The organism is Gordonia sp. McavH-238-E (genome assembly GCF_022348225.1).
Lineage (GTDB): Bacteria > Actinomycetota > Actinomycetes > Mycobacteriales > Mycobacteriaceae > Gordonia > Gordonia terrae.
On record NZ_JAKRFE010000010.1, the window covers coordinates 114,929 to 172,599 of the forward strand.

The 57,671-nt window shown below is 68.5% G+C and carries 57 protein-coding genes (2 of these 57 running past the window's edge); 47 read left to right on the forward strand and 10 right to left on the reverse strand.

What is annotated here, in order from left to right; all coding sequences use genetic code 11:
• Positions 1 to 14, forward strand: partial view of an ATP-dependent Clp protease proteolytic subunit gene (locus tag MHN80_RS16960; RefSeq protein WP_101818935.1) — the final stretch only. 682 nt of this gene lie to the left of the window's left edge; only the last 14 of its 696 coding nucleotides appear in the window; the start codon falls outside the window, past its left edge; it ends in the stop codon at positions 12 to 14.
• Positions 15 to 224: 210 nt separating this feature from the next.
• On the forward strand, positions 225 to 1,505 hold the full coding sequence (clpX, locus tag MHN80_RS16965) for an ATP-dependent Clp protease ATP-binding subunit ClpX (RefSeq protein WP_004019616.1): 1,281 nt from the start codon (positions 225 to 227) through the stop codon (positions 1,503 to 1,505).
• 77 nt (positions 1,506 to 1,582) lie between these two features.
• Here clpX and MHN80_RS16970 read toward each other — a convergent pair whose 3' ends face one another.
• A complete protein-coding gene (locus MHN80_RS16970) occupies positions 1,583 to 3,883 on the reverse strand; it encodes an FdhF/YdeP family oxidoreductase (RefSeq protein WP_239402780.1) in 2,301 nt (766 codons plus the stop codon).
• Between the two features lie 106 nt (positions 3,884 to 3,989).
• Here MHN80_RS16970 and MHN80_RS16975 point away from each other — a divergent pair, with 106 nt between their 5' ends.
• The 11 genes from MHN80_RS16975 to proB all read left to right on the forward strand — a co-directional run bounded on the left by MHN80_RS16975 (position 3,990) and on the right by proB (position 18,003).
• Entirely contained in the window at positions 3,990 to 4,607 is a 618-nt protein-coding gene (locus MHN80_RS16975; protein WP_101818654.1) for a molybdenum cofactor guanylyltransferase, read from the forward strand.
• Between the two features lie 95 nt (positions 4,608 to 4,702).
• Positions 4,703 to 7,366 (forward strand): valine--tRNA ligase, encoded by a 2,664-nt coding sequence (locus MHN80_RS16980; RefSeq protein ID WP_239402781.1) that lies wholly within the window; start codon positions 4,703 to 4,705, stop codon positions 7,364 to 7,366.
• Positions 7,363 to 8,895, forward strand: coding sequence for a folylpolyglutamate synthase/dihydrofolate synthase family protein (locus MHN80_RS16985; RefSeq protein ID WP_239402731.1), 1,533 nt, complete (start codon positions 7,363 to 7,365; stop codon positions 8,893 to 8,895). Before MHN80_RS16980 ends, MHN80_RS16985 begins: the two co-directional genes overlap by 4 nt.
• Positions 8,892 to 9,284 carry a DUF4233 domain-containing protein gene (locus tag MHN80_RS16990; RefSeq protein ID WP_004019621.1) on the forward strand — a complete coding sequence of 131 codons (393 nt, stop codon included), beginning with the start codon at positions 8,892 to 8,894 and terminating at the stop codon, positions 9,282 to 9,284. Before MHN80_RS16985 ends, MHN80_RS16990 begins: the two co-directional genes overlap by 4 nt.
• 220 nt (positions 9,285 to 9,504) lie before the next feature.
• Positions 9,505 to 9,966 carry a hypothetical protein gene (locus MHN80_RS16995; protein WP_239402732.1) on the forward strand — a complete coding sequence of 154 codons (462 nt, stop codon included), beginning with the start codon at positions 9,505 to 9,507 and terminating at the stop codon, positions 9,964 to 9,966.
• A gap of 38 nt (positions 9,967 to 10,004) precedes the next feature.
• Complete coding sequence (gene ndk / locus MHN80_RS17000; RefSeq protein ID WP_239402733.1) at positions 10,005 to 10,421, forward strand: nucleoside-diphosphate kinase; 417 nt, start codon at positions 10,005 to 10,007, stop codon at positions 10,419 to 10,421.
• A 426-nt stretch (positions 10,422 to 10,847) separates the two neighbouring features.
• Positions 10,848 to 14,393, forward strand: coding sequence for a translation initiation factor IF-2 N-terminal domain-containing protein (locus MHN80_RS17005; protein WP_239402734.1), 3,546 nt, complete (start codon positions 10,848 to 10,850; stop codon positions 14,391 to 14,393).
• 283 nt (positions 14,394 to 14,676) lie between these two features.
• Positions 14,677 to 14,988 carry a 50S ribosomal protein L21 gene (rplU, locus tag MHN80_RS17010; protein ID WP_004019625.1) on the forward strand — a complete coding sequence of 104 codons (312 nt, stop codon included), beginning with the start codon at positions 14,677 to 14,679 and terminating at the stop codon, positions 14,986 to 14,988.
• A 38-nt stretch (positions 14,989 to 15,026) separates the two neighbouring features.
• Positions 15,027 to 15,290, forward strand: a complete 264-nt coding sequence (gene rpmA, locus MHN80_RS17015; RefSeq protein WP_004019626.1) for a 50S ribosomal protein L27 — start codon at positions 15,027 to 15,029, stop codon at positions 15,288 to 15,290.
• 95 nt (positions 15,291 to 15,385) lie between these two features.
• Positions 15,386 to 16,855, forward strand: a complete 1,470-nt coding sequence (gene obgE / locus MHN80_RS17020) for a GTPase ObgE (protein WP_239402735.1) — start codon at positions 15,386 to 15,388, stop codon at positions 16,853 to 16,855.
• Positions 16,852 to 18,003 (forward strand): glutamate 5-kinase, encoded by a 1,152-nt coding sequence (gene proB, locus MHN80_RS17025; protein ID WP_239402736.1) that lies wholly within the window; start codon positions 16,852 to 16,854, stop codon positions 18,001 to 18,003. The genes obgE and proB overlap by 4 nt, the downstream gene beginning before the upstream one ends.
• Positions 18,004 to 18,019: 16 nt before the next feature.
• Here proB and MHN80_RS17030 read toward each other — a convergent pair whose 3' ends face one another.
• The 4 genes from MHN80_RS17030 to ectA all read right to left on the reverse strand — a co-directional run bounded on the left by MHN80_RS17030 (position 18,020) and on the right by ectA (position 21,422).
• Positions 18,020 to 18,898, reverse strand: coding sequence for a Sir2 family NAD-dependent protein deacetylase (locus tag MHN80_RS17030; RefSeq protein ID WP_239402737.1), 879 nt, complete (start codon positions 18,896 to 18,898; stop codon positions 18,020 to 18,022).
• A 58-nt stretch (positions 18,899 to 18,956) separates the two neighbouring features.
• Entirely contained in the window at positions 18,957 to 19,388 is a 432-nt protein-coding gene (locus MHN80_RS17035; protein ID WP_101818662.1) for an ectoine synthase, read from the reverse strand.
• Entirely contained in the window at positions 19,385 to 20,656 is a 1,272-nt protein-coding gene (gene ectB / locus MHN80_RS17040) for a diaminobutyrate--2-oxoglutarate transaminase (protein WP_239402738.1), read from the reverse strand. The genes MHN80_RS17035 and ectB overlap by 4 nt, the downstream gene beginning before the upstream one ends.
• Before the next feature lie 238 nt (positions 20,657 to 20,894).
• On the reverse strand, positions 20,895 to 21,422 hold the full coding sequence (ectA, locus tag MHN80_RS17045) for a diaminobutyrate acetyltransferase (protein WP_239402739.1): 528 nt from the start codon (positions 21,420 to 21,422) through the stop codon (positions 20,895 to 20,897).
• A gap of 23 nt (positions 21,423 to 21,445) precedes the next feature.
• Here ectA and MHN80_RS25930 point away from each other — a divergent pair, with 23 nt between their 5' ends.
• The 28 genes from MHN80_RS25930 (at position 21,446) to MHN80_RS17180 (ending at position 46,568) form a co-directional block, all read left to right on the forward strand.
• On the forward strand, positions 21,446 to 21,505 hold the full coding sequence (locus MHN80_RS25930) for an SWIM zinc finger family protein (RefSeq protein WP_354559857.1): 60 nt from the start codon (positions 21,446 to 21,448) through the stop codon (positions 21,503 to 21,505).
• A gap of 81 nt (positions 21,506 to 21,586) precedes the next feature.
• Complete coding sequence (gene rsmD, locus MHN80_RS17050) at positions 21,587 to 22,138, forward strand: 16S rRNA (guanine(966)-N(2))-methyltransferase RsmD (RefSeq protein ID WP_239402740.1); 552 nt, start codon at positions 21,587 to 21,589, stop codon at positions 22,136 to 22,138.
• 16 nt (positions 22,139 to 22,154) lie between these two features.
• On the forward strand, positions 22,155 to 22,643 hold the full coding sequence (gene coaD / locus MHN80_RS17055; RefSeq protein ID WP_239402741.1) for a pantetheine-phosphate adenylyltransferase: 489 nt from the start codon (positions 22,155 to 22,157) through the stop codon (positions 22,641 to 22,643).
• 117 nt (positions 22,644 to 22,760) lie between these two features.
• Positions 22,761 to 23,612: a DivIVA domain-containing protein gene (locus tag MHN80_RS17060; RefSeq protein ID WP_033203506.1), complete on the forward strand. Its 852-nt coding sequence runs from the start codon at positions 22,761 to 22,763 to the stop codon at positions 23,610 to 23,612.
• A 105-nt stretch (positions 23,613 to 23,717) separates the two neighbouring features.
• Entirely contained in the window at positions 23,718 to 24,365 is a 648-nt protein-coding gene (locus MHN80_RS17065; RefSeq protein ID WP_239402782.1) for a DUF177 domain-containing protein, read from the forward strand.
• Positions 24,358 to 25,083 carry a ribonuclease III gene (rnc, locus tag MHN80_RS17070; RefSeq protein WP_004019647.1) on the forward strand — a complete coding sequence of 242 codons (726 nt, stop codon included), beginning with the start codon at positions 24,358 to 24,360 and terminating at the stop codon, positions 25,081 to 25,083. The genes MHN80_RS17065 and rnc overlap by 8 nt, the downstream gene beginning before the upstream one ends.
• A gap of 51 nt (positions 25,084 to 25,134) precedes the next feature.
• Positions 25,135 to 26,052, forward strand: a complete 918-nt coding sequence (gene mutM / locus MHN80_RS17075; protein ID WP_239402742.1) for a bifunctional DNA-formamidopyrimidine glycosylase/DNA-(apurinic or apyrimidinic site) lyase — start codon at positions 25,135 to 25,137, stop codon at positions 26,050 to 26,052.
• Between the two features lie 110 nt (positions 26,053 to 26,162).
• Positions 26,163 to 26,621: an OsmC family protein gene (locus tag MHN80_RS17080; RefSeq protein WP_239402743.1), complete on the forward strand. Its 459-nt coding sequence runs from the start codon at positions 26,163 to 26,165 to the stop codon at positions 26,619 to 26,621.
• 4 nt (positions 26,622 to 26,625) lie between these two features.
• Positions 26,626 to 26,931 (forward strand): acylphosphatase, encoded by a 306-nt coding sequence (locus MHN80_RS17085; RefSeq protein WP_004019654.1) that lies wholly within the window; start codon positions 26,626 to 26,628, stop codon positions 26,929 to 26,931.
• A gap of 44 nt (positions 26,932 to 26,975) precedes the next feature.
• Positions 26,976 to 30,584: a chromosome segregation protein SMC gene (gene smc / locus MHN80_RS17090; RefSeq protein ID WP_239402744.1), complete on the forward strand. Its 3,609-nt coding sequence runs from the start codon at positions 26,976 to 26,978 to the stop codon at positions 30,582 to 30,584.
• Complete coding sequence (ftsY, locus tag MHN80_RS17095; RefSeq protein ID WP_239402745.1) at positions 30,581 to 32,173, forward strand: signal recognition particle-docking protein FtsY; 1,593 nt, start codon at positions 30,581 to 30,583, stop codon at positions 32,171 to 32,173. The genes smc and ftsY overlap by 4 nt, the downstream gene beginning before the upstream one ends.
• A 228-nt stretch (positions 32,174 to 32,401) precedes the next feature.
• On the forward strand, positions 32,402 to 33,751 hold the full coding sequence (locus tag MHN80_RS17100; protein WP_004572307.1) for an ammonium transporter: 1,350 nt from the start codon (positions 32,402 to 32,404) through the stop codon (positions 33,749 to 33,751).
• Between the two features lie 50 nt (positions 33,752 to 33,801).
• On the forward strand, positions 33,802 to 34,140 hold the full coding sequence (locus MHN80_RS17105) for a P-II family nitrogen regulator (protein WP_004572306.1): 339 nt from the start codon (positions 33,802 to 33,804) through the stop codon (positions 34,138 to 34,140).
• A gap of 29 nt (positions 34,141 to 34,169) precedes the next feature.
• Complete coding sequence (locus MHN80_RS17110; protein WP_374206381.1) at positions 34,170 to 36,791, forward strand: [protein-PII] uridylyltransferase; 2,622 nt, start codon at positions 34,170 to 34,172, stop codon at positions 36,789 to 36,791.
• Between the two features lie 37 nt (positions 36,792 to 36,828).
• Complete coding sequence (gene ffh / locus MHN80_RS17115) at positions 36,829 to 38,406, forward strand: signal recognition particle protein (protein ID WP_239402747.1); 1,578 nt, start codon at positions 36,829 to 36,831, stop codon at positions 38,404 to 38,406.
• A 25-nt stretch (positions 38,407 to 38,431) separates the two neighbouring features.
• On the forward strand, positions 38,432 to 39,508 hold the full coding sequence (locus MHN80_RS17120; protein ID WP_239402748.1) for an amidohydrolase family protein: 1,077 nt from the start codon (positions 38,432 to 38,434) through the stop codon (positions 39,506 to 39,508).
• 470 nt (positions 39,509 to 39,978) lie between these two features.
• Positions 39,979 to 40,416, forward strand: coding sequence for a 30S ribosomal protein S16 (rpsP, locus tag MHN80_RS17125; RefSeq protein ID WP_004572302.1), 438 nt, complete (start codon positions 39,979 to 39,981; stop codon positions 40,414 to 40,416).
• Positions 40,413 to 40,655: an RNA-binding protein gene (locus MHN80_RS17130; RefSeq protein ID WP_004572301.1), complete on the forward strand. Its 243-nt coding sequence runs from the start codon at positions 40,413 to 40,415 to the stop codon at positions 40,653 to 40,655. Before rpsP ends, MHN80_RS17130 begins: the two co-directional genes overlap by 4 nt.
• Before the next feature lie 26 nt (positions 40,656 to 40,681).
• On the forward strand, positions 40,682 to 41,215 hold the full coding sequence (gene rimM, locus MHN80_RS17135) for a ribosome maturation factor RimM (protein ID WP_004572300.1): 534 nt from the start codon (positions 40,682 to 40,684) through the stop codon (positions 41,213 to 41,215).
• Positions 41,215 to 41,934, forward strand: coding sequence for a tRNA (guanosine(37)-N1)-methyltransferase TrmD (gene trmD, locus MHN80_RS17140; protein ID WP_239402749.1), 720 nt, complete (start codon positions 41,215 to 41,217; stop codon positions 41,932 to 41,934). The genes rimM and trmD overlap by 1 nt, the downstream gene beginning before the upstream one ends.
• A 40-nt stretch (positions 41,935 to 41,974) precedes the next feature.
• The gene (locus tag MHN80_RS17145) at positions 41,975 to 42,319 is read left to right on the forward strand and encodes a YbaB/EbfC family nucleoid-associated protein (RefSeq protein WP_064571062.1); all 345 of its coding nucleotides are present in this window, start codon (positions 41,975 to 41,977) and stop codon (positions 42,317 to 42,319) included.
• Complete coding sequence (locus tag MHN80_RS17150; RefSeq protein WP_239402750.1) at positions 42,306 to 42,662, forward strand: hypothetical protein; 357 nt, start codon at positions 42,306 to 42,308, stop codon at positions 42,660 to 42,662. The genes MHN80_RS17145 and MHN80_RS17150 overlap by 14 nt, the downstream gene beginning before the upstream one ends.
• A complete protein-coding gene (locus MHN80_RS17155) occupies positions 42,659 to 43,630 on the forward strand; it encodes a hypothetical protein (protein WP_239402751.1) in 972 nt (323 codons plus the stop codon). Before MHN80_RS17150 ends, MHN80_RS17155 begins: the two co-directional genes overlap by 4 nt.
• 208 nt (positions 43,631 to 43,838) lie before the next feature.
• Positions 43,839 to 44,180, forward strand: a complete 342-nt coding sequence (rplS, locus tag MHN80_RS17160) for a 50S ribosomal protein L19 (protein WP_004572295.1) — start codon at positions 43,839 to 43,841, stop codon at positions 44,178 to 44,180.
• An 18-nt stretch (positions 44,181 to 44,198) separates the two neighbouring features.
• Positions 44,199 to 45,053 (forward strand): signal peptidase I, encoded by an 855-nt coding sequence (lepB, locus tag MHN80_RS17165; protein ID WP_004572294.1) that lies wholly within the window; start codon positions 44,199 to 44,201, stop codon positions 45,051 to 45,053.
• Positions 45,054 to 45,063: 10 nt separating this feature from the next.
• Positions 45,064 to 45,753, forward strand: coding sequence for a ribonuclease HII (locus tag MHN80_RS17170; protein WP_004572293.1), 690 nt, complete (start codon positions 45,064 to 45,066; stop codon positions 45,751 to 45,753).
• The gene (locus tag MHN80_RS17175) at positions 45,750 to 46,061 is read left to right on the forward strand and encodes a DUF2469 domain-containing protein (RefSeq protein WP_004572292.1); all 312 of its coding nucleotides are present in this window, start codon (positions 45,750 to 45,752) and stop codon (positions 46,059 to 46,061) included. The genes MHN80_RS17170 and MHN80_RS17175 overlap by 4 nt, the downstream gene beginning before the upstream one ends.
• A 102-nt stretch (positions 46,062 to 46,163) precedes the next feature.
• Positions 46,164 to 46,568, forward strand: a complete 405-nt coding sequence (locus MHN80_RS17180; RefSeq protein WP_239402752.1) for a YraN family protein — start codon at positions 46,164 to 46,166, stop codon at positions 46,566 to 46,568.
• A gap of 6 nt (positions 46,569 to 46,574) precedes the next feature.
• Here the strand turns inward: MHN80_RS17180 and MHN80_RS17185 are convergent, their stop codons facing one another.
• Positions 46,575 to 47,915, reverse strand: coding sequence for a DUF4185 domain-containing protein (locus tag MHN80_RS17185; RefSeq protein WP_239402753.1), 1,341 nt, complete (start codon positions 47,913 to 47,915; stop codon positions 46,575 to 46,577).
• A gap of 99 nt (positions 47,916 to 48,014) precedes the next feature.
• Complete coding sequence (gene bluB / locus MHN80_RS17190) at positions 48,015 to 48,653, reverse strand: 5,6-dimethylbenzimidazole synthase (RefSeq protein ID WP_239402754.1); 639 nt, start codon at positions 48,651 to 48,653, stop codon at positions 48,015 to 48,017.
• A 187-nt stretch (positions 48,654 to 48,840) separates the two neighbouring features.
• Here bluB and MHN80_RS17195 point away from each other — a divergent pair, with 187 nt between their 5' ends.
• Together MHN80_RS17195 and dprA are read left to right on the forward strand one after the other, a co-directional pair.
• Positions 48,841 to 50,349, forward strand: coding sequence for a YifB family Mg chelatase-like AAA ATPase (locus tag MHN80_RS17195; RefSeq protein WP_239402755.1), 1,509 nt, complete (start codon positions 48,841 to 48,843; stop codon positions 50,347 to 50,349).
• Positions 50,346 to 51,491 (forward strand): DNA-processing protein DprA, encoded by a 1,146-nt coding sequence (gene dprA, locus MHN80_RS17200; RefSeq protein WP_239402756.1) that lies wholly within the window; start codon positions 50,346 to 50,348, stop codon positions 51,489 to 51,491. The genes MHN80_RS17195 and dprA overlap by 4 nt, the downstream gene beginning before the upstream one ends.
• Positions 51,492 to 51,493: 2 nt before the next feature.
• Here the strand turns inward: dprA and MHN80_RS17205 are convergent, their stop codons facing one another.
• Positions 51,494 to 52,072 carry a TetR/AcrR family transcriptional regulator gene (locus MHN80_RS17205; protein WP_239402757.1) on the reverse strand — a complete coding sequence of 193 codons (579 nt, stop codon included), beginning with the start codon at positions 52,070 to 52,072 and terminating at the stop codon, positions 51,494 to 51,496.
• Positions 52,073 to 52,246: 174 nt separating this feature from the next.
• On the opposite strand from MHN80_RS17205, the gene MHN80_RS17210 reads away from it, so the two are divergent.
• Positions 52,247 to 53,113 carry a siderophore-interacting protein gene (locus MHN80_RS17210; protein WP_239402758.1) on the forward strand — a complete coding sequence of 289 codons (867 nt, stop codon included), beginning with the start codon at positions 52,247 to 52,249 and terminating at the stop codon, positions 53,111 to 53,113.
• 86 nt (positions 53,114 to 53,199) lie between these two features.
• Positions 53,200 to 54,084, forward strand: coding sequence for a tyrosine recombinase XerC (locus MHN80_RS17215; RefSeq protein WP_101818939.1), 885 nt, complete (start codon positions 53,200 to 53,202; stop codon positions 54,082 to 54,084).
• 25 nt (positions 54,085 to 54,109) lie between these two features.
• On the opposite strand, the gene MHN80_RS17220 is transcribed toward MHN80_RS17215, so the two are convergent.
• Positions 54,110 to 54,595, reverse strand: a complete 486-nt coding sequence (locus tag MHN80_RS17220) for a M23 family metallopeptidase (protein ID WP_004572283.1) — start codon at positions 54,593 to 54,595, stop codon at positions 54,110 to 54,112.
• Between the two features lie 357 nt (positions 54,596 to 54,952).
• Between MHN80_RS17220 and rpsB the strand changes: the two genes are divergently transcribed.
• Both rpsB and tsf read left to right on the forward strand, forming a co-directional pair.
• Positions 54,953 to 55,774 carry a 30S ribosomal protein S2 gene (rpsB, locus tag MHN80_RS17225; RefSeq protein ID WP_064571072.1) on the forward strand — a complete coding sequence of 274 codons (822 nt, stop codon included), beginning with the start codon at positions 54,953 to 54,955 and terminating at the stop codon, positions 55,772 to 55,774.
• Positions 55,775 to 55,830: 56 nt separating this feature from the next.
• Entirely contained in the window at positions 55,831 to 56,655 is an 825-nt protein-coding gene (tsf, locus tag MHN80_RS17230) for a translation elongation factor Ts (protein WP_004572281.1), read from the forward strand.
• A 54-nt stretch (positions 56,656 to 56,709) separates the two neighbouring features.
• On the opposite strand, the gene MHN80_RS17235 is transcribed toward tsf, so the two are convergent.
• Positions 56,710 to 57,671: the 3' portion of an MFS transporter gene (locus MHN80_RS17235; RefSeq protein ID WP_239402784.1), read on the reverse strand. Its footprint extends 625 nt past the window's final position; 962 of the gene's 1,587 nt are visible here — the last part of the coding sequence; its start codon lies off the right edge, out of view; its stop codon occupies positions 56,710 to 56,712.

Consider the following 57,671-nt stretch of genomic DNA (forward strand, 5'->3'; position numbering starts at 1 on the left):
CGATGAAGAAGTAGTCGTCGCAAAAGAAGTAGTTGTGGCAGTACAGAAGTCCCGGTGATTTTCTGCCGCGACATTTGGCCTTATCGGTCGAAGTTCGGGCGGCACGCGGGTACCGTCGGGTTACTGGGCATTCGAGTGTCGATCAAATGACCCATGCCCGGCTGCGTGCGACGCGACGGACAAGACACGACAGTCCGGCAACGAGGAAGTAGGTACAGCGCGAGATGGCACGAATCGGAGACGGCGGCGACCTGCTCAAGTGCTCTTTCTGCGGCAAGAGCCAGAAGCAGGTGAAGAAGCTCATCGCCGGCCCTGGCGTGTACATCTGCGATGAGTGCATCGATCTGTGCAACGAGATCATCGAAGAGGAACTGGCCGAGAACGGCGACGTCAAGCTCGACGAGCTGCCCAAGCCGACGGAGATCCGTGACTTCCTCGAGAAGTACGTCATCGGTCAGGACACGGCCAAGCGGACACTCGCGGTGGCGGTGTACAACCACTACAAGCGGATCCAGGCGGGAGAGAAGAAGGACTCCCGGACGGGCGAGACCGTCGAGCTGATGAAGTCGAACATCCTCATGCTCGGCCCGACCGGATGTGGCAAGACATACCTCGCGCAGACGCTGGCGAAGATGCTCAACGTGCCGTTCGCGATCGCCGACGCGACCGCCCTCACCGAGGCCGGTTACGTGGGCGAGGATGTGGAGAACATCCTGCTGAAGCTGATCCAGGCCGCCGACTACGACGTCAAGCGGGCCGAGACCGGCATCATCTACATCGACGAGGTCGACAAGATCGCGCGCAAGAGCGAGAACCCGTCGATCACCCGCGATGTGTCGGGTGAAGGTGTGCAGCAGGCGCTCCTGAAGATCCTCGAGGGTACGCAGGCGTCGGTGCCGCCGCAGGGCGGGCGCAAGCACCCGCATCAGGAGTTCATCCAGATCGACACGACGAACGTGCTCTTCATCGTCGCCGGCGCATTCGCGGGCCTCGAGAAGATCGTGTCCGAGCGGATCGGCAAGCGCGGCCTCGGCTTCGGCAACGAGGTGGCGAGCAAGGACGAGGTCGACACATCGGATCAATTCGCCGATGTGATGCCGGAGGACCTGATCAAGTTCGGTCTGATCCCCGAGTTCATCGGACGCCTGCCGGTCGTGGCCTCGGTGACCAACTTGGACAAGGATTCGCTGGTCAGCATCCTCTCCGAGCCGAAGAACGCGCTGGTGAAGCAGTACACCCGGCTGTTCGACATGGACAACGTGGAGCTGGAGTTCACCAAGGATGCACTCGAGGCGGTCGCCGACCAGGCGATCCACCGCGGGACCGGTGCCCGTGGCCTGCGCGCCATCATGGAAGAGGTCCTGCTGCCGGTGATGTACGACATCCCGAGCCGGGACGACGTCGAGAAGGTCGTCGTCACCGGTGAGACCGTCCGGGACAACGTGCTTCCGACGATCGTGCCGCGAAAGGCCTCCAGCGACGAACGTCGCGACAAGAGCGCCTGACCCGCAGCTCACCACTCACCGACGACAAGCGAGCCCCGCCCGGTCCTCCGGGCGGGGCTCGCTGCTGTCGTCTCCGGCTAGGCGGATTCGACCGGTTCGATGCGGATGACCACCGCCTTGGAGACCGGTGTGTTCGACTCCTTGGCCACCGATCCGAGCGGGACCAGCGGGTTGGTCTCGGGGTAGTACGCGGCCGCGTTGCCGCGCGGTGTGTCATACGGGACGACCTCGAAGCCGCGGACCCGTCGTTCCTCGACTCCGGCCTCGCCGTCGAACTCCGAGACGATGTCGACGAGTTGCCCGGCGCGCAGGCCGAGGGACGCGATGTCGTCGGGATTGACCATCACGATGTGGCGGTTGCCGGAGATGCCCCGATAACGGTCGTCGTGGCCGTAGACGGTGGTGTTGTACTGGTCATGGCTGCGGAGGGTCTGCAGGACGAGGCGGTCGGCCGGGACGTCCACCCATTCGAGGGGATGGACTGCGAAGTTGGCCTTGCCGTTCGGGGTGTCGAACGACCGGGTGTCGCGGGGCGGGTGTGGCAGCACGAAGCCGTCACTCCGGCGGACGCGGATGTTGAAGTCATCGAAGCCGGGTACAACCCGCTCGATCCGGTCGCGGATGCGGTCGTAGTCGCGCTTGAGTTCCTGCCACGGAACCGGGTGATCGGCACCGAGAACGCGGTTCGCCAGGTCGCAGATGATCGCGACCTCACTGCGCAGGTGCGCCGACACCGGCGGCAGCGACCCACGGGACAGGTGCACTGCCGACATCGAGTCCTCGACCGAGACACGTTGTGCCACACCGTCGATGACGTCCCGGTCGGTGCGCCCGAGGGTGGGCAGGATGAGTGCGCGACGACCGGTGACGAGGTGGGATTCGTTGAGTTTGGTGGACACGTGCACGGTGAGTGCGCAGCGCCGCAGGGCGTCGGCGGTGACCTCGGTGTCGGGTGAGGCGGATACGAAATTGCCGCCCATCCCGACGAAGACGCGGACCTTCCCGGCGGCCATCGCGGTGATGGCGGCGACGGTGTCGTACCCGTGCTCGCGTGGGGACGTGATGCCGAACTCGGCGTCCTGAGCAGCGAGGAAGGACTCCGGCATCTTCTCGAAGATCCCCATGGTGCGATCGCCCTGCACATTCGAATGGCCGCGAACGGGGCAGAGGCCGGCGCCGACGCGGCCGATCATGCCGCGCAGGAGCAGCACGTTCGTGCCCTCGGCGATCGTCGCGACGCCGTGGCGGTGCTGGGTCAAGCCCATCGCCCAGCACAGCACGATGCGGCGCGAAGTGGCGACCGTCCGTGCGAGCTCGTCGATCTGGGTGCGGGTCACGCCGGTGACCTCGACGACCCGGTCGAGGTCGACGTCGTCGAGCAGGTCGAGGTACTCCTCGACCCCGGCGCACGACTCGTCGAGGAACTGGTGATCGAAAACCGTTCCGGGGGCGGCTCGTTCGGCGTCACGGAGCAGACGTGCGACGCCGCGGAACAGAGCCATGTCGGACCCGAGCCGGACCTGGAGGAAGTCGTCGGCCAGCTTGGTACCCGCGCCGACGACCCCGCCGACCTTCTGCGGATCCTTGAAACGCATCAGGCCTGCCTCGGGCAGCGGGTTGATCGCCACGATCCGGGCCCCGTTGTGCTTCGCCTTCTCCAGGGTGGCGAGCATTCTCGGGTGATTGGTGCCGGGATTCTGGCCTGCGATGAGGATGAGGTCGGCCGCCTCGAGATCGGGGACGGTGACCGAACCCTTGCCGATGCCGATCGACGCGCCGAGAGCGGCGCCGGAGGACTCGTGGCACATGTTCGAGCAGTCGGGGAGGTTGTTCGTACCCAGGCTTCGGGCGAAGAGCTGATACAGGAAAGCGGCTTCGTTGCTGGTGCGACCCGACGTGTAGAACACGGCCTCGTCCGGCGAGTCCATCGCGGCGAACTCGTCGGCGATGACCGCGTTGGCCTCGTCCCAGCTCAGCGGGCGGTAGTGGGTGTCACCCGGACCGAGATACATCGGGTGCGCCAGGCGTCCCTGCTGTGAGAGCCAGTAGCCGCTGCGTGTCCGGAGGTCGTCGACGCTGTGGGCGGCGAAGAACTCGGGGGTGACGGCTCGACGCGTGGCCTCCTCGGCGACCGCCTTGGCGCCGTTCTCGCAGAACTCGGCGTGTTTGCGGTGGCCCGGCGTCTCCGGCCAGGCGCAGCCGGGACAATCGAACCCATCACGCTGATTGAGCTTGATCAAGGTCTGTGCCGTCCGGAGTGCGCCCATCTGCTCGACTCCGCGCTTGAGGGCGACCGCGACCGCCGGGACTCCGGCGGCGTAGGACTTCCGGTGCGTGCGCCGGACCTCGTGCGGCTCGTCGACGGGGTGCGTCGCCATCGATTCGGTGTCGTGAGTCTTGCTCATGATGTCCATCTTGCCCCGCCCGTGCGCCAGATCGCGCACACTGGACACTGTGACTCAACACACGGAATCGGACACATCGGTGATCGCCGCCCTGGTGCTCGCGGGCGGACGCTCGCGGCGTATGGGCAGTGACAAGGCCGCACTGGACTGGGACGGCGAACCGATGCTCGCCCGGGTGGTGCGCGTGGTGTCCCAACGGTGCGATCCGGTGCTGGTCGTCGCGGGTGAGACATCCGCCGCATTCCGCGGCGTCGACGACATCCGGGATCGCGCGGCGCCGGGTATCGATGCGTCGAAGGTGCGCTGGGTGACCGACGAGCAGGAGGGGACGGGCCCGCTCGGGGGTCTCGTCGCGGGTCTGTCCGCCGCTGCCGCCGCGGGCGCCGAGTATGCGTTCGTGTGTGCCACGGACATGCCGCTCATCGCCCCGGAGCTCATCGACGAGTTGCGGCTGGGCGTGACCGGGTCGACTCAGGCGGTCATTGCGCACGACGCGCAGCGGGATCATCCGATGGCGGGCATCTACCGCACGGACGCGGCCGGACTGATCGCCGACATCGTCGCCGGCGGCGAACGACGGATGCTGGGGGCGATCGAGGCACTCACCACCCACCGTGTCGGAATCTCCGATCCGGACTGGCTCGTCAACGTCAACGCACCCGAGGACCTGCACAGGTTGCGCGTGTCGGCGGGCTAGCGGCGGGCGCGGTCACGCGGACGGGTCCCGGGCGAGGTCCGGCCCGGCGAAAACATAGAATAGCGCCCGTGACATCACCCGACCAGACATCCGCGTTGCCCGAGACAGCGTCGCCCCGGACTGCCGTACCCGAGACCGGGTTGCCCAAGTCCTGGGATCCCGCTGAGCACGAGGCGTCGCTTTACCAGGGCTGGGTGGACGCCGGGTACTTCACCGCGGACGCGGCGAGTGACAAGCCGCCGTTCTCCATCGTGATCCCGCCGCCGAATGTCAACGGCTCCCTGCACATGGGCCACGCCTACGAGCACGTCCTGATGGATGCGCTCTCGCGTCGTCGACGCATGCAGGGCTACGAGGTGCTGTGGCTGCCCGGCATGGACCATGCGGCCATCGCGATGCAGACGATGGTCGAGCGCAAGCTCGCCGCCGAGGGCAAGACGCGTGACGATCTCGGCCGGGAGGCGTTCATCGACCGCGTGTGGGCCGAGAAGGCCGAGATCAGCGGCAACATCGGTGAGCAGATGCGGCGGCTCGGCGACAGCGTCGACTGGTCGCGCGAACGCTTCACGATGGACGAGGGTCTGTCGCGGGCGGTGCACACCGTCTTCAAGAAGATGTTCGACGACGGGCTGATCTATCAGGCCGAACGTCTGGTCAACTGGTCGCCGGTCCTCAAGACCGCCGTCAGCGACATCGAGGTGAGTTACGCCGACGTGGAGGGCGAGCTCGTCAGCTTCCGTTACGGATCGCTCGACGACACCGAACCCCACATCGTCGTCGCGACGACCCGGTTGGAGACGATGCTCGGCGACACCGCGATCGCGGTTCATCCCGACGACGAGCGTTATGCCCACCTGGTCGGTACCGAGCTGCCGCATCCGTTCGTCGACCGGACGATCCCGATCGTCGCCGACGACTATGTGGACCCCGAATTCGGCAGTGGCGCAGTGAAGATCACTCCTGCGCACGACCCCAACGACTTCGCGCTCGGGCAGCGGCACAACCTCCCGATGCCGACGATCATGGATGAGTCGGCCCGGATCGCCGACACCGGAACCGAATTCGACGGCATGGACCGGTTCGAGGCGCGCGTCAAGGTGCGTGAGGCGCTGGCCGAACAGGGGCGCATCGTCAAGGAGGTGCGTCCGTACCTGCACAGCGTCGGCCACTCCGAGCGCACCGGTGAGCCGATCGAACCACGGCTGTCGATGCAGTGGTGGGTCGCGGTCTCCACGCTGGCCGCAGCGGCCGGCGACGCGGTGCGCGACGGGTCGACGGTGATCCACCCGACGTCGATGGAGCCGCGCTGGTTCAGCTGGGTCGACGACATGCACGACTGGTGCATCTCGCGTCAGCTGTGGTGGGGTCACCGGATTCCGATCTGGTACGGACCCGACGGCGACGTGGTGTGCGTCGGACCCGACGAGCAGGCCCCCGAGGGCTATGTCCAGGAGACCGACGTCCTGGACACCTGGTTCTCCTCCGGGCTGTGGCCGTTCTCGACCATGGGCTGGCCCGACCAGACCGCGGATCTCGAGAAGTTCTATCCGACCTCGGTTCTCGTCACCGGGTACGACATCCTGTTCTTCTGGGTGGCCCGCATGATGATGTTCGGCACCTATGTCGGCAAGGATCTGGGGCCGGGCAACGATATCCCGTTCCACAACCTGTTCCTGCACGGGCTGGTGCGCGACGAACACGGTCGCAAGATGTCGAAGTCCAAGGGCAACGGCATCGACCCGCTCGACTGGGTGGAGCGCTTCGGCGCCGACGCCCTGCGCTTCACGCTCGCCCGCGGTGCCAATCCCGGCTCGGACATCTCGGTCGGTGAGGACCACGCCCAGTCCTCGCGCAACTTCGCGACGAAGCTCTACAACGCCACCAAGTTCGCGCTGATGAACGGCGCGAAGCTCGGTGAACTGCCTGATGCCGAGGCGCTGACCGACGCCGACCGGTGGATTCTCGGCCGCCTGGACGAGGTGCTCGCCGAGATCGACGCCGGATTCGAGTCCTACGAGTTCTCCAAGGCCTGCGAGGCGCTCTACCACTTCGCGTGGGACGAGGTGTGTGACTGGTACCTCGAACTGGCGAAGGTGCAGATCGCCGAGAACGACGAGAAGCGTTCGGAGGCAACCGCTCTCGTGCTCGGCGCGGTCCTCGACCCGCTGCTGCGGGCGTTGTCGCCGGTGATGCCGTTCGTCACCGAGGTGCTCTGGAAGGCACTCACCGGGGGCGAATCGCTGGTGATCGCGCCGTGGCCGACCACCTCCGGACGTGACTGGTCGTCGGATTCGGCAGCCCGCGTGGACGATCTGCAGCGGTTGATCACCGAGGTCCGGCGTTTTCGCAGCGATCAGGGTCTGCGTCCCGGCCAGCGCGTCGCCGTGCAATTCGACGGGCTCGGCGAAGCCGGGCTCGAACCGCTGCTGCCGTACGTGACCTCGTTGGCGCGCCTCGACCCGGCCGGCCCCGGTTTCGGTGCCACCGCGACCATCGAGGTCCGCCTCAGCGTCGCGACGGTGGTCGTCGCGATCGACACCTCGGGCACCGTCGACGTCGAAGCCGAACGCAAGCGGCTCACCAAGGACCTGGCGGTCGCCGAGAAGGAACTGTCGACGACGTCGGCGAAACTGGGCAACGAGCAGTTCTTGTCCAAGGCTCCCGACTACGTGGTCGCCAAGATCCGGGATCGTCAACGGATTGCGACCGAAGAGGTCGAACGGCTGAGCGCGAAGCTGGCGAGTCTGGCCGGCGCGTGAGCGACGACACCGGCTTTCCCGAAGAGGATCCCGCCGTCCTGGGAATGGATGCGGCGGGCGACCCCCTGGGTCTGTCCGCGATCCTGGGAGAGGACGAACCGGATCCGGATGCCGAGCCGGCTCGGTTGCGCGTCACCGACAGCGCCGACGATCTCGCCGAACTCGCCGAGGTCGAGGCCGAACTCGACACCCGGTGGCCCGAGACGAAGATCGAGCCGTCGCTGACCCGCATCGCCACGCTCATGGACCTGCTCGGTTCTCCGCAGCACGGGTACCCGGCGATCCACATCGCCGGGACGAACGGCAAGACATCGGTCACCCGCATGGTCGATGCCCTGCTGTCGGCGTTGCACCGGCGCACCGGACGGATCACGAGTCCGCACCTGCAACGCGTCACCGAGCGGATCTCGGTGGACGGCAAGCCCATTGCGGCCCGCACGTACATCGACACCTATCGGGAACTCGAGCCGTACATCACCATGGTCGACGATTCGTCGACCGCCGCGGGTGGGCCGCGGATGAGCAAGTTCGAGGTCTTGACCGCGATGGCGTACGCGGTGTTCGCCGAGGCGCCGGTCGACGTGGCCGTCGTCGAGACCGGTATGGGCGGACGCTGGGACGCGACCAACGTCATCGACGGCACGGTCTCGGTCATCACGCCGATCGCGATGGATCACGCGGACTATCTCGGCGACACCCTGACCGCGATCGCGGGGGAGAAGGCGGGAATCATCAAGGCCGCCGAACCCGATGTCGCCGGAACCGTCGACCCCGTCACGGTGATCGCCGAACAGAGCCCCGAGGTCATGGACGTGCTGCTGCGCGCGGCCGTCGACGCGGGCACCATCGTCGCCCGCCAGGGTTCGGAGTTCGCGGTCCTCGACGCGGGCATCGCGGTGGGCGGACAGATGCTGACCATCCAGGGGCTCGGTGGTGTCTACGACGAGATCTTCGTGCCGTTGCACGGCGCGCACCAGGCGGCGAACGCCGCGCTGGCCCTCGCGGCGGTGGAGGCGTTCTTCGGTGCGGGTGCCGATCGGCAACTCGACATCGACGCCGTCCGCGCGGGTTTCGCGACGGTCGACAACCCCGGGCGGCTCGAGCGGTTGCGCAGCGCGCCGACGGTGTTCGCCGACGCGGCACACAACCCGCACGGAGCGGCCGCACTGGCGCAGGCCCTGGCCGAGGAATTCGACTTCCGCCGTCTCGTCGGCGTGGTCGGCGTGCTCGGCGACAAAGACGCCCGCGGGGTCCTCGAGGCCCTGGAGCCGGTGCTCGACGCGGTCGTCGTCACCGACAACGGATCACCGCGCGCCCTCGACCCCGAGACGCTCGCGGAGTACGCGCGCGAGGTGTTCGGTGACGACCGCGTCGTCGTCAAACCCTTCCTGCCCGACGCCGTCGAAGAGGCCATCGCCCTGGCCGAGGAAGCCGACGGGGAGCGTGTGTCGGGCGCGGGCGTGGTCATCACCGGGTCCGTCGTGACCGCAGGCGCCGCGCGAACCCTTTTCGGGAAGGAACCTTCATGACCACCCGATACACCCCACCCACGAACGATCCGTGGAAGGGGCTGCGCGGCGTGATGGCCGGCACGATGATCCTCGAGGTCATCGTCATGATCCTGGCCTTCCCGATCGTGTGGCGCCTGGGCGATGGGCTGACCTGGTTATCCGGTGGTTATCTCACGGTGGTCGTCATCGCGATGATCGTCGCCGCGGGGATGCAGGGCAGGCCGTATGCCATCAACCTCGACCTCGGCTTGCAGATCGTCGTGATCGCCGGCGGGGTCTTCCACTGGTCGATCGCGGTGGTGGGCGTCGTCTTCGGGTCGGTCTGGCTCTACATCCGCTACATCAAGGGCGATGTCGAGAAACGCGTCGAGCGCGGAATGCTGCCCGGCCAGGAGCCGATCGACTAGCGGGAGCGGTTCGGCACCGTCCATCATGGGCGCCTGACCAGCCGTGTTCGCGGTGCTCAGTACGGGCTTTGGTGGCCGCAAGAGCTGTGGCCGGACCGTTACCGCCGAACCGGGGCGGCCCGGCGGGTCGGCTGCAACAATGGCCCAAGCCGCGGGGGCGATAGGTCGTTCCTCGCAGCCTGTCGAACCACTTCCCGCTATACCCGATGTGAGGACATACGTGCAGTTCCAGCTCTCCCGGACCGTCATCTCCGACCGCACCCGCCGCTCCGCGTTGCCCGCGGTTCTGCTCGCCGCCGCGGCACTCGCGCTGACCGTCCCGGCGACGGCCGCCGCCGCGCCCGAGGACGAACAGGCCCCGCTCGCGATCGTGAACCTCACGGGTGCGCCGGAAGCCGGTGCGCCGGTTCCGGTCGGGCCGGGGGAGTACAGCTACGTCGCCACGCACGCGATCACCGAGCGTGCCGCGTCGATGAAGGCGCCCGAGGCGATCGCCGGCCTGCCGGTACCCGCTCAGTACCGGCCCGCGAATCTCGGTCTGGCGCAACAGTTCGACCTCGCGTTGGCCGGGGCTCTCGCCTCACCGGGCGGTTGCATCCAGGTGGTCGTCGATCCGCGGTCCCGAACCGGCAGCCTGTTCAATTACGGTTTCTTCCCGGTCGCGGGTGAGTACTGCTCCTGACCGGTGCGGAAGCGTCACCGGTCGATAGGGTGTCAGTCGTGACTGAACGCACTCTCGTACTCATCAAGCCGGACGGCGTCGAACGCGGCCTCGTCGGCGACATCATCAGCCGTATCGAGCGCAAGGGACTGACCTTGGTGGCACTCGAGCTCAAGACCGCGGACGACGCGGTCGCCCGCGGGCACTACGCCGAGCACGAGGGAAAACCGTTCTATCCCTCGCTGCTCGAGTTCATCACCTCGGGTCCGCTGGTCGCGGCGGTCCTCGAGGGGGACCGCGCGGTGGCCGCGTTCCGGCAGATCGCCGGCGGCACCGATCCGGTGGAGAAGGCCGTGCCCGGAACCATCCGTGCCGACTTCGCCCTCAACACTCAGTACAACCTGGTCCACGGGTCCGATTCGCCCGAATCGGCGGGGCGTGAGATCGCGCTCTGGTTCCCCGGTCTCACGGGCTGAAACAGGTTCGTCAGCTCGACGCGCGCCGTCAAACGCTCATCCTTTGCGGTCATCCGACCGCGGTGTGGGATACTTGTGCAGTTATCGCCGACACACTTTGTCGACGGCAACCGGATGACGCGCCCTGGTTCCGGCGCGTCGCGGTGCGTCACCGACGCATCGCGACGCCACGGAACCGCAGCTGACCCCACCGAGTTCGCACTGCTGCCAGCAGCCGAACACTCAGGTTCTCCTGTGCCCGGTGGCGTGGAAGGCGTCCGGGGATGCGGTCATCGACACAGCAAGAGCGTCGTCGGGTGACCCGCAGATCGGGTCGTCGCAACGACGCGCAGACCACACAACACCGGTCCGATCAGGTCCGGGACACAGAGCAGACCCTCGCGTGGCCGCGTCAGCCCGACGCGCCCGGGGGTTCGAGGAGACTGAGTGACCGACAACGGGTCGCCGGCTGACGCGAACGCAGCGTCGGAATCGGCGGAGGAATTTCCCAGCAAACTTCGTGTGCACGCCCTGGCGCGCTTCTTGGGCCTGACGAGCCGACAGGTGCTGGCTCACCTGGCGAGCCTCGGTGTGCAGACCCGCAGCCCGCAGTCCAGCGTCGAACGCGACCTGGCGAAAGCCGTGGCCGACCGGGTCCGCGCCGGGGTCGACGAGACCGCGGCGACGCCGGCGCAGACCCCGCCGGCCGCAGACGGCCCGGGCGAGGCTCCGGCGGCGGAGTCCACGCCGGTCCAGGCCGAAACAGCCGAGGCCCGATCTGCCCAGGCCGAATCAGCCCAGGTGGAAACAACCGGGACCGGTTCAGCCGCTCCGGCGCCGGCCGCGGTCGAGGAGACCGAACCGATCCCGTCGCCGACGGAGACGTCGGCGGACGAGGCCGGCTCGACGCCGGCAGCGGAGGCCCCGACACTGTTTTCGGCGGCGTCGGCGCAGTACAACGCGCCGGTGGCGCCGTCAGCAGGCGAGGCCGAGCCATCTGCCGGCGTGCAACCGCTGTTCTTGCAGCCGCAGGCCCCGGCCGAGAAGCCCCGTTCCGCCCGGTCCGGGCGCGCGAAGGCCAAGGCCGACGCGAATGCCCCTGAGGCGACCACCGACGACGAGTCGGCCGGCTCCACGACCTCCGAGGCCCCGACCTCCCAGGCCGTGACAACCGAGGCCGCGTCACCCGAATCCGGGGCTGGCGAAGCGGCGGACAGGCCGGTGGCCGACGAGTCGAAGGCCGACGATGCCTCCGATTCGAATGCCTCCGATTCGAATGCCACCGGCTCGAACGCCGAGGATTCGAACGCCGAGGATTCGAACGACGACGATTCTGCGGACGATTCGGGTTCGGGTCGGAGCCGCCGTCGTCGTCGTGGGCGTCGTGGTCGCGGACGCGGTCGAGGCGACCAGGGCGGAGACGGCGAGTCCGACTCCGACGAGTCGGACGCCGACGACTCCGCCGGTACCGACGCGTCGAGCGATGACGCGACCCGTGATTCCGACAGCACCGCCGGTGAGACGGACTCCGAGGACAGCTCGTCCGAGGACGAGTCGGCCGACGAGTCACGCTCGGATGAGGGCCGCCCGTCGGGGAAGCGCACACGGCGCCGCAGTCGCAGGTCGGGTTCGGAGAAGTCGGCCGACGCCGAGTCCGCGGGTGCATCGAGCGGCCGCACCGACGAGGCCGGCGACGACGCCGACACCGGTGATGATGACGGTGACGACGCGTCCGGCGACGATGACAACGGCGATTCGTCGTCGACCCGCCGCCGGCGCCGGCGGCGCCGCCGCAAGGGCGGGGGCGAGGCCGACGAGGCGTCTCCCGACGATCCGCCGAACACGGTGGTGCACGAGCGTGAGCCGCGCAGCAAGCGGGCCCGCGACGAGGTGCAGGGCATCTCGGGTTCGACCCGCCTGGAGGCCAAGCGTCAGCGTCGTCGCGACGGCCGCGATGCCGGTCGCCGTCGGCCGCCGATCCTGACCGAGTCGGAGTTCCTCGCGCGCCGCGAGGCAGTCGACCGTGTCATGGTCGTCCGGGAACGCAGCGCCAACAGTCGCATCTCCGGCAACGACGGGCACGAACACGCCGCGGTCGAGGACTACACCCAGGTCGCGGTCCTCGAGGACGGCGTCCTCGTCGAACACTTCGTCACCACCGCGACGTCGTCGTCGATGGTCGGCAACATCTACCTCGGTCGGGTTCAGAACGTCCTGCCGGGCATGGAAGCCGCGTTCGTCGACATCGGTCGCGGACGCAACGGCGTGCTGTACGCGGGCGAGGTAAACTGGGACGCCGCCGGACTCGACGGCGGTTCGCGCAAGATCGAACAGGCACTCAAGCCGGGCGACAATGTCCTCGTCCAGGTCAGCAAGGACCCGGTCGGGCACAAGGGCGCCCGCCTGACCACCCAGATCTCCCTCGCCGGTCGCTACCTGGTGTATGTGCCCGGTGGTTCGTCGACCGGGATCAGCCGCAAGCTGCCCGACGTCGAACGCAAGCGTCTCAAGCAGATCCTGGCCAAGCTCGTCCCCGACGAGGCCGGCGTCATCATCCGCACCGCCTCGGAGGGGGTCAGCGCCGAGGAACTCGGAGCCGACATCGCACGCCTCGAGTCGCAGTGGAAGACCATCGACGAGGCGGTCGCACAGGCGAAGAAGGGCGGGTCGTCGAACCCCAAACCGCTGTACGAGGAGCCCGATCTCCTGGTGCGTGTGGTCCGGGACCTGTTCAACGAGGACTTCAAGAAGCTCGTCGTCGAGGGCGACAAGGCCTGGAACCTGGTCGAGGGCTACGTCAGCTCGGTGGCGTCGGACCTGATGGAGCGTGTCGAGAAGTTCGACAAGCCGCACGCCGACGCGCCGGATTCGTTCGTGGTGCATCGCATCGACGAGCAGCTCGCGAAGGCGCTCGACCGCAAGGTGTGGCTGCCGTCCGGCGGCACGCTGATCATCGAGCACACCGAGGCGATGACCGTCGTCGACGTGAACACCGGCAAGTTCACCGGCTCGGGGGGCAACCTCGAGGAGACGGTGACGCGCAACAACCTCGAGGCCGCCGAGGAGATCGTGCGCCAGATGCGGCTGCGCGACATCGGCGGCATGATCATCGTCGACTTCATCGACATGGTCCTCGAGTCCAACCGGGATCTGGTGCTGCGCAGGCTCACCGAGGCCCTCGCTCGTGATCGCACCCGCCACCAGGTCTCCGAGGTGACCTCGCTCGGTCTCGTCCAGATGACCCGCAAACGCCTGGGAACGGGTCTGCTCGAAGCCTTCTCGACCACCTGCACGGCATGCAGCGGCCGGGGCATCATCGTGCACGCGAATCCCGTCGAGGTGAAGACCGAGGACTCCTCGCGGGGGGAGGGCTCGGGCTCGAAGCGGTCGCGTCGCGGCAAGAAGAAGGCCGACGCACAGCCGGAGGCCGCTCCGGCGGTCGCGCCGGCCCACAAGCCCGCCGAGCATCCGATGTTCCGGGCGATGGCCGCGCACTCCCACGACGACGAGCACGCCGAGGACAACGGCGGAGATCAGCCGGATCGTGACACGCCGCGCGGTTCCGGCGAAGACGCGGCACCGGGCGTCGACGCGCCGGCCGGGCAGCCGGTCACCGACGCCGAGTCGGACGCAGCTGCGGACAGCTCGACTCCGGCCGCCGACACTTCCGCGGAGCCGGTCGGGGCACAACCGGTCGAGGCGGAAGCGGACACGACCGAACGGGAAGCGCCGGAACCGGCGGCTGCCGGGACCGCCGCGTCCGACGGTCAGGCGCCGGCGCGACGACGGCGTCGGGTCGTCCGTCGTCCGGCCCAGACGACCACGGCACCCGAGAACGTGGTGATGACCGCGGTGGACGTGGTCCCGGACACCCCGCTGACGACCTCGGGGCCGGTCTCCTCCGGAACTCCGGAGACGGCGGTCGCGGTCCGGCGCCGACCGCGTAAACGCGGCGCCGGGCGTCCCGCGGGACCACCGCCGGCCGACGACTGAGGGGCGGTGGCCGGACGGTGACGGGCCGGCGTCGGGTGAGTTTGACCCGACCGCCGACATTCCCGTAACCTTGGAAAGTCGCCTCCCGCGGAGGGTCTGCGCTGTTCTGCCCGCTTCGGCACAGCAACGGTGCGAATCCCGTCGGCAGGCCCTCTGGTGCGAACCGCAGCTTCCCGGCCACGTGACTGGGTGCCCTGCGGCCCGCCCCGGCACGCACAACACAAACGCCCCAGGAGCGCCCGCGCCCCGAGGGTCCGAGTAGACGAGTAAGAGGAATACTTCGATGGCAACGTACGCGATCGTCAAGACCGGCGGAAAGCAGTACAAGGTCGCTGAGGGCGACACTGTGAAGGTCGAGAAGATCGACGGAGAGATCGGCAGCACGGTGAGCCTGCCGGTCGCGTTGGTCGTCGACGGGTCGAACCTGACCACCGATGCCGACAAGCTGGCCAAGATCTCGGTCACCGGCGAGGTCGTCGACCACGTCAAGGGCCCCAAGATCCGCATCCACAAGTTCAAGAACAAGACCGGCTACCACAAGCGCCAGGGTCACCGTCAGAAGCTGACGGTCCTCAAGGTCACCGGCATCAAGTAGTTCGACCAGCTTCGAGAAGACCCCAGGAGGACTGACACATGGCACACAAGAAGGGCGCGTCCAGCTCGCGCAACGGTCGCGATTCCAACGCCCAGCGACTCGGCGTGAAGCGCTTCGGCGGCCAGCAGGTGAGCGCAGGCGAGATCCTGGTCCGCCAGCGCGGCACCAAGTTCCACCCCGGCGTCAACGTGGGTCGCGGTGGCGACGACACCCTGTTCGCGCTGGCCGCGGGCGCGGTGGAGTTCGGCTCCAAGCGTGGCCGCAAGACGGTCAACATCGTCCCGGAAACCGCTTCGGTCTGACCTGAGCAACCGGCACGACACAGCTCTACACAGGGCGGGCAGGGTCATCGCGTACCCCGCCCGCCCTGTTCTTTTTTGACGGAAGAAGGATTTCGATGTCTCGGTTCGTCGACCGCGTGACCATTCACGTCGCCGCGGGGAACGGCGGCCACGGCTGCGCGTCGGTCCATCGCGAGAAGTTCAAGCCTCTCGGCGGACCGGACGGCGGCAACGGCGGCAACGGCGGCTCGGTGCGCCTCGTCGTCGACCCCCAGGTGCACACCCTGCTCGACTTCCACTTCCACCCGCACGCCAAGGCGTCGAACGGCAAGCCCGGAGCCGGCGACAACCGTGACGGTGCCACCGGAGGCGACCTCGTCCTCAAGGTGCCCGACGGCACGGTCGTCCTCGACGAGCGCGGCACGATCCTCGCCGACCTGGTCGGGGAGGGTGCGGTCTTCGAAGCCGCGCAGGGCGGTCGGGGCGGACTGGGGAATGCGGCGCTCGCGTCGAAGGCCCGCAAGGCCCCCGGCTTCGCCTTGCTGGGGGAGGAGGGCCAACAGCGTTCGCTCGTTCTCGAACTCAAGTCCGTGGCCGATGTCGGCCTCGTGGGGTTCCCGTCGGCGGGCAAGTCCTCGCTCGTGTCGGTGCTCTCGGCCGCGAAACCGAAGATCGCGGATTACCCCTTCACCACGCTCGTCCCGAACCTCGGGGTCGTGCAGACCGCCGGCGACGTCTTCACCATCGCCGACGTCCCCGGTCTGATCCCGGGCGCCTCGACCGGCCGCGGACTCGGACTGGAGTTCCTCCGACACCTCGAGCGCTGCGCGGTGCTCGCGCACGTCGTCGATTGCGCCACACTGGAACCCGGGCGTGACCCGATCTCCGACATCGACGCGCTGGAGGCCGAGCTGGCCGCCTACGTCCCGGCACTCGACGACGATCACGGACTCGGCGACCTCGCCTCTCGCCCGCGTGTGGTGATCCTCAACAAGCTGGACGTACCCGACGCCGCCGAGCTCGCCGATCTGATCGAACCCGAACTGGCCGAACGCGGTTGGCCGGTGTTCCGGATCTCGGCGGTCGCCCACGAAGGTCTGCGCGAGCTCACCTTCGCACTGGCACGCATGGTGCGCGAGTACCGGGAGTCCCAGCCCGCCAAGGTTGCCCGGCGTGCGATCATCCGGCCCAAGGCCGTCGACGACACGGGCTTCACGATCGAGGCCGATCCCGACAACGAGGGCGGGTTCATCGTCCGCGGCGCACGCCCGGAACGCTGGATCGCGCAGACCCAGTTCGACAACGACGAGGCCGTGGGCTACCTGGCCGACCGGCTCAACCGTCTCGGCGTCGAAGACGAACTGGTGAAGCGGGGCGCGCAACCGGGTGCGCCCGTCACCATCGGTGCGGTCACGTTCGACTGGGAACCGTCGACACCCATGGGCGACGACGTCCCGATCACCGGCCGCGGCACCGACATCCGCCTCGACCGCTCCGATCGCGTGGGGGCCGCCGAACGCAAGCAGGCCCGACGCCTGCGGCGCGGCCTGCCGGACGAGGACGGCGGGGAGCGGGACCTCCCGTGACCGCCGGCTCCGTCGATCGCCTCCACGACGGATCGGTGCGCGACCGGATCGCCCACGCGCGCAGCGTGGTCGTGAAGATCGGGTCGTCGGCGCTGACAGACCTCACCGAGGGACTCGACCGCAACCGACTCGACGCCCTGGCCGACGCCCTCGAGGCCCGGATGCGGGCCGGGTCGGATGTGATCGTCGTGTCCTCGGGGGCCATCGGCGCCGGGATCGCACCCCTCGGCCTCAAGCGACGGCCCACTGATCTGGCCACCAAGCAGGCGGCGGCCAGCGTCGGGCAGCTGGCCCTCGCGCACGCGTGGGGTACGTCGTTCGCTCGGTACGGCCGCACGGTCGGTCAGGTCCTGCTCACCGCCGACGACATCTCCAACCGCAGTCATCACGCGAATGCGCAACGGACGCTTGACCGTCTGCGTTCGCTCGGCGCCGTCGCGGTGGTCAACGAGAACGACACCGTGGCCACCAACGAGATCCGCTTCGGCGACAACGACCGCCTCGCCGCGCTCGTCGCCCATCTGTCGGGAGCCGATGCACTCATCCTGCTCTCCGATGTCGACGGCCTGTACGACGGCGATCCGCGCAAGGTCGGCGTCGACGGACGGCGTGCCCGGCTGATCCCGGAGGTCAACGGCCCCGAGGATCTCGACGGGGTGATCGCCGGATCCGGCGGCGCGCTGGGCACCGGCGGCATGGCGTCCAAGCTGGCCGCCGCACGGTTGTCGGCCGATGCCGGCGTGCCCGTGCTGCTGGCGGCCGCCTCGTCGGCGGCTCAGGCGCTGGCCGACGCCTCGGTGGGGACGGTGTTCGCCGCGCGACCCGAGCGACTGTCCGCCCGGCGCTTCTGGGTGCGTCACGCCGCCGACGCGCGGGGCCGGATCGCGCTCGACGACGGAGCGGTCGATGCGGTGTCGCGCAAACGGCGTTCCCTGCTCGCCGCGGGGATCGTCGGGGTGACGGGCAGGTTCTTCGAGGGCGACGTCGTCGAACTCGTCGACCGATACGACACCGTTCGGGCCAGGGGAGTCGCGGCCTACGGTGTCGACGACGTGACGTCGATGGTCGGTCGTTCCACGCGCGACCTCCCGCCCGAGCTGCAGCGTCCGGTGGTCCACGCGGACGATCTGGTGGTCGTCTCGCGCTGAGCTCGTCGCTCGGATGTCAGAAGGTCGCCAGCGCCGGGAGAACGAAGCCGGCCTCGTGATCGATCTTCAGGGCCGCGATCTCATCGGCACGCGTCACTCCCCGGTTGACGATGATCAGCGGCTTGCCGGCGCGGTGTGCCCGCCGGGCGAACCGCAGACCGGACATGACGGTGAGTGACGATCCGACGACCACCAGGGCGTCGGCATCGTCGACCACCGAATATGACTCGTCCACAACGTCTTTGGCGACGGTCTCGCCGAAGTAGACGATGTCGGGCTTGAGGATGCCGCCACAGTTCGGGCAGTCGATCATCACGAAGTCCGATGTGTCCGACAGGGTGGCATCGGCATCGGGGGCGACCTCGATGGCCCCGCGCCCGCGGACCCGCCGGGCGAACTCGATGTTGACCTCCTCGAGGAGATCGGCGAGGCGGTGCCGCGAGATCCGCCAGTCGCAGTCGAGGCAGCGGACTCGTCCGTAACACCCGTGCAGCTCGATGACCCCGCGTGTGCCGGCCTTGGTGTGCAGCATGTCGACGTTCTGCGTCAGGACCCGGGAGAGCCACCCGCGCTGCTGTAGCCCGGTCAGTGCGAGATGAGCGCGGTTGGGGACCGCGGCGTCCATGTGCCGCCAGCCGAGGTGATTGCGGGCCCAGTAGTGCCGCCGGAAGTCGGCGGAGGACAGGAACATCTCGAGGGTCATCGGGGTCCGCGGCGGCGACCCGGGGCTCCGGTAGTCGGGAATACCGGAATCGGTGGAGATGCCCGCTCCGGTGAGCACCGCGAAACGGCGGCCGGCGAGGATGTCGGCGGCCAGCGCGATCCGGTCCGCGACGTCGTCGTCGAGCGGGGTGTGCTCGGCCGGGGTGGAGCCGAGCTGAAGACGAGTACGCACCCTGCCCAGGATAGGCAGGGTGCGTGCTCGGATGTGCGGACCGCGAGGGGTGCGGACGTCAGGAAACGGGTTCCTCGGCGTGCTTCCCGGACGGCTGCGGCACGGCCACCAGCGGATACACGCCGTTCTCGTCATGCACCTCGGTGCCGACGACCGGCGGGTTGAACACGCACAGCATGCGCATCTGCGTGTCGGCGGTCACCGTGTGGCGCTCGTGTCCGTTGAGCAGGTACATGGTGCCGGGCGCCAGGGGATAGGTCTCGCCCGTCTCGCGATCGAGCAGGTTGCCGGTGCCCTCGACGAGCCAGACCGCCTCGACGTGATTGGCGTAGTGGAATTCGTTCACCGAACCGGCCTTGATGGTGGTCTCGTGGAACGAGAAGCCCACCTGGTCGCCGCCGAGCACGATGCGCTTGGAGACCCAGTTCCCCTTCGGGTCGGCGACCTCGCGTTCGGTACCGGTGATCTCTTCTGTGGTGCGGACGATCATCCGATCACCTCCTTGACTGCGTCGGACAGGATGGTCAGGCCGCGGTCGAGATCCTCGCGGGAGATGGTCAGCGGCGGGAGCAGCTTGACGACCTCGTCGGACGGACCCGACGTCTCGGCCAGGAGCCCCGCGCCGAAGGCCTGCGCGCAGACCTTGCCGGCGGCGGTGTGGTCGTCGAAGGCGAGTCCGCGCACCATGCCGCGACCGCGGGTGGAGATGCCGTCGTAGCGGCTGCACAGGTCGGTGAAGACCTCGTGGATCCGCTCACCCTTGGCATGGATGTCGCGGGTCAGCGCGTCATCGGCCCAGTAGGTCTCGATGGCCTTGGCGGCGGTGACGAACGCGGGATTGTTGCCGCGGAAGGTCCCGTTGTGCTCGCCGGGGGTCCACACGTCGAGCTCGGGCTTGAACAGGGTCAGCGCGAACGGCAGGCCGTAACCGCTGATCGACTTCGACAGCGTGACGATGTCGGGCTTGATGCCGGCTTCCTCGAACGAGAAGAACTCGCCGGTGCGGCCACAGCCCATCTGCACGTCGTCGACGATCAGCAGGATGTCGCGACGCTCGCAGAGCTCGGAGAGGGCGCGCAGCCACTCGGCGCGGGCCACGTTGACGCCGCCCTCACCCTGGACCGTCTCCACGATGACCGCTGCCGGACGGTTCAGGCCGCTGCCCGAGTCGTCGAGCACGCGCTCGAACCAGTGGAAGTCCTCCATGACACCGTCGAAGTAGTTGTCGAACGGCATCGGGGTCGCGTGGACGAGGGGGATACCGGCGCCGGCGCGCTTCATCGAGTTTCCGGTCACCGACAGCGACCCGAGGGTCATGCCGTGAAAAGCGTTGGTGAAGCTGATGATCGACGTACGTCCGGTCACCTTGCGGGCCAGCTTCAGCGCCGACTCGACCGCGTTGGTGCCCGTCGGTCCGGGGAACTGGATCTTGTAGTCGAGGCCGCGCGGCTCGAGGATGTGGCTGGTGAACTTCTCGATGAAGTTCCCCTTGGCGGCGGTCGCCATGTCGAGGCCGTGGGTGATGCCGTCGGCCTCGATGTACTCGAGGAGCGCCTTCTTCAGGACCGGGTTGTTGTGGCCGTAGTTCAGCGAACCGGCGCCGGCGAAGAAGTCCAGGTACTCGCGCCCGTCTTGGTCCTTGATGTGCGAGCCCTTGGCGGTGGTGAAGACGGCAGGCCAGTTGCGGCAGTAGCTGCGCACCTCGGACTCATGGGTGGTGAAGATGGCGTCATCGATCTTGGTGTCGAGAAGTTGCATGTCTGGTGCTTCCTTCTGGTGTGACAATGTGGGGCTTTTCAGGTGTGCCCGGCTCGTCATTCGCTTCGTTGCGATCGCCGGACCGGATGGGTCCCACGGGGCGGGGTCGGCGATGGTCGAGATGTCGTCGGGGACAATCGATCACGGGGTCTGTGTCCGACAAGTGGTGTGCGGGCCGGAAGCCCGGACGTGCAGCGTCCACCTGCGGTCTGCGCAGGCGGACCCAGTGCTCAGAACCTCAGGGCTCGGGGATCTCCGGTTCGAGCATGTAGAGGTCCTCCGGCTCATGAGAGTCGGGGAACGTGTTGGCAGCGAATAGATCCCGGCGTTCGAAGCGGAGTCCGCGAGCCTTGGCGACCGATGCGAACAAGCGCTGCGACGGGATGTTGTCCGGGCTGATGGTCGTGTGCATGGCCACCATGCCCTGCTGGTTGACGCGATCGAACAGCTGGTGGAGCATCGTCGCGGCGATGCCGTGTCCACGGACGTCGTCGTCGACGGCGACCTGCCACACCATGAGGGTGGACGGATCGCTCTGCCGACGGTAGCCGGTGACGAAACCGACTGCGCGACCGTCTACTTCGGCGACGATGGACGTGGTGGCGAAATCGTGGCACCACAGGACGTAGGAGTAGCTCGAGTTGACGTCGAGAACCTTTGAGTCCGAAGCGATTTCCCAGAGGCGAGTGCCGTCGTCGACTGTGGGTGTCCGATAGTCGAGGGCGAGGGTGGTTGTTGGGGCCGTTCTTGTTTGGGAAGGGCTCATAACGCATTCGACGTTAACAACGCGTGTCGGCGAAGTCATGTACCTGCGGAAATTGGTCCGCGGAACACCTACCTTGTCCCTGATCAGACATGCAATGTGAAGTGGGTCACAAAGACGTGATTCACGATTGGTTCGGGCGGCTTCCCGGGTTGCAGAATGGCTTCATGACGAGGATCATCGCCGGCCGCTTGGGGGGTCGCCGGCTGCGCGTTCCGGGAGAGGGCACCCGACCCACGTCGGACCGGGTTCGCGAGTCGGTGTTCAACATGCTCGCCGCCAGATCCGACCTGGACGGCCTCTGGGTGCTCGATCTGTATGCGGGGTCGGGGGCGCTGGGGCTCGAGGCGATCTCACGGGGGGCCGCCGGGGCGACGTTCGTCGACTCCGGCCGCCGGGCCGCCGCCACGATCGCCGCGAACGTGCGGGCCTGCGGGGTGGCCTCGAACGCCACCGTACATACGCGTGCGGTGTCCGCCTACCTCGCCGGCGCCCCGGAACGGCGCTTCGGAGTGGTCTTCGCCGACCCGCCGTACGACGTCGTCGCCGAACGGATCACCGAGGACCTGACCCTGCTGACCGCACATCTGGACGACGACGCGCTGGTGGTCGTCGAACGGTCGGCGCGGTCCATCGGAGAGGTCTGGCCGTCGGACTACGAGGTGGTCGTCGACAAGTCCTACGGAGACACCCGGGTGGAGATCGGCCGCCTGGTCTGACCGGTAGGTTCGGACTATGACGACGGCTGCGTGTCCCGGTTCCTTCGATCCCTTCACCCTCGGTCACCGATACGTGGTCGAACGCGCTGCGGCGTGTTTCGACGAGGTCGTGATCACGGTGGTGGTCAATCCCAACAAGCGCGGCATGTTCGCGGTCGACGAGCGTATCGCACTCATCGAGGAGGACTGCGCCGACATCCCGAACGTGCGGGTCGATCGGTGGGAGGGCCTCCTCGTCGACTATCTACGCCAGGAGTCGATCCACACGATCGTGAAGGGACTGCGTTCCGCGGTGGACTTCGACTACGAGGTGCCGATGGCCCAGATGAATCGCGAACTCGCCGACGTGGAGACCGTTTTCCTGCTCACCGACCCGCGGTTCGCGCACGTGTCGAGTTCGCTCGTCAAAGAGGTGGCGAAATTGGGAGGCGACGTCTCGCCGTTCCTGTCGAAACACGTGCACGGCCGATTGCTGGGTCGACTGTCCGGCGAGCTGACGGCCTGATCGGACACCCGCTGCGACACACCCCACGCGCTTCACGAGTCACAGACGCACCATTCGGCACAATAGTCACAGATTCACCAACTGTTGCAACCAGGCAAGCGCCGGATTGGGGTGGCTGTGTACCGGGTATTTGAGGCTCTCGACGAGCTGGTCGCGATCGTCGAAGAGGCACGGAGTGTGCCGATGACCGCAGGCTGCGTCGTCCCGCGCGGCGATGTGCTGGAACTCCTCGACGACATCAAGGACTCCATCCCCGGCGAGCTCGACGACGCGCAGGACGTGCTCGATCAGCGCGACACGCTCATCGGCGATGCCCGCGAGCATGCCGAGACGACGGTGGCGAAGGCGGATTCGGAGTCCGAGGCCGTTCTCGCGCACGCCCGCGCCGAGGCGGACCGGATTCTGTCCGAGGCGAAGGCGCAGGCCGACCGAATGGTCGACGAGGCGAGCGCGCACTCGAACTCGCTGGTCGGGGATGCCTCCGAGGAGGCCCATCGCCTGCAGACGAGCGCTGCTCGCGAGTTCGAGGCCGTCACCGGCCGGGCGCGGGCCGAGGCCCAGCGCACCATCGACGCGGCCAACAACTCCTACGACAAGTCGGTGGCCGACGGCATCGCCGAGCAGCAGCGGCTGGTCTCCGAGACCGAGGTCGTCGGCGCCGCGAAGTCCGAGGCGGAGCGCATCATCGATGCCGCCCACGCGGAGGCGGATCGTCTGCGCGGTGACTGCGACGTCTACGTCGACGAGAAGCTCGCCCAGTTCGAAGAGGTCCTGACCGGCACGCTGCGGTCGGTGAACCGTGGGCGGCACCAGCTGCGCACCGGTGCCGGAATGCACGATTACGTCGAGTACCCCCGCGGCGTCGACGAGTCCGGCCGGACCGAGAACAAGGGTGACGGTTCACGCTCACGCGAGGCGTCCGCGCGTCACACCTACGACCGCGATCATGGTTCGCCGCTCGCGGTGTGACCCTGGGTGTGACACGGTCGTCGACCCGGCTGTCCACACGCCGCCGGCGTCGGTCGATCATTCGGGGACGCCAGCGTATGGTGGGCGTTTGTGGCTGATCATGCTGTGACATCAGAGCCGTCGCACGGTCCCGGTTCGACCCCCAGGCGCGAGCCGTTCGTGCTGGATGTGCGTTCGATGGGACGCCGCCCGGGCACCATGTCCGAGGTGCACCGAACTGTGCGTACACCCGAGCGGCTCGGCGTCGAGATGGTCGGTATCCCGGCGGATTCCGACGTCGATCTCGACCTGCGCCTCGAGGCGGTGTCCGAGGGGATCCTGGTGACCGGCACGGTGTGCGGCGAGACCGTCGGTCAGTGTTCACGGTGCCTCGAACCCGTCGACGGAACGGTCACGGTCTTCCTCACCGAACTGTTCGCCTATCCGGACAGCGCGACCGAACAGACGACCGACGCCGACGACATCCATCGCATCGCCGATGACCGCATCGATCTCGAGCAGTCGATCATCGATGCGGTCGCGCTCGAGCTGCCGATGTCGCCGTTGTGTTCCGAGGACTGTCAAGGTCTGTGCCAGGTGTGCGGCGTCCGGCTCGCCATCGCCGAACCGGGCCACTCCCACGAGGTCATCGACCCCCGGTGGGCTGGTCTCGCGAGCAAGTTCGCCGACCTCGACGTCGACGACTCGGCATCGGCGTCGGAGGGCGACGCCGCCGACACCGCGGATCCCGACCGGAAACGACATCGTGACTGAGGCCGTGCGGGAGGATGGTCCGCGAGCCGCGCTGCTCGACGCCCTGGACACCGACATCCCCGACGAGCTCCTCACGCTGGCGCTGACCCATCGGTCCTACGCCTACGAACACGGCGGCCTCCCCACCAACGAGCGCCTGGAGTTCCTCGGCGACTCGGTGCTGGGCGTCGTCATCACCGAGCGTCTCTACCTGCGCTATCCCGATCGTCCCGAGGGTGAACTGGCCAAGATCCGCGCGAGCGTCGTCAACATGCACGCCCTCGCCGATGTGGCCCGCGGGCTCGGGGACGAGGGCGGGCTCGGAAAATACCTGTTCCTCGGTCGCGGCGAAGAGATGACGGGCGGCCGCGACAAGGACTCGATCCTGGCGGACGGTCTGGAATCACTGTTCGGCGCGGTCTTCCTCAGCCATGGTCTCGAGACCTCGCAGCGGGTCATCCTGCGCTTGTTCGACGAGCGTCTCGACCGTGCCGGCAGCCTCGGCGCGGGCCTGGACTGGAAGACCTCGCTCCAGGAGCTGAGTTCCGAGCGCGGCTTCGGTCCGCCGCAGTACCAGATCAGCGCGACCGGTCCAGACCACAACAAGGAGTTCACCGCGACCGCGCTGGTCGCGGGCGAAAGTCTCGGCGAGGGCGTCGGCCGGACCAAGAAGGAAGCGGAGCAGCAGGCCGCTGCGCACGCCTGGAAAGTGCTCACCGAGCGCGCTTCCGCCTCGTGAACCCCGGCTTCGTGAACTTCCGCCTCGTGCACGACCTGCCCGCGGTGTCGCATGCCTGAACTGCCCGAGGTCGAGACCGTCCGCAGCGGTCTCGAGACCCATCTCGTCGGGCGCGTGGTGACCTCGACCGAGGTCCTCCATCCCCGCGCGATCCGTCGTCATGCCGGGGGTGAGCCGGATCTGATCGGCCGGCTCGCCGGCAAGCAGGTGACCGGCGTCCGCCGCCGCGGCAAATACCTGTGGATCGATCTCGCCGACTCCACCGACCGGGCGGCGCTCGTGGTCCATCTCGGGATGAGCGGACAGATGCTCATCGCGCGGGTCGGAACCCCCGACCACACGCATCTTCGGGTCCGCGCCGTCCTCGACGACGAGAACGAACTCCGCTTCGTCGATCAGCGGACCTTCGGCGGTTGGCATCTCGACGACTACACCCCTGATGTGTATGCGACCCAGCACGATTCGGGCACGACCGACGCGGCATCCGCTGACGTCCCGACGTCGGTGGCGCACATCGCCACCGATCCCTTCGACCCGGCTTTCGATCCCGGCCGTGTCGTGGATCGCATGCGCGCCAAGCACTCCGAGATCAAACGGGTGCTCCTGGACCAGACCGTCATCTCCGGGGTGGGCAACATCTACGCCGATGAGGCGCTCTGGCGCGCGCGTCTGCACGGCGCCCGGGTCGCCGAGACGATCAGCCGCAAGAAGCTACGCGAACTGATCGACGCCGTCACCGAGGTGATGGCGGCGGCGCTGAAGGTCGGCGGTACGTCGTTCGATGCCCTGTACGTGAACGTCAACGGACAGTCCGGGTACTTCGAGCGCTCGCTCAACGCCTATGGACGGGCAGGGGAGCCGTGCCGACGCTGCGGAGCGATCATGCGGCGGGAACAGTTCATGAACCGGAGCTCGTTCTTCTGCCCTCGGTGTCAGCGGCCCCCGAGTGAGCGATCGAACGCGCGCTGACCCAAGCGACTTCGCCGAGGCGCCGGGAACAATTCATGTGCCGTGGCTCTTACTATTGTTCGCGATGCCGGTGGCGCCCGCCGGAAAGACTGTGAGAGGACCCGCCTTCGATGACCACCGAAGCAACCACCCCCACGCCCGGGGTCCCTGCCGACCAGGTCCACACCGACCTCTGGGTCGAGCGCACCGGCACGCGCCGCTACACCGGACGCAGCTCGCGCGGTGGCGAGGTGCTGATCGGCTCACAGGATGCCGACGGTGTGTTCACCCCGGGTGAGCTGCTCAAGATCGCATTGGCCGCCTGCACCGGCATGTCCTCGGATCGCCCGCTGGCGCGTCGCCTCGGTGACGACTACGACGCGACGATCCGGGTGAGCGGCGACGCGGACCGCGACAACGAGGTCTACCCTCGCATCGAGGAGACCCTCGAGATCGACCTGTCCGAACTCGACCCCGATGCCGCCGCGCGCCTGCTGGTCGTCGTCGAACGGGCCATCGACGCGGTGTGCACGGTCGGGCGCACGGTGAAGGCCGGTGCCGAGGTGGATCTGCGGATCGAGACGGACTGACCCGATGACCGACGAGACCCGGATCGGGGACGGCGCCGACCGCATCAGGCTGACCGCGCATGTCCACGGACACGTGCAGGGCGTGGGCTTCCGGTGGTGGACGCGGTCCCGCGCCCTCGAACTCGGTCTGGTCGGCTACGCATCGAACCAGGCCGACGGCCGGGTGCTCGTCGTCGCCGAAGGGACACGGGACTCGGCGCTCGCCCTGCTGGAGGCGCTCCGGTCCGGCACCACGCCGGGACGGGTCGACCTGGTCGTCGAGCGTGTGGATGAACCGCGCGGGGACCTCGACGGCTTCGTCGAACGGTGAGCGGAGCCCGGAACATGTCGCGATGGTGAGTAGTCTGTACCGTCGTGCACCTCAAAAGCCTGACCCTGAAGGGCTTCAAGTCGTTCGCCTCGGCGACGACCCTGCGCTTCGAGCCGGGTATCACGTGCGTGGTGGGCCCCAACGGCTCCGGTAAGTCGAACGTCGTCGACGCCCTGACCTGGGTGATGGGCGAGCAGGGCGCCAAGGCGCTACGCGGCGGGAAGATGCAGGACGTCATCTTCGCCGGCACATCCGGCCGGCCGCCGCTGGGCCGCGCCGAGGTGACATTGACGATCGACAATGCCGACGGCGCGCTGCCCATCGAGTACTCCGAGGTGTCGATCACGCGCCGGATGTTCCGCGACGGTGCGGGTGAGTACGAGATCAACGGCAGTACGTGCCGGTTGATGGATGTGCAGGAGCTGCTCTCCGACTCGGGCATCGGCCGAGAGATGCACGTCATCGTCGGCCAGGGCCGGCTGTCGGCGATTCTCGAGTCCCGGCCCGAGGACCGCCGCGCGTTCATCGAAGAGGCGGCGGGCGTCCTCAAACACCGCAAGCGCAAGGAAAAGGCGGTCCGCAAGCTCGACGCCATGCAGGCCAATCTCGCGCGCCTGTCCGACCTGACCGCCGAACTCCGTCGTCAGCTCAAGCCGCTCGGCCGGCAGGCCGAGGTGGCGCGCCGCGCCCAGACCGTCCAGGCAGACCTCCGCGACGCGCGGTTACGCCTGGCCGCCGACGACCTCGTCACCCGCCGGACCGAGATGGCCGAACACGCGGCCGTCGAGGGCGAGGTCCGTCGCAGGCAGGACGAGGTGGCCGCCGAGCTGGACCGCGCGAACGCGGAAGTGGCCGAACACGAACAGCATCTCGCCGAGATCACGCCCGCCGCGGCCGCCGCGAACCGCGCGTGGTTCCGGCTGTCGGCGCTGGCCGAGCGCGTCGACGCGACCCGCCGGGTCGCCGCCGAACGCAGCCGGTACCTCAGTGAACCGTCCGGCGAGGCGTCCGGACCCGACCCCGACGAACTCGACGAGCAGGCCCTCGAGGCCGCCGAACTCGAAGCCGAACTCACCGAGGGCGTCGAGATCGCCGCGGAACAGCTGGAGACCGCCCGAGAAGTCCTCGGTGAGCGCGAGTCGATCGCCGAAGCCGCCGAGGCCGCTCACCTCGCCGCCGTCCGCGCCATCGCCGACCGTCGGGAGGGATTGGCGCGTCTGGAAGGGCAGGTCGACAACCTGCGGACGCGTTCGGAGTCGGTCGACGCCGAGGCCGAACGCCTCACGAACGCGATCTCGGCGGCCACCGAGCGCGCCGAAGGTGCTGTGACGCAACAAGACTCGGCCGCCGGAGAGCTGGCGCAACTCGAGGCCGCCGAACGCGCTCTCGACGAACACCACGAACGCTGCGTCGCCGCGCTCAACCTGTCCAACGAGCGCGTCGCGACCCTGCAGGCATCCCACCGCGAGGCCGAGCACGCCATCGCCTCGCTGTCGGCGCGGGTGGACGCGCTCGCCATGGGACTCGAACGGGGCGACGGCGGTGCCTGGTTGCTGGAGAACGCGCCCGAGGGTCTCCTGGGTCCGATGTCCGAGCTGGTCACGGTCGAGGCGGGCTTCGAGACGGCCATCGCCGGGGCGCTCGGACCCGCCGTCGACGGCATCGTCACCGTCGACGGGATCGCCGCGGTGCGAGCGCTGGCGGCCCTCAAATCCGGCGACGGGGGACGGGCGGCGCTGATCTGCGGCGGGCTCACCGGTCCGGACCGGAAGAGTGAGGTCGCGTTGCCGGACGGGGCCAGATGGGCCGCCTCGGTGGTCGACACCCGGCCCGAGATCCGCGGTGCCATCGACACCGTCCTGGCCGACACCGTCATCGTCGACGATCCCGCCCAGGGACTCGAACTCGCCCGCCGCCTCGGGGTGCGCGCGGTGACCCCCGCGGGCGACCGCATCTCGGCGGCATCGGTCGAGGGGGGTTCGTCGCGCCGACCCTCCACGCTGGAGGTCCAGTCCGCGATCGATGCGGCGACCGCCGAACTCGGCGCGACGCGCCGACGCGTCGAAGAACTGGAGGCGGCGCTCGACGGTGCGCTGACCGAACAGCACGAGCGACGCGAGGCGGCCGAGGAGGCGCTCGCCGCGCTGCACGAGTCCGACGCCGGCGTCGGCGCCGCGTACGAGCAGATGGCCCGGCTCGGTCAGGAGATCCGGGCGTCGCGCGCCGAGGCCGACAAACTGACGCGCCAACGGAACCTCCTCGAGAAGGGCCGCGCGGAGACCCTCGAATCGTTGCAGGAACTGACCGAGCGGCTTCGGCTCGCGCGCGACGAGCCCGAGGTGGGGACCGAGATGTCGGCCGACGACTCCGAGCGCGCGACCGCATCGGCGGCGGTCGGGGTGGCGCGCAGCGCCGAGATGGAGGCGCGTCTGACGTTGCGGACCGCCGAGGAACGCCTGGCCTCGGTCCGGGGCAAGGCCGACTCGCTGCGTCGCGCCGCCCAGCGCGAGCGGGAGGCGCGCGAACGAGCCCGCCGCCAGGACGAGATCCGGCGACAGGCCGCCGGCGTCGCGGTGGCCGTCGAACGCGCGGGCGCGCAGGTCAGTGAGCGCCTCGCGGCAGCGGTGGCCTCGGCGCAGGCCGGGCGCGACGAACTCGAGGAGATCCGGACCGCGCGTACCGCAACCCTGGACGAACTCCGCGTTCGGGCGGGCGAGCTGACGACCACGCTGAACTCACTGCGCGACACCGTCCACCGCGACGAGGTGGCGCGAGCCCAGGTCGCGCTCCGCATCGAGCAACTCGAAGAGCAGGTGCTCGAGACGTTCGCGATGGCACCCGACGATCTGATCGCCGAATACGGCCCCGACGTGCCGATGCCCCCGTCGGCGCTGGAGATGGCCGAGTACGAGCAGGCGAGGGAACGCGGCGAGCAGGTCGTCGCGCCGGCGCCGATGCCGTACAACCGGGCGACCCAGGAAGCCCGCGCGAAGAAGGCGCAGAAAGACCTCAACACGCTCGGCAAGGTCAACCCGCTCGCACTCGAGGAGTTCGCCGCACTCGAGGAGCGATACAACTTCCTGTCCTCACAGCTCGAAGACGTCAAGGCGGCGCGCAAGGATCTCCTCGACGTGGTCGAGGAGGTCGACGCCCGCATCCTGCAGGTGTTCACCGAGGCCTATGCCGACGTCGAACGCGAATTCGCGCAGGTCTTCCAGACGCTGTTCCCGGGCGGCGAAGGGCGACTGGTCCTCACCGAACCCGGCGACATGCTCACGACCGGCATCGAGGTCGAGGCGCGTCCGCCCGGCAAGAAGGTCAAGCGGCTGTCACTGCTGTCGGGTGGGGAGAAGTCGCTCACGGCCGTCGCGATGCTGGTGGCGATCTTCCGGGCACGGCCGTCACCCTTCTACGTCATGGACGAGGTCGAGGCCGCTCTCGACGACACCAACTTGCGGCGACTCATCACATTGTTCGAGCAACTGCGGGAGAAGTCCCAGCTCATCGTCATCACCCACCAGAAGCCCACGATGGAGGTCGCGGATGCGCTCTACGGGGTCAGCATGCGCGGCGACGGCATCACGACGGTCATCTCACAACGCATGCGCGGAGTGAACATGCCCGTCGGACAACAGGAGGACACCAGCCAGTGAACACCGGAATCATCATCGGCATCGTCGTCGCGGTGCTCGTCGTGATCGCGTTGATCGTGCTCGGTCTGGTGCTGTCGCGCCGCCGGCGCATCTCGCTCACCGACGAGCGACAGCCAGAGGTCGTCGACGGCACGACCCGTCAGGTCGACCGGTCGGGCGGTTACCAGGCCGGGTCGGGCTTCAGTTTCAGCCGCGGGGACGCCGGTACGGCGCTCGCGGAACCGCCGGCGCGCAAGCCCGAACCCGTGCGCAAGCCGGCCGAGCCAACCGTGCGGCCGCCGGGAGATCGCACCGACGTGGACGGTCAGCCGGGTGTCGGCGACGACGCCGCGGTCCCGCGTGACTCGATTCGACGCGGCGTCACCGACGTATCCCTTCCCGAGCCGGACACCGCCGAGCCGGACACCGCCGAGCCGGACACCGTCGAGCCGGAGGCTAGCAAGCCCGGGACAGCCGAACCCGAGGCTGATGAGCCCGAGACGGTTGAGCCCGCGACGGTGGAACCGGAGGCCGCCCGGCCTGCGACCGCACCGCCGGACACGGTGGTTCCGGACACGGCTGAACCGGACACGGCGGAACCCGCGGCAGTCGAGCCGGAGATCGTCGAACCCGAGACGCGGGTGCCCGACGATGTCGCGGAGGCGACCACGGCGCCGCCGCTGGACGACATCGCGCCGACGGCGGGCCGGATCGGTCGGCTGCGTGGCCGGCTGTCCCGGTCGCAGGGCGCGATCGGCAAGGGTGTGCTGGGACTCCTCGGTGCGGGCGATCTCGACGAGGAGAGCTGGGAGGAGATCGAGGACACGCTGGTGATGGCCGACCTCGGCGCCGCGACCACCGCCACCGTCGTCGAGACGTTGCGAACCGAACTCGCGGCCAATCCGGTCCGGACCGCGGGGGAGGCCCGGGCCTTGCTCAAGCGGGTCCTGATCGAGCAGCTCGACCCGACCCTCGACCGGTCGATCCGGGCGCTGCCGCACGCCGGTCGCCCCGCCGTCGTGCTCGTCGTCGGGGTCAACGGCACCGGCAAGACGACCACGACCGGCAAACTGGCGCGCGTGCTCGTCGCCGATGGTCGTCGCGTCCTGCTCGGAGCCGCCGACACCTTCCGCGCCGCCGCCGCCGATCAGCTGCAGACCTGGGGTGAGCGTGTCGGTGCCGAGATCGTGCGCGGCAAGGAACAGGCCGATCCCGCCGCGGTCGCGTTCGACGCGGTCGACCGCGGCATCGAGACGGGTGTCGACGTGGTCATGATCGACACCGCGGGCCGCCTGCACACCAAGACCGGCCTGATGGACGAGCTGGGCAAGGTCAAACGCGTCGTCGAGAAGAAGGCACCCGTCGACGAGGTGCTGCTGGTCCTCGATGCGACCGTCGGGCAGAACGGCCTCATGCAGGCCCGCGTGTTCGCCGAAGTAGTGAACATCACCGGGGTGGTGTTGACGAAGCTCGACGGCACCGCGAAGGGTGGCATCGTCTTCCACGTCCAGAAGGAACTCGGGGTACCGGTCAAGCTCGTCGGGCTCGGCGAGGGAGCCGACGATCTCGCGCCGTTCGAACCGGACGCATTCGTCGACGCCCTGCTGTGAACTCCGCTGCTGCTGTGAATTCCGAATCTGTGATCGGAAATGTCGGGTTAGACGTCGGCCGAGGAGTCTGAGAGTCCACTCAGAGCCGAACTGGGACGTTACCTGTGCGCAATACAAACCGCTCAGGGGGTTACGCGCCCGAAACGTCAGGGCACCACGGCTGAAACCGACTGCCGACAATCTCTGTGGAGGCGCCGAGCCGTCGGCGCATCCTGAGGAGGTTTCGTAGTGGATTTGGCTCAGTTGCCAAACGAATCGTTTGGCCCGATCGACACGGGCAACACGGCATTCATGCTCGTGTCGGCCGCGCTCGTGTTGCTGATGACCCCAGGCCTCGCGTTCTTCTACGGGGGGTTGGCGCGAGGCAAGTCCGTCCTGAACATGATGATGATGTCCTTCGGCGCGCTGGCGTCGATCAGCGTCGTGTACGTGCTGTGGGGCTTCTCGATGTCGTTCAGCGACGGGATCACCGGTAGCAGCGACATCGGCGGGATCTTCGCGAACCCGTTCGCTCTGTTCGGGTCCGACCAGTTGATGAGCACGATCGGCGAGGGCGACACCGAGCTGTACGTCACCGGCGGCCTCTCGATCCCGGCGATCGTCTTCATGGGCTTCCAGCTGACCTTCGCGGTGATCACCGTCGCTCTCATCAGCGGTGCGCTGGCCGAGCGCGTCAAGTTCTCCACCTGGATGGTCTTCACCGTCCTGTGGGCGACGATCGTCTACTTCCCGCTGTCGCACATGGTCTGGGGCGGCCTGGTCGGCGGCGGCGGTCTCCTGGGTGCGGGTGAGGACGGCCTGGCGGCCAAGATGTTCGGCACGACCGACGGGGAGGCCAACGTCGCCCCGATCGACTTCGCCGGCGGCACGGTCGTCCACATCAATGCCGGCATCGCGGCGCTGGTCCTGGTCCTGATCATCGGCAAGCGCGTCGGCTTCGGTCGCACCGCGTACCGTCCGCACAACATCCCGTTCGTCATGCTCGGCGCCGCCCTGCTGTGGTTCGGCTGGTTCGGGTTCAACGTCGGCTCCGAGCTGGGCGCCGACCTCCTCGCCGGACAGGTGTGGGTCAACACCACCGCCGCGACGGCTGCCGCGATCATCGGCTGGCTCGTGGTCGAGGTCATCCGCGACAAGCACGCGACGAGCGTGGGCGCCGCATCGGGCATCGTCGCCGGTCTGGTCGCGATCACCCCGGCGTGTGGCTCGCTGACCCCGATCGGCTCGTTGATCCTCGGTCTCGTCGCAGGTGCGCTCGCCGCGACGGCCATCGGACTGAAGAACAAGTTCGGATACGACGACTCGCTCGACGTCGTCGGCGTCCACCTCGTCGCGGGCCTCTGGGGCACGGTGGCCATCGGTCTGATCGGCGAGGACGTGGGCCTCTTCTGGGGCGGCGATTACAAGCAGCTGGTGGTCCAGGTCGTCATCGCACTGTTCGCGCTCGTGTTCACCGCTGTTCTCACCGCGATCATCGCCTTCGCGCTCAAGCCGCTGGGTTGGCGCGTCAGCGATGAGGACGAGAAGACCGGCATCGACGAGGCGGAACACGCCGAGACGGCCTATGAGCTGGCATGACGCTCGAAGCCATTCGCTACTACGCTGAATCCTGTGGAGAGGGATAACTTATGAAGCTGATCACTGCAATCGTCAAGCCGTTCACGCTCGAGGATGTCAAAGCCGGGTTGGAGCAGGCCGGCATCCTGGGCATGACCGTGAGTGAGGTCCAGGGCTACGGACGCCAGAAGGGCCACACCGAGGTCTATCGCGGCGCCGAGTACTCGGTCGACTTCGTGCCCAAGGTCCGCGTCGAGGTCGTGGTGGACGACGCGGCCGTGGACAAGGTCGTCGATGTGATCGTCGAGGCCGCCCGGACCGGCAAGATCGGTGACGGCAAGGTGTGGGTGTCGCCGGTGGAATCCGTGGTCCGCGTCCGCACCGGTGAGCGCGGCGGCGACGCTCTGTAGCGAGCCCGTGCTGCGTTGACGAACTCCCGGTGAACGGCCCCGTGCCCGACGACCAGTCGGACGCGGGGCCGTACCGTTCGACAGCTCGAATCATCTCTCTCCCACACACTTTGGAGGCAGTCGTAAGCGCCGCAGACCTGGCCAAGACCCGACGGCAACTCACCGAGTCCGGCCGCTCGGGAAAACTCGATGCACCGGCACTGCGCCAGGTGCTCGTCGACCTGCACGAGTTCTGGCTGACCAGCAAGGGTGCCGAACTCGGCATCAAGCCGCACAGCGGTTTTGCGATCGTCGCCGTGGGCGGGCTCGGCCGCGGTGAGATGCTCCCGTACTCCGACCTCGACCTGATCCTGTTGCACGACGACATGCCCGTCGAACGGGTGTCCGAGGTGGCCGATGGGCTCTGGTATCCGTTGTGGGACGCCAACATCCCGCTCGACCACAGCGTGCGGACGGTGCCGCAGGCGCTGCAGGTCGCGGGGGATGACGTCACCGCGGCGCTCGGCTTGCTCGAGGCCCGCCACATCGCGGGTGACGAGGATCTGTCCACGCTGCTGATCGGCGGCGTCCGTCAGCAGTGGCGCAACGACATCCGCACCCGGTTCCCCGAAGTCGTCTCCCACGCCCAGGACCGCTGGCGGCGCGCCGGCGATATCGCGCACCGTGCCGAACCCGATCTCAAGAGCGGCCGGGGCGGGCTGCGCGACGTGCAGTTGCTGGGAGCGCTTGCGATCGCGCAGCTCACCCATGGGATGGCGAGCCTGCGGCCCGACTCGCCCGGTGCCGGACCGCAGGTCGCCTACACCAGGCTCCTCGACATCCGCACCGAGTTGCATCGCATCGCCGGACGTCCCCGCGAGCACGTGCAGGCGCAGGACGCCGACGAGATCGGGGCAGCACTCCGGATCGGGGACCGGTTCGACCTCGCGCGGGTCATCAGCGACTCGGCCCGCACCATCAGCTACTCCATCGACGCCGGCCTGCGGACAGCAGGCAACGCCCTGCCGCGTCGCGGTCTGGCCAAGCTGCGGCGCTCGCCGCTGCGTCGTCCGCTCGACGAGGGCGTCGTCGAGCACAGCGGCGAGATCGTGTTGGCGCGCAACGCGATCCCGAGCAAGGATCCGGGACTCATCCTGCGGGTGGCGGCGGCGTCGGCACGCACCGGTCTGCCGATCGGCGCATCGACGCTGAGCCGGCTCGCCGACTACGCGCCGGAACTGCGTGAGCCGTGGCCGGCCGAGGCTCGCAGCGACCTGCTGGTGCTGCTCAGTTCGGGGCACCACATGGTCGATCCGATCGAGGCCCTCGACCGCACGGGTCTGTGGGGCCGGCTGCTGCCGGAGTGGGGCGCCGTCCGCGACTTGCCGCCCCGCGATGCCATCCACACCTGGACCGTCGACCGTCACCTCGTGGAGACCGCCGCGTACGCGAGCGCGATGACCACGCGGGTGTCCCGGCCCGATCTCCTCGTACTCGGCGCGCTCATCCACGATCTGGGCAAGGGGCGGGGTGCCGATCACAGCATCGTCGGCGCGGATCTGGCCGTTCAGGTCGGCAACCGGTTCGGGCTCTGGCCCCAGGACGTGACGATCCTGTCGGACATGGTCCGGCATCACCTGCTGCTGCCCCAGGTCGCCACCCGCCGCGACCTCGACGACCCCGCCACGGCCGAATCCGTCGTCGAGACTCTCGGGCACAACCGTGTTCTCCTGGAACTCCTTGCCGCACTTGCCGAGGCGGACTCGCTCGCCACCGGACCGGGGGTGTGGGGGGAGTGGAAGGCCTCGCTGATCCTCGACCTCGTCCGCCGGTCGATGCGGCTCATCGACGGGGAGACGCCGAGCGCTCCCGATCCGCTGACCGCCGAGCAGCTCGCCACCGCGGCCGAAGGTGATTTCGCGGTGCGGCTCGTCCGGGCCGAGGGCCAGCACACCTATCGCGTCACCATGGTCGCGCCCGATCAGCCCGGCCTGCTGTCGAAGATGGCCGGGGTCCTCGCCCTCGGCGGGCTGCGCTCCCACTCCGCCTGCGCTCAGAGCGCCGACGGCAAGGCGATCAACTCGTTCCTCGTGGTGCCGATGTTCGGCAGTCCGCCCGATGCCGGACTGCTGCGCCAGCAGCTCATCGCCGCGATCGACGGCAAGATCGACGTGCTCGCGCGGCTCGACGCGCGCGAACGGGACTCGCCGGTCCCGACGATCGGCACGGTCACCACGATCCCCGGCACCGTCGTGACCATCGGCGCCAGCGCCGGCAGCACCGATCCCGAGGTGGACGGGGCAGGCCATCCGAAGAACGCGGTTCCCGCGCTGTTCGCCGTCGCGCCGCCACGGGTGACGTGGCTCGAGGCGCCGGCGGGGGAGGCAGTGCTCGAGGTCCGCTCGGACGACCGGATCGGCCTGCTCAGCCGGGTCAGCGCGGTCCTGGAACGGCACGGCGCCGACATCCGGTGGGCCAAGGTCGCGACCCTGGGGGCGACCGGCGTGGACATCTTCGGCCTGCGACTGGCGACCGACACCGACGCCGCGCGGGCGGAGCTGGCCGACGCCGTCGTCGCGGTCTGCCCGCCTCCGCAACCGGTGCGCGAGGAAGACGGCGACGGGCCACAGTCATACGGCGGGACCGGGCGGTCCGGAGTGCCGATCTCCTAGCTGTTCGGTCCCGGGACCCACATGGAAGGATGGGGCCATGTTCGATTCCCTCTCCGACCGGTTGACCGGTGCCCTGAAGGACCTGCGTGGCAAGGGGCGGCTCTCCGACGCCGACATCGACCGCACCTGTCGCGAGATCCGGCTCGCCCTGCTCGAGGCGGATGTCTCGCTCGCCGTGGTCCGGTCCTTCATCGCCCGGATCAAGGAGCGAGCGAAGGGCGCAGAGGTCTCCGCGGCGCTGAACCCGGCGCAGACGGTCGTCAAGATCGTCAACGAGGAACTCATCGGCATCCTCGGCGGCGAGACCCGCCGCGTGCGGTTCGCCAAGAACCCGCCGACCGTCATCATGCTGGCCGGCCTGCAGGGCGCGGGTAAGACGACCCTCGCCGGAAAGCTGGGCAACTGGCTCAAGCAGCAGGGTCACACGCCCCTGCTCGTCGCCTGTGACCTGCAGCGTCCGGGGGCCGTGTCGCAGCTCCAGATCGTCGGCGAACGCGCCGGCGTCCCGGTGTTCGCGCCCCATCCGGGCACGAGCGTCGGCGGCGACGGCGTCCTCGGTGTGACCTCGGGCGATCCGGTCTCGGTCGCGCAGGCAGGCGTGGACGAGGCGCGGGCCAAGCACTACGACGTCGTGGTCATCGACACCGCCGGTCGCCTGGGTATCGACGCGGAGCTGATGAAGCAGGCGTCCGACATCCGGGATGCGACCTCGCCCGACGAGGTGCTCTTCGTCGTCGACGCCATGATCGGTCAGGACGCGGTGACCACCGCCGAGGCCTTCGCCGACGGTGTGGGGTTCACCGGCGTCGTGCTGACCAAGCTCGACGGTGACGCACGCGGTGGTGCGGCGCTGTCCGTGCGCGAGGTGACCGGCCAGCCGATCATGTTCGCGTCCTCGGGCGAGAAGCTCGAGGACTTCGACGTCTTCCACCCCGACCGCATGGCCAGCCGCATCCTCGGCATGGGCGACGTGCTGTCCCTCATCGAGCAGGCCGAACAGCACTGGGATGCCGAACAGGCCGAGGCCGCGGCCGCCAAGATCACGCAGGGCGAGCTCACCCTCGAGGACTTCCTCGACCAGATGCTGATGATCCGCAAGATGGGACCCATCGGCAACATCCTGGGCATGTTGCCCGGCGCGGGCCAGATGAAGGACGTGCTGTCGCAGGTCGACGACAAGCAGCTCGACCGGGTGCAGGCGATCATCCGCGGCATGACGCCCGCCGAGCGTGACAATCCGAAGATCATCAACGCCTCCCGCCGCATCCGGATCGCGAACGGCTCGGGGGTGACGGTCAGCGAGGTCAACCAGCTTGTCGATCGGTTCTTCGAGGCCCGCAAGATGATGGCGCAGATGTCGGGACGCATGGGCATGGGCGGGATGAACCGCAAGTCCAACCGCAAGAAGGGCAAGGGCAAGAAGGGCGGCGGAAAGAAGAGCACCGGCCGCGGCCCCACGCCGCCGAAGGTCCGCGGCGGCTTCCCGGGCATGCCCGGGGGAATGCCGGCCGGGTTCCCGGACCTGTCGAACATGCCGGCCGGCCTCGACCAGCTGCCGCCGGGACTCGAAGGTCTCGACGTGTCGCAGTTCCAGCAGCCCAAGAAGAAGAAATAGTCACGTGGGCGCGAGCAGGGACGGGATGGGAGCGCCGAAGCACTACCGCGGCACCGACCCGCTGACCGCGGAGCCGGTCGAGTTCTGGGTCAGCGGTGACACCATCAGTGCGACACCGGTTCCCGACGCCGAGACGGCCGTCGACGGCGGCTGGATCCTGCCGGGCCTCGTCGATGCCCACAACCATGTGGGCATCGCCCCCGGTCTCGGGGTCGACATCGAGCAGGCCCGCGGCTTCGCCTATGCCGATGCGCGCGCCGGCACCCTGCTGATCCGCGAGGTCGGGTCGCCGCTGGACACGCACCCGCTGGACGACGATCCCGCATGCCCGCGCTTCATCCGATCGGGCAAGCACATCGCGCGACCCAAGCGATATCTGCGCGACTACGGCGTCGACCTCGACGATCCGAACGAACTGGCCGCCGAGGTGGCCCGGCAGGCGCAGGCCGGCGACGGCTGGGTGAAGATCGTCGGGGACTGGATCGATCGCGAGGTCGGCGATCTGGCCCCGCTGTGGACGCGAGCGCAGATCGAGTCGGCGGTCGCGGTCGCGCACGAGCACGGTGCGCGGATCACTGCCCACGTCTTCGGAACCGACGCCCTGGTCGACCTGATCGGCGCGGGTGTGGACTGCATCGAGCACGGCACCGGACTGACCGGTGATCTCGTCGACCAGCTCGTCGAACGCTCGATTGCCTTGGTGCCCACCATGATCCAGGTCGAGAACTTCCCCGGGATCGCCGACGGCGCCGAGCGCTTCCCGACTTACGCCGCGCACATGCGGGCTCTGCACGCGGGTGCGCCGAGCGTGTTCGACGCCGCATATGAGGCCGGAGTGCAGATCTTCGCCGGAACGGACGCGGGCGGATTCGTCGAGCACGGTCGCATCGTGGACGAGATCGAGGCGCTGTCGGGCATCGGCCTCGGTCCCGCGGCCGCGATCGCGGCGGCGTCGACGGCGGCCCGAGGCTGGCTCGGTGCCGACGTCCTCGAAGACGGTCATCGTGCCGACTTCGTGGTCTACGCAGACAACCCATGTGACGATCTGGGCGCGCTGCGGCACCCGGTAGCAGTGGTGTCGTCGGGTCGCCACATCGTGTGAGCAACGCCACACGATGGCATCTGGTTGCTCTTCTTACCGCCGCGTAACGTAGCAACGGCGTTGCAACGGTTCGGCCCACGATGCCGACCAGTCCACGCCGGAATCCCTTCAGCCTGGGTCCGGCGACGCGGAACCGTCGGAGCCGGGGGTCGAGGGAGGCTCCGGCGGTGTCGTGATCTCGGACACCGATGAGCCGACACAGATGAGTGACGGAATGGCGGCGTGCGGCATGTGGTCGCCTTCGCGGGGTGGGTGACCACATGCCGGTACATCGGCCGCCTTCGTCGGCATGGACGCCGGTCCTGGTCGCCGGATTCGGTGTCCGCCGTCTGGTCTGGCACAATGGCTCGCTGGTTCGTCGGATCCGGTCACGGCCGCCCGACGGTCACACCGATACAGACGCAAAACCGGGTCCGCCATTCCGGGCGGTCTGCTGAATTGCGCAGTGACCATACGAAAGAGAAGTAGACATGGCTGTCAAGATCAAGCTCACGCGGCTCGGCAAGATCCGCAACCCGCAGTACCGCATCGTCGTCGCCGATGCCCGCACCCGCCGCAACGGCCGGGTCATCGAGACCATCGGCAAGTACCACCCGAAGGAAGAGCCCTCGCTGATCGAGGTCGACTCCGAGCGCGCACAGTACTGGCTGGGAGTCGGCGCGCAGCCGACCGAGCCCGTCGCCGCGATCCTCAAGGTGACCGGTGACTGGCAGAAGTTCAAGGGCCTGCCGGGCGCCGAGGGCACCCTGAAGACCGCCGAGGCCAAGCCGTCGAAGCTCGACCTGTTCAACGCTGCGCTCGCCGCCGCCGACAACGAGCCCGTCGCCGCCGCGACCACCCCGAAGAAGAAGGCCGCCAAGAAGGACGACGAGGCAGCCGAGGCGCCCGCCGCCGAGGGTGACGCGTGAGCGCAGTCGTCGCCGACGCGGTCGAACATCTCGTCCGCGGAATCGTCTCCAACCCCGATGACGTCCGGGTCGACCTCGTCACCGGCCGCCGCGGCCGGCTCGTCGAGGTCCACGTGAACCCCGACGATCTCGGCAAGGTGATCGGACGCAACGGTCGGACCGCGACCGCACTGCGGACCCTGGTCTCCGGAATCGGCGGACGCGGGATGCGCGTCGACATCGTCGACACCGACCGCTGACCGAGAACCCGAACACCGAACGCATCGTGGATCTCGTCGTCGGCCGTGTGGTCAAGTCGCATGGAATCCGTGGCGAACTCGTCGTGGACGTCCGCACGGACGAGCCCGAGATGCGTTTCGCACCGAACTCGGTGCTGCGTGGCCGTCTGCCGCGCGGCGCCGGGGAGCGGGACTTCACCGTCACAGCCGCCCGGGAACATTCCGGGCGGCTGTTGGTGTCCCTGGCCGGTGTCGCCGACCGGAATTCGGCCGACGCCCTGCGCGGCACGCTGTTCCTCATCGACTCCTCTCAGGTCGAGCCGTCCGACGACCCGGATGAGTTCTACGACCACGAACTCGAGGGCGTCCCCGTACAACTCGTCGACGGTTCCGCGGTCGGCGTCGTCGAATCGGTCCTGCACCTGCCCGGCGGTGAGCTGCTGTCGGTGCGGACCACCGACGACCGCGAGGTGCTCGTCCCGTTCGTGCGGGAGATCGTGCCGGGCGTCAGCCGCGAGCTCATCGTGATCGACCCACCCGACGGACTGCTGAATCCGGACTCGCTCGACGAGGCGCCCTGATGCGTCTCGACGTCGTGTCGATCTTTCCCGAGTACCTCGATCCGCTCCGAGTCGCCCTGCTGGGCAAGGCGATCGACGCCGGACGGATCAGCGTCGCGGTCCATGATCTACGAAACTGGGCCCACGACGTCCACCGCAGCGTGGACGACTCGCCCTACGGCGGCGGACCCGGGATGGTCATGAAACCCGAGGTGTGGGGACCGTGCCTCGACGAGGTGTGCCCCGACGACGCCCTGCTGATCGTGCCGACGCCCGCCGGTGTGCCGTTCACCCAGGAGACCGCGCGTCGCTGGAGCGCCGAGAAGCACCTGGTGTTCGCCTGCGGCCGGTATGAGGGCATCGACCAGCGCGTCTTCGACGACGCCGCCCGACGCGTGCGCGTCGAAGAGGTCTCCCTGGGCGACTTCGTCCTCATCGGGGGAGAGGTCGCGGTCATGGCCATGATCGAGGCGACCGTGCGTCTCCTCGACGGCGTGCTCGGCAATCCCCGGTCGCATCAAGAGGATTCCTTCTCCGACGGACTCCTCGAAGGTCCGAGCTACACGAGGCCGGTGAGCTGGCGCGGCCTCGACGTCCCGCCCGTGTTGCTCAGCGGCGACCACGCGAAGGTGGCCCGCTGGCGTGCCGAGCAGGCCCTCGAGCGCACGCGTGTGCGGCGCCCCGACCTGCTTCCGGACGCTGTGGACACCGCCACGGACCATCTGGGCGATTCCGGCTAGGATCTGCCGGAGAGTCGACTCGCAGGGGGTTCGGGGGACGATGCAGGGGTATTCGGCCATGGTCGACGAGCTCGACCGTCAGCGCACCGAACTCGAGCGCATCCGGAAGGTTCTGTCGCAGCTGACCTCTCGGGCCACCAGTCACGACCGGCTCGTCGCGGTGACGGTCGACGCACGCGGGCTCGCGGTGGACATCGCCATCGAACCCGCCGCGCTACGTCGCTACCGCGCGGATCAGTTGTCGACCCTGCTCACCACGCTGATCGCCGAGGCGGACACCGCCCTGCGCGTCCGTGTCGCCGAAGTGCTCTCCGGCGCACCGGATCTGGCGATCGACTACGCCGACATCCGCCTCGAGAGCGTGATGGCCGATGACGAATCCTGATCCGGTCGCCGGAGGACAGAACCACGCCGACCGGGTGAGCGCCGATCCCGCCGCGGCCGTCGCCCTCGCGCTGCGTCTTGTGCAGGCCGCCGAGGGGCTGGCGGCGGTGCGCGGCGAATTGACCACGCTGCTCCTCGACATCGATGCGGCGGTGGGCGCCGATGGCGCAGCCGGTGCGTTCCGGACGGGATTCGCGCCGGCGGCCACGGCGGTCGCCGCGTCCCTGCGGGACGCCGAGGAGCGACTCGGAGAACACCGTCGGGTCCTCGAGACCGGCGTCGACGCACTGGTCGGCGCCGACGCCGACGCGTCCGCGCATCTCGGCCGGAGCGCGGCGCGATGACGCCGGGCGAGGCCGAGCGGATCGCGGAGGGGCTGGCACCCGGGGTGTGGCCGAGCGCCGACGCCGTCGCCCTGCACGACTCGGCGCAGCGCGCCCGCGCGCTGGCCGCGACGCTGGACGGCCTCGCCGAGACGGTGACGTCGGCGATCGGGTCGTACACGGCCGGCGACGCGATCGCGGGCCGGTTCCATGAGGCCGTCGTGGGCGGGCTCGGGCGCACTGCCGGCGCCGACCTGCCCGGAGCGGCGGAACGACTCCGTGCGCTGGGGACGTCGTTGGACGCCTATGCCCGGACGGTGACCGACACCCGACAGCAGATGGCGGTGATCGCATTGATCGCCGACCGCGACGCGCGGCGGGCCGAGGTGAACGCCGCCGTCGGAGACGACACGTGGCGGGTGGAGGCCGCGGGTACGGGCCGGATGGCACTCACCGCCGCCGGTGACGACCACACCGAACGGTCGGAGGACGCGGGGCAGAGTGCCGGCGCGCCTGCGGCGACGAGCGGCATGATGCCGATGATGCCGCTCGGGGCGATGGGCGCGGCAGGAGCGGTGGCAGCCGGCGTCGGGGGTCTGGCCGGTGCGCGGGCTCATGCCGTCCACAGTGGGGTCGGCGCGAGCGATCTCACCTGGCTGCGGACCCGCGCCGAGCGACTGCAGACAACGGTTCCGTCGTCGATCGCCGGGTGGTTCCGGACGGCGGTCGGGTTGGGGACCGGTGACCGCGGTACCCGGGTGGTCGTCGTGGGGACGAACGATCCGCAGCCCTACCAGCGGGCCGGCGTCGAGCTCGCCGACGACGAGGCGATCACGGCCAACGGGCGGGCGCCGGAGCTCGCGATCCTGGACCACATGGTGCACGCCGGTGTCACGCCCAGGGCGATCGCCGCGGCGACCCCGATGGACGCCGCCACCATCTCCGCCCTACAGGCCGAGGACGTCGTGGTCATCGGGCCGCGCGCATAGCCACTCCGCGATTTCGTCGGCTCGGGGTGTCTCTGGCACAATAGTCGGGTTGCCTGTCGACGATGCCCCGGCCACGGGGCCGTCCGCGACCGCGATGTCAGTGACACCGTCGACAGTGACGCCAACGACTCGGAGCACGAACCGGTCGAGCCCTCGGGCCGCCAGGTTCCTCTGCTCAACGTTTCCCGCCAGACAAGGACCACGACACATGAACACGCTCGACTTCCTCGACAAGCAGTCCCTCCGCGACGACGTGCCGGACTTCGGCCCCGGCGACACCCTCGACGTCCACGTCAAGGTCATCGAGGGCAGCAAGGAGCGCGTGCAGGTGTTCAAGGGTGTCGTCATCCGCCGCCAGGGTGGCGGCGTGCGCGAGACCTTCACCGTCCGCAAGGTGTCCTTCGGCGTCGGCGTCGAGCGCACCTTCCCCGTGCACAGCCCGAACATCGCCAAGATCGACGTCCTCACCCGCGGTGACGTCCGTCGCGCCAAGCTGTACTACCTGCGCGATCTGCGCGGCAAGGCAGCCAAGATCAAGGAAAAGCGCTGACGCGTCTAACCTGACGAGGTGGCCGACACACAGCGACCCCACGATGCACCCGACGGTGACCGCGACGAGGACGCCAAGCGTCCGTGGCGATTGAAGACCGACCGGGACGACCCCACCGACGACCGCGGAAAGCGTAAGTCCGGATCGGGCTCGCTCCTACGCGAAGTCGTGATCATCGTGGGGTGCGTCCTGCTCCTCACCTGGGTTCTGCAGACCTTCATCGGTCGGCAGTACGTGATCCCGTCGGAGTCGATGGAGTCGACGCTCATCGGCTGCGACGGGTGCACCAACGACCGCATCGTCATCGACAAGCTGACGTACCGGTTCGGCGATCCGCAGCCCGGTGACGTCGTCGTGTTCAAGGGTCCGTCGGAGTCGTGGAACGGCGCCTGGGTGTCACCCCGGTCGACGAACCCGGTGATGCACAAGGCGCAGGATGCCCTCTCGTGGTTCGGGTTCGCGCCACCGGACGAGAACAATCTCGTCAAGCGGGTCATCGCCACCGGTGGTCAGACCGTCGAATGTCGCAACGACGAGGGTGTCGGCGTCAAGGTCGACGGGCGACCGCTGCGTGAGCCCTACATCGACATGAAGCTCCAGGAGGAGACGGTCACCTCGTTCGGCCCCGGCGTCGCCGGGCCGGGCAACCAGGTGCCGCCGTGTCTGGGTCCGGACTTCGGTCCGATCAAGGTCCCCGAAGGCAACGTGTGGGTGATGGGCGACAACCGGCTGAACTCCCAGGACTCCCGGTACCACGTGGACGACCAGTATCAGGGCACGGTCCCGGTCAGTGACATCCGCGGCAAGGTGCGCTTCATCATCTACCCCTTCTCGCGGATCGGTGGTGTCGGTTCGTTCAATCCGCAGCAGTGATGGGTGCACTGTGACGACTCGATGGCCTCCGCGCTCTCCCGTCCGCCGCGCCGCGGGGCTGCGGACGTTCGAATTCGCGCTGCATCGCCAGGGCCTCGGACCTGTTGCCGGCGTCGACGAGGCCGGTCGCGGTGCCTGCGCCGGGCCGCTCGTGGTCGCGGCGTGTGTGCTCAAACCCACGCAGCTCGTCTCGCTGGCGGAACTCGACGATTCCAAGCGTCTCTCCGAGCGCACGCGCGAGGGTTTGTACCGCTCGGTGACGCGCTACGCCCAGAGCTGGAGCGCGGTGGTCATCGAGGCCGCGGAGATCGATCGCATCGGGATCCACGTCGCCAACATCGAGGGCATGCGACGTGCGGTGGCGGCGCTCGACGTGAAACCCGGATACGTATTGTCCGACGGCTTCGCGGTGCCGGGACTGACCGCGCCGTCACTGCCGGTGATCGGGGGAGACGGGGCGGCCGCGTGCATCGCCGCCGCCAGCATCATCGCCAAGGTCACCCGAGACCGCATCATGGTCGCGATGGACGACGACCTGCCCGGCTACGACTTCGCCATCCACAAGGGCTACAGCACGGCGCTGCACATGTCGCGCATCGACGCGGCAGGCCCCTCACCCCAACACCGCATGTCGTACCGTAATGTCGCGGCACGTGTGGTCACCAGCGCAAACGACAACAGGGATAGGCTGACAGGATGAGTGCTGAGGATCTCGAGAAGTACGAAACCGAGATGGAACTCTCTCTGTACCGCGAGTACAAGGACATCGTCGGGCAGTTCACGTATGTGGTGGAGACAGAGCGGCGCTTCTACCTCGCCAACGCGGTCGAGATGATCCCGCGCAACACCGACGGCGAGGTCTACTTCGAACTCCGCATGAGCGATGCGTGGGTGTGGGACATGTACCGGCCCGCGCGTTTCGTCAAACAGGTTCGCGTGATCACGTTCAAGGACGTCAACATCGAAGAGCTGGAGAAGTCGGAACTCCGCCTGCCCGACGAGCCCTGATCGAGATCGAAACCTGTTGACAACGCCCTGATCCTCCACAGATCAGGGCGTTGCTCGCTCTCGAGGGGTCGGCGAAAGCGGTTCTGCGCGAAGCTGATCGGCATGAGTTCTGAACCGCGCGGACATCCCCGCCCCGATCGACGTGGCCACATCGGCCGACTCGGCGAGGACGTGGCCGCGGACTACGCGACGTCGCTGGGTTGGGTTGTCCTGGATCGCAATTGGCGTACCAGATATGGCGAGCTCGATCTCGTTGCGTGCGAAGGGTCGATCCTGGTGATCGTCGAGGTCAAGACGCGAGCGAGCCGCACCTACGATGATCCGGTCATGGCGGTGACGCCGACCAAGCTCACCCGGATGCGTCGACTCGCCCGGTTGTGGCTGGCCGCGCAGGACCGTAGGTGGTCGCAGATCCGGTTCGACGTGGTCAGTGTGCGGCTCGATCAAGCCGCTCCTGACGATCTCGCTCGTGCGCGGGTGCGGCATCACCGAGGCGTGTACGTGTGAGGTGCGTCAGAGTTTGCTCAGGTCCGTGCGGATCAGCATCACGTTGTAGTCGCTCCACCGCGACGCATTGAAGTACAGGTCCTTCGAGTCACTCTGCAAGGCAGGGGAGTTCGGCAGCATCATCGGCCCGTACAGCACCAGTGCGCCGCGGGGCACGATGGTTTTCGGAGCGCTCCACGGTCCTTCGGGATGGTCGGAGGTGCGCAGCGTGATGTCGTTGTCGCCGTCGAGCATGATGTATTTCTCGAGGTATGGGCTCCAGGCGACCGAGAGTTCGGTGACCGGCTGCCGGACGACCACCGCGGAGCCGTCGTCGGGGATGGCGGCGATGTCGTCGACCCAGCCCCGGCTCTTCCCCGCCCAGTACTCGTAGGCGTCGAGTTTCAGGATGTCGGCCGGCTTGAACCGCGCGAGGAACGCGGCGCCGAAGCGGCCGTTCGGCGTGCCGTACTGGTAGACGTAGTCCGCTTCGGGCGTCCCGGGCCGACCGCGGACGTAGGCGTTCTGCTGGAACTTGCCGTTGTTGAACTCCACCGGACGGAACTCGCCGGGGAGTCTGAGCGAGACCGGCGCGTTGACTAGGATCGTGTCCTGGTCGGTGACCCAGGTCTGGCCGTTGTCGTCGGAATGGGCGATCGCCGAGAAGTTGGTGACCCAGTTGCCCGGCGATCCCCACGATCGCACCGACATGTAGTTGATGTACTGGCGGAAGCCGTCGCCGTGTGGGAGGGAGATGGCCGCGGTCGGGATGGTCGTGACCTCGACGTTGGAGATGCCGACCGACGGGATGAGTTCCTGCGCGTAGTTCGGTTGTCCGGGCGCGATGACCGAACCGGACGTCACGTCGCCGGCCCGGCCGTCGGGCACCGACAGTCCGTTGGCGAGGTTGTCGTCGTCGGTGCGCAGCAGCACGTTGTGACGCCACTGCTGTCTCGGGGCATTGCAGTTGCCGAACGTGTCGCCGAACGCCATCAGGGTCTGGCCGCGCCCGTTGTCCCAGGCGACGCCGAGGTCGGTGCCGCCGATGCCGAACCGGCTGAACGTCCGGTTGGTGCTGAGCGGGCCCGTCACCCAGCCGACGGTGCGGGACTTGGCGCCGACGTAGGGCACGAGCGGGGCCTGCGGACCCGGATTCGGGATGTTCGAGCTGCCGGAGGAGCCTGCGGAACCGCTCGATCCGCTCGAACCGCTGGATCCGAAGCCGAGAAAGCTCGATCCGGTGCTCGCGTTGCCACAGGGTGCAGCGTGCGCGACGCCGGCGCCGGTCGTCAGGGCGATTGCGGTACCGCTGAACGCGATGACCCCGGCGAGCGCCAGCCGGACACTCGTGGTGAGACGGCTCGACACGCGCGTCCTCCAGTTACTCTTGTGGCAGAAGTGATTGACGTGACTATTGTTACTGGAGTTACCGTCGGATCGCGCAATTCGAGGGGTCACGATCTGGTGTCAGCGCACGAAGAACCGCTCCTGCGAACCCGTCCGTGACTGCCAACCGACACGCTCGAGTTCCGGCGTCTCCGAGTCGTGGGCGGGGTGGCCGATGCACAGATAGGCGACCAACTTCCATGAAGACGGTACGTCGAGTGCCGTGGTCACCCGGTCGGGTTCGATGATCGACACCCACCCGACCCCGACGCCCCGCGCCCGCGCCGCGAGCCAGAGTGTGGAGATCGCGCTGACGACCGAATACTCCAGCGTCTCGGGCACTGTTTGTCGGCCGAGTCCCCGGCCCTGCTCGACAGCGGGTTCGCAGAACACGGCGAGGTGGACGGGAGCGTCGTCGAGACCGGCGAGCTTGAGTGACGAATAGAGCTGTGCGCGTTCGCCCGTGTAGCCGCCGAGCGCATCGGCATTGCAGCGAGTGAAGCTCTCGCGCACCGATTGTCGGGCTTCGGCGGACCGCACCTCGACCCAGCGCCACGGTTGACTGTTGCCCACGGACGGTGCCAGTTCGGCCGCCTCGAGGATTTCGGGAAGCACGTGGGGTTCGAGTGGTTCGCGGCGGAAGCGACGGACGTCGCGCCGCCATCGAAGTAGTCGGTCGAGATCGCCGACGAACTCATCGTCGAAAGTTCCGTCGCTCATCGGTTGTCGAGCCTAGTCATGCGTGTCGACCGACGGAGCGGGTCCCTGGTGTATGTCCCGCCGTCGAGTTCACGCGAGGCGAGCCTCGATGCGCGTCGATGGTGGACAACCACGGGGTCATCCACAGATCGGCTGTCGGAGCGGTTCGGCGCCGCCCGCCACGCGCGTCACCGCCGAGACTGTGCTCATGCTGGGGCAAACACAGGCGGTGGGGCTCAATGCCTTTGCCGCAAGCGTCGTCGACGTGCAGGCGAGTGTCAGTTCGGGGTTGCCGGGATTCGCGGTGACCGGCAACCCGGATCCGTCGGTGCGAGAGGCACGGGACCGGGTGCGGGCCGCGATCAAGAACTCCGGGTTCAGTTTTCCCGAGTTGAAGGTGACGGTGGCTCTGTCGCCGGCCGACATACCGAAGATCGGTTCGGGGTTCGATCTGTCGATGGCCGTCGCGATCCTGGCTGCCACTCAACAGGTGTCGGCGGAGAGGCTGTCATCGACGATCTTCTTGGGCGAACTCGGTCTGGACGGCAACGTGCGGCCGATCCGCGGAGTCCTGCCGGCGGTGATCGCGGCGCGGCAGGCGGGCTACTGCCGGGCGGTCGTGCCGATCGAGACGGTCGCCGAGGCGGCGCTGGTCGTGGGGATGGACGTCGGTGGTGCGACGAGTCTCAAGGAGGTGACGCAGTGGCTGGCCGGTGACCACGTGCTCGACACCGTGCACGAGGCGACGACGACGAAGCCGCCGCCGATCCCGGACATGGCCGACGTCGTGGGGCAACAGGAGGCCCGGCATGCGCTCGAGATCGCCGCGGCCGGAGCGCATCACGTGTTGATGACGGGGTCGCCGGGGATCGGCAAGACGATGTTGGCGCGGCGGTTGCCGGGTATTCTGCCGCCGCTGGGCCTCGAGGATTCCCTGGAGGTGACGGCGATCCATTCGCTGGTGGGGGAGTTGTCGCCGGGGCGTCCGCTGATCACCGAGCCACCGTTCATCGCCCCGCATCACAGTTCGACGACCACAGCCCTGCTCGGAGGGGGTACGGGTTTCGCGCGTCCGGGTGCGGTGTCCAAGGCACACCGAGGGGTGTTGTTCCTCGACGAGTGCGCCGAGATGAGTGTCAAATCCCTGGAGTCGCTTCGAGAACCCCTCGAGGACGGTGAGGTCCGGGTGCCGCGACGAGACGGCGTGGCGGTCTACCCCTCCAGGTTCCAGCTGATCCTGGCGGCGAACCCGTGTCCGTGTGCGCCCGCCCACGACGTGGATTGTGTGTGCTCGGCCGTCGTTCGACGACGCTATCTGGGCAAGTTGTCGGGGCCACTGCTGGACCGCGTGGACATCCGCGTACGCATGGATCCGCCGGGAAACACGGCCCTGATGAGCGGTGCGGGGGAGTCCAGCGCCGATGTCCGGGCCCGCGTGACCACTGCGCGCGCCACCGCGATCGACCGGTGGGCGCAGTTCGGGTGGCGCACCAATGCCGAGGTCCCCGGGTCCGCGCTGCGACAGCGGTTCCGACTGCCGCCGGACGTGTTGCGGCCCATCGAATTGTTCCTGCGCGACGGCCGCGTGACGGCTCGCGGCGCCGATCGCGCGCTGCGCCTGGCGTGGACCCTCTGTGATCTGCGCGGTACGGGTCGTCCCGTGGAAGACGATGTCGCGCAGGCGCTTCTGTACCGAGACCGAGGAGCGACCTGGTGACCGCCGCCCATCCGTCGGAGTCCCGTTCTCCCGAATCGATCGCGTGGGCTTATCTGGCTCGGGTGGCCGAACCGCCGTGTGCCGCGATCATCGCGCTCGTCGACGACATCGGTCCGGTCGAGGCCGCATCGGCGATTCGTCGACGCACCGTGCCCGGGGGTCACGACGCGGTGCTCGGCGCGACCGCGGCCCGGTGTGATTCCGACTGTGCGACAGACGACCTCGACACCGCTGACCGGATCGGCGCACGGTTGGTGACCCGCGCCGACCCGGAATGGCCTGCCTGGTCGATGCTGGCACTGGGACAGGCCGACACCGCGGCGCGTGGGGGCGAACCGCTCGCCCTGTGGGTGCGCGGTCCCGCCCGCCTCGACGATCTCGCCGCCGCGTCGGTGGCGGTGATCGGGTCCCGCGCCGCGTCGGCCTATGGCGAACACGTCACGCAGACACTCGCGTCGGGACTGTCGGGCGAAGGTTTCGCGGTGCTGTCCGGGGGTGCGTTCGGCATCGATGGCGCCGCCCACCGTGCGGTGGTCGCGGCGGGTGGAGTGACCGCGGCGGTGATGGCGTGCGGCATCGACCGGGACTATCCGGCGTCGCACGCGGCTCTGCTGACCGCGATCGCGCGCACGGGTGCGGTGATCAGCGAGTACCCGCCGGGGACGACGGCCGCCAAACACCGGTTCCTCACCCGGAACCGTCTCGTGGCGGCGATGAGCGGTGCGACCGTGGTGGTCGAGGCCGGACGACGGTCCGGCGCGGCGAACACCGCCGCGTGGGCGCGCAAGCTCGGCCGGCCGCTGGGCGCGGTGCCCGGCCCGGTCACCTCGGCGACCTCGGTCGGCTGCCACCGCATGATCGCCGACGACCTCGCGGTGCTGGTCTCCGACGTCGCCTCGATCGTCAACCTGGTGCGCCCCGACGGAGGGGGCGACGTCGGCCGGGGTCGCACGAAGCCGACGGACGGACTCGACGCCGAGCAACTGCGTGTCCACGACGCCATTCCCGGCCGCGGCGCCGTGGGGATCGACGAGATCGCCTTCGCCGCGGGTCTCGACATCGGGGCGGTCCGGTCGGCGTTGGCGCACCTCGACATCAGGGGGTATGTGCAGAACGTCGATGGACGATGGCGGCTGGCGTGAGCTCAGCGGCGGGTGAGGACGTCGATGATGACGCGCAGATCGTCGGGGGTCGCCTCGTTCAGCCGGCCGTGCGCGTGGACATAGCCGATGCCCGCGTACAGCAATGTCGTGGCGCGAGCGTGTGTCTCGGCCTCCGAGAAGCCGAGCTCGCGCATCGCCGAGATCGCGATCGAGAAGATCCGGCAGTCGAGCTGGTCGACCGAGTCGGCGATCGATGCGTCGGTGTCGGCCCACCGGCGCAGAGCCGACTCCATCGCCCAGCGGCGCGGGTCGGACAGGAGGCGTGCCATCCCTTCCACCCGTTCGACCGGTGGTAGGGCCTCGAGCGCCTCGATCCGATCGGCTGCCGCCGACTGAGCCCGCCGACAGTGTTCCGCGAGCGCGGCCTTCAATGCGCCGATGTCGGTGAAATGCCAGTAGAAGCTGCCCTTGGTCACACCGAGACGCGCGCTCAGACGCGAGATCTTCAGTGCGTCGATGCCGTCGTCGACCAGGATCTGGGTCGCGGCCTCCAGCCAGTCGTCCACGCTCAACCGCGAACCGCGGCGCGGGGTGGAATGATCCACGGGCTGATCCGGCATGGAGTCACCTCTGGTCGGGTCTCACGACGTCTGATTTTAGTAATGGCAAAGTCTCAGATGCACATCGCTCGATCGAAGAGAAACCTTACAACCGCGGATGGGTGGTTCGCTCGACTAAAGCTAAGGGTCACCTAATCTGGAAGGCGTAGGGTTGACGCCTGAAAGGGAGGTTCGATGGCGAAACGCGTGAACACGATGACGGTGCTGCGGAGCGAGCGGATCAGTCCGCACTTCGTGCGCCTGTTCCTGGGTGGAGAAGGATTCGACGACTTCCAGCCGGCGCTGGGGAAGTCCGGGGAGCCCGACACCGACATGTACGTGAAGTTCGTCTTCGCGCCGCCGGGTGTCACCTACCCGGAGCCGTTCGATCTCCAGGAGATCCGTTCCGCCGAGCCGGCGGAACGTCAACCGGTGCTGCGCACCTACACCGTCCGCCGCGTGGATGCGGCGGCCCGCGAGCTCGTCGTCGACTTCGTCGTCCACGGCAGCGAGGGCATCGCCGGCCCCTGGGCGGCGTCGGTCCAGCCGGGGGAGACGATCCGCTTCATCGGCCCGGGCAGCGGTTACCGCCCGCGGACAGACGCTCCCTGGCACCTGCTGGCCTGTGATGAGGCCGGACTCCCTGCGGTGGCGGCCGCACTGGAGGCGTTGCCCGCCGACGCCGTCGCCAAGGTCTTCATCGAGGTGGCCGGTCCCGAAGACGAGCTCGAACTCCGGGCGCCGGTCGGGGCGGAGATCTCCTGGGTGCATCGCGGCGGGCCCGCGGGCGAGGTGGACGACTCACTCGCCGGCGACAACGCCCCGCTGATCGAGGCGGTCCGCGCGGCGGAATGGCTCGACGGCGAGCCGCACGTGTTCATCCACGGTGAGGCGCAGGCGGTCATGCACAACCTGCGGGCCTATGTCCGCAAGGAGCGCGGTGTGGGGGCGGCGAACGCGTCGATCTCCGGCTACTGGCGGCGCGGACGGACCGAGGAGGGCTTCCGGCAGTGGAAGGCCGACCTGCGTGCCGAGGAAGAGGGTGTCGGCGCCCAGGGCTGACGCGGACCGACCATCGTGGCACCGATTCGGCCACGACGCCGCGTGTGCTGTTGCGCCCGGCTGTCCGACACGGTGAGGTCGTGACCATGCTCGACGACTTCGCCGACCACCTGCGCCTCGAGAAAGGGCGCAGTGAGCACACGATCCGTGCCTACGTCGGTGGTGCTCGTGCGCTGGTCTCGTTCGCCGGTGCCCGGGGGATCGAGGTCGGCGCCATCGACCTCGCATTGCTGCGGGCCTGGCTCGCCGAACTGACCCGCCGTGGCGCTGCGCGGACAACCGTCGCCCGACAGGTCTCGGCGGCGAAGACCTTCTGCGCGTGGGCGGTCCGCGAGGGCTACCTGGCCACCGACCCGTCGCAGCGGCTGAAGGCGCCCAAGGCGCACCGGACCCTGCCCGCGGTCCTGGCCCCGGCCCAGGCCGAAGCCGCGATCGCGGCCACCGGCGTGGACCGAGCGGCCGACGACCCGATCGCATTACGCGACCGGGTGATCCTGGAGCTGTTGTACGCGAGCGGGGTTCGCGTGGGGGAGCTGTGCGGGCTCGACGTCGGTGACGTCGATGCCGACCGGCGGGTGGTGCGCGTGATCGGCAAGGGCGACAAGGAACGGTCGGTGCCCTACGGTGAGCCGGCCGCGCGCGCGATCGACGACTGGCTCCGGACCGGACGCCCGGCCCTGGTGACCGACGCCTCGGGGGCGGCGCTGCTCCTCGGTGCCCGCGGGGGCCGGTTGGACCAGCGGATGGCGCGCTCGGTCGTGGCACGGGCGGTCGACGCGAGCGGCGGGCCGGCGACCGGACCGCACGGGCTCCGCCACAGCGCCGCCACACACCTGCTCGAGGGCGGTGCCGACCTGCGCGTCGTCCAGGAACTGCTCGGGCACTCGTCGCTCGCGACGACACAGATCTACACCCATGTGAGCGTCGAGCGCCTGCGCGCCGTCCATCGTCAGGCGCACCCGCGGGCCTGAGGACTCCGGGCGGCGCGCCCGTGGGTCATCCAACCGGTTTGAGTCGGACTCGGACCGCGCCGAGCAGTCCCAGCGGGTCCATGTAGTCCGACCCGCGGCCGCTGCCGCGCCGAGCTCCCCAGTGCAGGCAGACGACCACCGGGCAGCCCGGATGCCCGCCGATCACCGTCCCGATGATCTCGCCACGAGAGACGTGGTCACCCGCCGCGACGCGGGCCTCCACCGGCTCGTACGTCGTGATCACACCGTCGGGATGCGCCACCGAGACGACCGGCCGTCCCACGACCGTTCCCGCGAACCGCACCCGCCCGGCACCGGCCGCGCGGACGGCCTGTCCGGGCCCGGCGGCGAGGTCGACGCCCCGGTGCCCCCGCTGCCAGCGTTTCTCCGGTTCGTCGAAGGCCGTCACCACGGTCGGCCGAGGTGTCAGCGGGGCCGAGTACACCCCGTCGGTGGAGGCAGTGGCGATCGGACCGGCACACCAGAGGGCGGCGAGCACGAGCGTGGCCACGACACGCGGTGAAGGAAATGGCACCTGGATTGGACGCAGCAGAGGCCGTGCGGGATCCGCCGGTTGGTGCACCGCTGCCGGATTCGCACTCCGACGTGGGCGAAGGCGTTTTGGTGTTCCTTCTGCGGCGGCGTAAACTCCTCACCGCACCTCATCGATCGTTGATGAGGTGACTTCGCGCGCCTGCATTCGGTTCCGTGTTGCTCAGCGGCTTCGACGCCCTGACCAGCACAGTCGAGAAAACACACGCCAAGTGAGCAGTCCCGGAACGGTCCATGCCGTCCTGGGTGGCACTCGGCCGCAGGCGCCAGGGTCGGTACCGACGGTGCCGACGACAACTGCGAGAAAAGGACGATCATGGCTGTCGTGACCATGAAGCAGCTGCTTGACAGCGGCGCACACTTCGGGCACCAGACCCGCCGTTGGAACCCGAAGATGAAGCGATTCATCTTCACCGACCGCAACGGCATCTACATCATCGATTTGCAGCAGACGCTGACCTACATCGACAAGGCGTACGAGTTCGTCAAGGAGACGGTCGCCCACGGTGGCACCATTCTCTTCGTCGGCACCAAGAAGCAGGCGCAGGAGTCGATCGCCGCGGAGGCGACCCGTGTCGGCATGCCGTACGTCAACCAGCGCTGGCTCGGTGGCATGCTCACCAACTTCTCGACCGTCCACAAGCGCTTGCAGCGCCTGAAGGAACTCGAGACCATGGAGCAGACCGGTGGCTTCGAGGGTCGCACCAAGAAGGAAATCCTCATGCTCACGCGTGAGAAGAACAAGCTCGAGCGCACGCTCGGCGGCATCCGTGACATGGCCAAGGTCCCCTCGGCCGTGTGGGTCGTCGACACCAACAAAGAGCACATCGCCGTCGGTGAGGCGCGGAAGCTGAACATCCCGGTCATCGCGATCCTCGACACCAACTGCGATCCCGATCTCGTCGACTACCCGATCCCGGGCAACGACGACGCCATCCGCAGCGCCGCGCTGCTCACCCGTGTCGTGGCCTCGGCCGTGGCCGAGGGTGTCCAGGCCCGTGCCGGTGCCGCCAGTGGCGACGCCAAGCCCGAGGCCGGCGGCGGCGAGCCCCTGGCAGAGTGGGAGCAGGAACTGCTGACCCAGGCTGCCGCGCCGGCAGGCGGCGACGCCGCGACCGACGCACCGGCCGCTCAGTAGTCCCGACTGCTCTGCAGTCCGGTCCCAACACACTTCCCGAAGGAGGCTCGCCGACGATGGCGAACTACACCGCAGCTGATGTGAAGCGTCTCCGTGAGCTCACCGGCTCTGGAATGCTCGACTGCAAGAACGCGCTGGCCAACAACGACGGCGATTTCGACAAGGCCGTCGAAGAGCTGCGCATCAAGGGTGCCAAGGACGTGGGCAAGCGCGCTGAGCGTTCCACCGCCGAGGGCTTGGTCGCGGCCAAGGACGGCGCGCTCATCGAGATCAACTCCGAGACCGACTTCGTCGCGAAGAACGGTGAGTTCCAGCAGCTCGCCGACGACATCGTGAACGCGGCGGCCGCGGCCAAGACGAACGATCTCGACGAACTGAAGAAGGCTCCGCTCGGCGACGGCACCGTCGACGAAGCGGTCGCCGCCCTCTCGGCCAAGATCGGCGAGAAGCTCGAGCTCCGTCGCGTGGCGTACTACGACGGCCCGGTGGCCGTGTACCTGCACAAGCGTGCCTCCGATCTGCCCCCGGCCGTCGGTGTGCTCGTGTCCTACACCGGTGAGGGCGAAGGTGCCGAAGAGGCCGCTCGCGGCGCCGCGATGCAGGTCGCTGCTCTGAAGGCGCGCTACGCCACTCGTGACGAGGTCCCCGCGGACGTCGTCGAGAACGAGCGTCGTATCGCCGAGCAGACCGCCAAGGAAGAGGGCAAGCCGGAGCAGGCTCTGCCCAAGATCGTGGAGGGTCGCGTCAACGGCTTCTACAAGGATGTCGTGCTGCTCGACCAGTCGTCGGTGCAGGACTCCAAGAAGACCGTGAAGGCACTGCTCGACGAGGCCGGCGTGACCATCAAGGGCTTCACGCGGTTCGAGGTCGGCCAGGCCTGATCGAACTCGCTCCGCATCGCCCCGTCTCCGTCGAGGAGACGGGGCGATGTGCGTTCACGGGGTCTGTCGTGCCCGCAGAGCAGTCGTGAGTGCCGCGATCGCCATGGCGACGAGGCCCAGTGTCACCAGGGTCGTCTGCAGCGCGGCCAGGAACGTCCGGGCGGTCACCGACCGCGCCGCATCCTGGGTCCAGGGTCGGGCCTGCGCGGCGACCGCGGCGACCGCCGGCGACGTCGGTCCGCCCGCGCAGGCGGGCACCGGTCGCTCCGGATGAGCGGACCGCAGCTGATCGCTCGCGCAGGAGGCGAAACGGTCGGCGACCGCCTCATGGAACATCGGCTGAACGGGTGACTCCGACAGCGAGGCAACGAGTTCGGCTCGAACCGCCGGAACCGTCTCGGTTGTCTGGCCGGCCACCTGACCGAAGAAGAAGAGGGTGACGACCGCCAGGCCGAGCGAGGCGCCGATCTGCTGGACCGTGGGGATCGTCCCGGTTGCCGTGCCCACCGTGGCCTCGGTCGTGTCGGAGAGGATCACCGCCTGCAGTGGTGCGATGAACAAACCCGTGCCCACGCCGCCGAGTACGAGGGGACCGAGAATCCCGGGCATCGGCAAGCTCTCCGCTGCCGGTTCGATGATCATCGCGAGCCAGACGAATCCGGCTCCGACGGCGACGGATCCGGTCGTCAGAGTGAACGGAGCCGTGAACCGGGCAACCACCCGGGGCGAGCAGAGCGAGCCGACGGCGGCGCCGATCGCGAAGGGCAGGGCCAGCATCCCGGTTCGGAACGCCGAGTAGCCGAGTCCGAACTGGGCCGAGATCGACACGGTGAAGAAAAATCCCGCGAACACGCTGAAGAACACGAGGGACAGGAGAAGTCCGACCGCGAACCGGCGCGAGGCGAACAGCTGTGGTCGCAACAGGGGAGTGCCACCGCGGGCGTCGACGCGCACCTCGTGAAGGGCGAACAGCGCCAACAGGACTCCGGCTGCCCCGATCATCATCCACAGGATCG

Coding starts and splice junctions, on each gene's coding strand:
- MHN80_RS17175 (WP_004572292.1), top strand. CDS start 45,750: ATGAGTGCTGAGGATCTCGAGAAGTACGAAACCGAGATGGAACTCTCT.
- bluB (WP_239402754.1), bottom strand. CDS start 48,653: ATGAGCGACGGAACTTTCGACGATGAGTTCGTCGGCGATCTCGACCGA.
- MHN80_RS17150 (WP_239402750.1), top strand. CDS start 42,306: ATGACGAATCCTGATCCGGTCGCCGGAGGACAGAACCACGCCGACCGG.
- MHN80_RS17155 (WP_239402751.1), top strand. CDS start 42,659: ATGACGCCGGGCGAGGCCGAGCGGATCGCGGAGGGGCTGGCACCCGGG.
- rsmD (WP_239402740.1), top strand. CDS start 21,587: ATGACGAGGATCATCGCCGGCCGCTTGGGGGGTCGCCGGCTGCGCGTT.
- coaD (WP_239402741.1), top strand. CDS start 22,155: ATGACGACGGCTGCGTGTCCCGGTTCCTTCGATCCCTTCACCCTCGGT.
- MHN80_RS17035 (WP_101818662.1), bottom strand. CDS start 19,388: ATGATCGTCCGCACCACAGAAGAGATCACCGGTACCGAACGCGAGGTC.
- rpsP (WP_004572302.1), top strand. CDS start 39,979: ATGGCTGTCAAGATCAAGCTCACGCGGCTCGGCAAGATCCGCAACCCG.
- MHN80_RS16990 (WP_004019621.1), top strand. CDS start 8,892: ATGACCACCCGATACACCCCACCCACGAACGATCCGTGGAAGGGGCTG.
- rplS (WP_004572295.1), top strand. CDS start 43,839: ATGAACACGCTCGACTTCCTCGACAAGCAGTCCCTCCGCGACGACGTG.
- trmD (WP_239402749.1), top strand. CDS start 41,215: ATGCGTCTCGACGTCGTGTCGATCTTTCCCGAGTACCTCGATCCGCTC.
- ectB (WP_239402738.1), bottom strand. CDS start 20,656: ATGCAACTTCTCGACACCAAGATCGATGACGCCATCTTCACCACCCAT.
- rplU (WP_004019625.1), top strand. CDS start 14,677: ATGGCAACGTACGCGATCGTCAAGACCGGCGGAAAGCAGTACAAGGTC.
- MHN80_RS17180 (WP_239402752.1), top strand. CDS start 46,164: ATGAGTTCTGAACCGCGCGGACATCCCCGCCCCGATCGACGTGGCCAC.
- obgE (WP_239402735.1), top strand. CDS start 15,386: ATGTCTCGGTTCGTCGACCGCGTGACCATTCACGTCGCCGCGGGGAAC.
- ectA (WP_239402739.1), bottom strand. CDS start 21,422: ATGAGCCCTTCCCAAACAAGAACGGCCCCAACAACCACCCTCGCCCTC.
- MHN80_RS16970 (WP_239402780.1), bottom strand. CDS start 3,883: ATGGCGACGCACCCCGTCGACGAGCCGCACGAGGTCCGGCGCACGCAC.
- MHN80_RS17205 (WP_239402757.1), bottom strand. CDS start 52,072: ATGCCGGATCAGCCCGTGGATCATTCCACCCCGCGCCGCGGTTCGCGG.
- MHN80_RS17085 (WP_004019654.1), top strand. CDS start 26,626: ATGACCGACGAGACCCGGATCGGGGACGGCGCCGACCGCATCAGGCTG.
- tsf (WP_004572281.1), top strand. CDS start 55,831: ATGGCGAACTACACCGCAGCTGATGTGAAGCGTCTCCGTGAGCTCACC.
- MHN80_RS17215 (WP_101818939.1), top strand. CDS start 53,200: ATGCTCGACGACTTCGCCGACCACCTGCGCCTCGAGAAAGGGCGCAGT.
- ffh (WP_239402747.1), top strand. CDS start 36,829: ATGTTCGATTCCCTCTCCGACCGGTTGACCGGTGCCCTGAAGGACCTG.
- rpmA (WP_004019626.1), top strand. CDS start 15,027: ATGGCACACAAGAAGGGCGCGTCCAGCTCGCGCAACGGTCGCGATTCC.
- mutM (WP_239402742.1), top strand. CDS start 25,135: ATGCCTGAACTGCCCGAGGTCGAGACCGTCCGCAGCGGTCTCGAGACC.
- MHN80_RS17080 (WP_239402743.1), top strand. CDS start 26,163: ATGACCACCGAAGCAACCACCCCCACGCCCGGGGTCCCTGCCGACCAG.
- rpsB (WP_064571072.1), top strand. CDS start 54,953: ATGGCTGTCGTGACCATGAAGCAGCTGCTTGACAGCGGCGCACACTTC.
- clpX (WP_004019616.1), top strand. CDS start 225: ATGGCACGAATCGGAGACGGCGGCGACCTGCTCAAGTGCTCTTTCTGC.
- MHN80_RS17120 (WP_239402748.1), top strand. CDS start 38,432: ATGGGAGCGCCGAAGCACTACCGCGGCACCGACCCGCTGACCGCGGAG.
- MHN80_RS17210 (WP_239402758.1), top strand. CDS start 52,247: ATGGCGAAACGCGTGAACACGATGACGGTGCTGCGGAGCGAGCGGATC.
- MHN80_RS17195 (WP_239402755.1), top strand. CDS start 48,841: ATGCTGGGGCAAACACAGGCGGTGGGGCTCAATGCCTTTGCCGCAAGC.
- MHN80_RS17145 (WP_064571062.1), top strand. CDS start 41,975: ATGCAGGGGTATTCGGCCATGGTCGACGAGCTCGACCGTCAGCGCACC.
- MHN80_RS17105 (WP_004572306.1), top strand. CDS start 33,802: ATGAAGCTGATCACTGCAATCGTCAAGCCGTTCACGCTCGAGGATGTC.